This window comes from Cutibacterium modestum, from assembly GCF_008326345.1.
GTDB lineage: Bacteria > Actinomycetota > Actinomycetes > Propionibacteriales > Propionibacteriaceae > Cutibacterium > Cutibacterium modestum.
Genome location: NZ_BJEN01000002.1, coordinates 115344 through 173014, shown reverse-complemented (window position 1 = coordinate 173014; position 57671 = coordinate 115344). Strand labels below are relative to the sequence as shown.

The 57671-nt window shown below is 60.8% G+C and carries 50 protein-coding genes, 2 pseudogenes and 1 riboswitch (2 of these 53 cut by a window edge); of the genes and pseudogenes, 19 read left to right on the top strand and 33 right to left on the bottom strand.

The window, feature by feature from the left end; genetic code table 11:
• The 4 genes from F1563_RS05370 to F1563_RS05355 all read right to left on the bottom strand — a co-directional run.
• Nucleotides 1-768: the 5' portion of an ABC transporter ATP-binding protein gene (locus tag F1563_RS05370; protein WP_002529299.1), read on the bottom strand. It extends 3 nt beyond the left edge of the window; the window shows 768 of its 771 coding nt (coding positions 1-768); the start codon lies at nucleotides 766-768; its stop codon lies beyond the left edge, outside the window.
• Nucleotides 765-1928: a FecCD family ABC transporter permease gene (locus F1563_RS05365; RefSeq protein ID WP_002529300.1), complete on the bottom strand. Its 1164-nt coding sequence runs from the start codon at nucleotides 1926-1928 to the stop codon at nucleotides 765-767. The genes F1563_RS05370 and F1563_RS05365 overlap by 4 nt, the downstream gene beginning before the upstream one ends.
• Nucleotides 1928-2875, bottom strand: coding sequence for an ABC transporter substrate-binding protein (locus F1563_RS05360; RefSeq protein ID WP_002529301.1), 948 nt, complete (start codon nucleotides 2873-2875; stop codon nucleotides 1928-1930). Before F1563_RS05360 ends, F1563_RS05365 begins: the two co-directional genes overlap by 1 nt.
• Nucleotides 2876-3030: 155 nt before the next feature.
• A riboswitch (cobalamin riboswitch) is annotated at nucleotides 3031-3211 on the bottom strand.
• A 30-nt stretch (nucleotides 3212-3241) separates the two neighbouring features.
• Nucleotides 3242-4051, bottom strand: coding sequence for a class I SAM-dependent methyltransferase (locus tag F1563_RS05355; RefSeq protein ID WP_002529302.1), 810 nt, complete (start codon nucleotides 4049-4051; stop codon nucleotides 3242-3244).
• Between the two features lie 124 nt (nucleotides 4052-4175).
• Between F1563_RS05355 and F1563_RS05350 the strand changes: the two genes are divergently transcribed.
• A complete protein-coding gene (locus F1563_RS05350) occupies nucleotides 4176-4928 on the top strand; it encodes an ABC transporter ATP-binding protein (RefSeq protein ID WP_002529303.1) in 753 nt (250 codons plus the stop codon).
• Complete coding sequence (locus F1563_RS05345) at nucleotides 4922-6370, top strand: ABC transporter permease family protein (RefSeq protein WP_002529304.1); 1449 nt, start codon at nucleotides 4922-4924, stop codon at nucleotides 6368-6370. Before F1563_RS05350 ends, F1563_RS05345 begins: the two co-directional genes overlap by 7 nt.
• Before the next feature lie 8 nt (nucleotides 6371-6378).
• Here the strand turns inward: F1563_RS05345 and F1563_RS13545 are convergent, their stop codons facing one another.
• The 3 genes from F1563_RS13545 to F1563_RS05335 are packed head-to-tail and all read right to left on the bottom strand — an operon-like array spanning nucleotide 6379 to nucleotide 11746.
• Entirely contained in the window at nucleotides 6379-6534 is a 156-nt protein-coding gene (locus F1563_RS13545) for a hypothetical protein (RefSeq protein WP_002529305.1), read from the bottom strand.
• Nucleotides 6535-6563: 29 nt separating this feature from the next.
• Entirely contained in the window at nucleotides 6564-8933 is a 2370-nt protein-coding gene (locus F1563_RS05340) for a YhgE/Pip domain-containing protein (RefSeq protein ID WP_002529306.1), read from the bottom strand.
• Complete coding sequence (locus F1563_RS05335; protein ID WP_002529307.1) at nucleotides 8930-11746, bottom strand: MMPL family transporter; 2817 nt, start codon at nucleotides 11744-11746, stop codon at nucleotides 8930-8932. The genes F1563_RS05340 and F1563_RS05335 overlap by 4 nt, the downstream gene beginning before the upstream one ends.
• Nucleotides 11747-11865: 119 nt before the next feature.
• Here F1563_RS05335 and F1563_RS05330 point away from each other — a divergent pair, with 119 nt between their 5' ends.
• The gene (locus F1563_RS05330; RefSeq protein WP_002529308.1) at nucleotides 11866-12498 is read left to right on the top strand and encodes a TetR/AcrR family transcriptional regulator; all 633 of its coding nucleotides are present in this window, start codon (nucleotides 11866-11868) and stop codon (nucleotides 12496-12498) included.
• Nucleotides 12499-12574: 76 nt separating this feature from the next.
• Here the strand turns inward: F1563_RS05330 and galE are convergent, their stop codons facing one another.
• On the bottom strand, nucleotides 12575-13636 hold the full coding sequence (gene galE / locus F1563_RS05325) for a UDP-glucose 4-epimerase GalE (protein ID WP_002528490.1): 1062 nt from the start codon (nucleotides 13634-13636) through the stop codon (nucleotides 12575-12577).
• Nucleotides 13637-13749: 113 nt separating this feature from the next.
• Between galE and F1563_RS05320 the strand changes: the two genes are divergently transcribed.
• Nucleotides 13750-15108 carry a sensor histidine kinase gene (locus F1563_RS05320; protein WP_002533963.1) on the top strand — a complete coding sequence of 453 codons (1359 nt, stop codon included), beginning with the start codon at nucleotides 13750-13752 and terminating at the stop codon, nucleotides 15106-15108.
• 88 nt (nucleotides 15109-15196) lie between these two features.
• Nucleotides 15197-15730, top strand: coding sequence for a hypothetical protein (locus F1563_RS05315; protein ID WP_002546563.1), 534 nt, complete (start codon nucleotides 15197-15199; stop codon nucleotides 15728-15730).
• Between the two features lie 19 nt (nucleotides 15731-15749).
• Here the strand turns inward: F1563_RS05315 and F1563_RS05310 are convergent, their stop codons facing one another.
• Nucleotides 15750-16697 carry a carbohydrate kinase family protein gene (locus F1563_RS05310; protein WP_002528487.1) on the bottom strand — a complete coding sequence of 316 codons (948 nt, stop codon included), beginning with the start codon at nucleotides 16695-16697 and terminating at the stop codon, nucleotides 15750-15752.
• 95 nt (nucleotides 16698-16792) lie between these two features.
• Here F1563_RS05310 and F1563_RS05305 point away from each other — a divergent pair, with 95 nt between their 5' ends.
• A complete protein-coding gene (locus tag F1563_RS05305; protein WP_002528486.1) occupies nucleotides 16793-18325 on the top strand; it encodes a beta-N-acetylhexosaminidase in 1533 nt (510 codons plus the stop codon).
• Here the strand turns inward: F1563_RS05305 and F1563_RS05300 are convergent.
• From F1563_RS05300 to F1563_RS05275, 6 genes are read right to left on the bottom strand one after another with little or no spacing between them, the layout of a single operon-like run.
• Complete coding sequence (locus F1563_RS05300) at nucleotides 18309-19604, bottom strand: glycoside hydrolase family 125 protein (protein WP_002528485.1); 1296 nt, start codon at nucleotides 19602-19604, stop codon at nucleotides 18309-18311. The two genes, F1563_RS05305 and F1563_RS05300, sit on opposite strands and share 17 nt — an antisense overlap.
• Nucleotides 19601-20245: an HAD family hydrolase gene (locus F1563_RS05295; protein ID WP_002528484.1), complete on the bottom strand. Its 645-nt coding sequence runs from the start codon at nucleotides 20243-20245 to the stop codon at nucleotides 19601-19603. The genes F1563_RS05300 and F1563_RS05295 overlap by 4 nt, the downstream gene beginning before the upstream one ends.
• A complete protein-coding gene (locus F1563_RS05290) occupies nucleotides 20239-21294 on the bottom strand; it encodes an alkaline phosphatase family protein (RefSeq protein ID WP_002528483.1) in 1056 nt (351 codons plus the stop codon). Before F1563_RS05290 ends, F1563_RS05295 begins: the two co-directional genes overlap by 7 nt.
• The gene (locus F1563_RS05285) at nucleotides 21291-24419 is read right to left on the bottom strand and encodes an alpha-mannosidase (protein ID WP_002546564.1); all 3129 of its coding nucleotides are present in this window, start codon (nucleotides 24417-24419) and stop codon (nucleotides 21291-21293) included. Before F1563_RS05285 ends, F1563_RS05290 begins: the two co-directional genes overlap by 4 nt.
• Nucleotides 24412-25800, bottom strand: coding sequence for a 6-phospho-beta-glucosidase (locus tag F1563_RS05280; RefSeq protein ID WP_002528481.1), 1389 nt, complete (start codon nucleotides 25798-25800; stop codon nucleotides 24412-24414). Before F1563_RS05280 ends, F1563_RS05285 begins: the two co-directional genes overlap by 8 nt.
• Nucleotides 25797-26558, bottom strand: coding sequence for a DeoR/GlpR family DNA-binding transcription regulator (locus F1563_RS05275; RefSeq protein ID WP_002528480.1), 762 nt, complete (start codon nucleotides 26556-26558; stop codon nucleotides 25797-25799). Before F1563_RS05275 ends, F1563_RS05280 begins: the two co-directional genes overlap by 4 nt.
• A 343-nt stretch (nucleotides 26559-26901) precedes the next feature.
• Between F1563_RS05275 and F1563_RS05260 the strand changes: the two genes are divergently transcribed.
• From F1563_RS05260 to F1563_RS05220, 9 genes and pseudogenes are all read left to right on the top strand, one after another.
• The gene (locus tag F1563_RS05260) at nucleotides 26902-28206 is read left to right on the top strand and encodes an extracellular solute-binding protein (RefSeq protein ID WP_002528478.1); all 1305 of its coding nucleotides are present in this window, start codon (nucleotides 26902-26904) and stop codon (nucleotides 28204-28206) included.
• 102 nt (nucleotides 28207-28308) lie between these two features.
• Entirely contained in the window at nucleotides 28309-29205 is an 897-nt protein-coding gene (locus F1563_RS05255) for a carbohydrate ABC transporter permease (protein WP_002528477.1), read from the top strand.
• The gene (locus tag F1563_RS05250; RefSeq protein ID WP_002528476.1) at nucleotides 29202-30026 is read left to right on the top strand and encodes a carbohydrate ABC transporter permease; all 825 of its coding nucleotides are present in this window, start codon (nucleotides 29202-29204) and stop codon (nucleotides 30024-30026) included. The genes F1563_RS05255 and F1563_RS05250 overlap by 4 nt, the downstream gene beginning before the upstream one ends.
• A gap of 45 nt (nucleotides 30027-30071) precedes the next feature.
• A pseudogene (locus tag F1563_RS05245) lies at nucleotides 30072-30456 on the top strand (hypothetical protein); the annotation flags it as partial.
• A 164-nt stretch (nucleotides 30457-30620) separates the two neighbouring features.
• On the top strand, nucleotides 30621-31277 hold the full coding sequence (locus F1563_RS05240) for a response regulator (protein WP_002528473.1): 657 nt from the start codon (nucleotides 30621-30623) through the stop codon (nucleotides 31275-31277).
• A 107-nt stretch (nucleotides 31278-31384) separates the two neighbouring features.
• Nucleotides 31385-32443, top strand: coding sequence for an ABC transporter ATP-binding protein (locus F1563_RS05235; RefSeq protein WP_172623601.1), 1059 nt, complete (start codon nucleotides 31385-31387; stop codon nucleotides 32441-32443).
• Complete coding sequence (locus F1563_RS05230; RefSeq protein ID WP_002528470.1) at nucleotides 32443-34914, top strand: ABC transporter permease; 2472 nt, start codon at nucleotides 32443-32445, stop codon at nucleotides 34912-34914. The genes F1563_RS05235 and F1563_RS05230 overlap by 1 nt, the downstream gene beginning before the upstream one ends.
• A gap of 222 nt (nucleotides 34915-35136) precedes the next feature.
• Entirely contained in the window at nucleotides 35137-35805 is a 669-nt protein-coding gene (locus tag F1563_RS05225) for an RNA polymerase sigma factor (RefSeq protein WP_002528469.1), read from the top strand.
• Between the two features lie 24 nt (nucleotides 35806-35829).
• Nucleotides 35830-36351 (top strand): hypothetical protein, encoded by a 522-nt coding sequence (locus F1563_RS05220; RefSeq protein ID WP_007434302.1) that lies wholly within the window; start codon nucleotides 35830-35832, stop codon nucleotides 36349-36351.
• Here the strand turns inward: F1563_RS05220 and F1563_RS05215 are convergent.
• From F1563_RS05215 to F1563_RS05190, 6 genes are all read right to left on the bottom strand, one after another.
• Nucleotides 36348-36755: a hypothetical protein gene (locus F1563_RS05215; RefSeq protein ID WP_002528467.1), complete on the bottom strand. Its 408-nt coding sequence runs from the start codon at nucleotides 36753-36755 to the stop codon at nucleotides 36348-36350. The two genes, F1563_RS05220 and F1563_RS05215, sit on opposite strands and share 4 nt — an antisense overlap.
• A 116-nt stretch (nucleotides 36756-36871) precedes the next feature.
• The gene (locus tag F1563_RS05210; RefSeq protein ID WP_002533964.1) at nucleotides 36872-38569 is read right to left on the bottom strand and encodes a formate--tetrahydrofolate ligase; all 1698 of its coding nucleotides are present in this window, start codon (nucleotides 38567-38569) and stop codon (nucleotides 36872-36874) included.
• Nucleotides 38570-38699: 130 nt separating this feature from the next.
• Nucleotides 38700-39170: a PTS sugar transporter subunit IIA gene (locus F1563_RS05205; RefSeq protein ID WP_236894342.1), complete on the bottom strand. Its 471-nt coding sequence runs from the start codon at nucleotides 39168-39170 to the stop codon at nucleotides 38700-38702.
• 64 nt (nucleotides 39171-39234) lie between these two features.
• Nucleotides 39235-40491, bottom strand: coding sequence for a PTS transporter subunit IIC (locus F1563_RS05200; RefSeq protein ID WP_002528462.1), 1257 nt, complete (start codon nucleotides 40489-40491; stop codon nucleotides 39235-39237).
• A gap of 23 nt (nucleotides 40492-40514) precedes the next feature.
• A complete protein-coding gene (locus F1563_RS05195) occupies nucleotides 40515-40817 on the bottom strand; it encodes a PTS sugar transporter subunit IIB (RefSeq protein WP_002528461.1) in 303 nt (100 codons plus the stop codon).
• A gap of 6 nt (nucleotides 40818-40823) precedes the next feature.
• Nucleotides 40824-41882 (bottom strand): alcohol dehydrogenase catalytic domain-containing protein, encoded by a 1059-nt coding sequence (locus F1563_RS05190; RefSeq protein WP_002533965.1) that lies wholly within the window; start codon nucleotides 41880-41882, stop codon nucleotides 40824-40826.
• Nucleotides 41883-42112: 230 nt separating this feature from the next.
• Between F1563_RS05190 and F1563_RS05185 the strand changes: the two genes are divergently transcribed.
• From F1563_RS05185 to F1563_RS05175, 3 genes are all read left to right on the top strand, one after another.
• Complete coding sequence (locus F1563_RS05185) at nucleotides 42113-44020, top strand: BglG family transcription antiterminator (RefSeq protein WP_002528457.1); 1908 nt, start codon at nucleotides 42113-42115, stop codon at nucleotides 44018-44020.
• A 30-nt stretch (nucleotides 44021-44050) separates the two neighbouring features.
• The gene (locus F1563_RS05180; RefSeq protein ID WP_007434298.1) at nucleotides 44051-44701 is read left to right on the top strand and encodes a class II aldolase/adducin family protein; all 651 of its coding nucleotides are present in this window, start codon (nucleotides 44051-44053) and stop codon (nucleotides 44699-44701) included.
• Between the two features lie 153 nt (nucleotides 44702-44854).
• The gene (locus F1563_RS05175; protein ID WP_002528455.1) at nucleotides 44855-46198 is read left to right on the top strand and encodes an MFS transporter; all 1344 of its coding nucleotides are present in this window, start codon (nucleotides 44855-44857) and stop codon (nucleotides 46196-46198) included.
• A 46-nt stretch (nucleotides 46199-46244) separates the two neighbouring features.
• On the opposite strand, the pseudogene F1563_RS13540 reads toward F1563_RS05175, so the two are convergent.
• The 11 genes and pseudogenes from F1563_RS13540 to F1563_RS05115 form a co-directional block, all read right to left on the bottom strand.
• Nucleotides 46245-48997 (bottom strand): annotated as a pseudogene (locus F1563_RS13540) (AfsR/SARP family transcriptional regulator).
• Entirely contained in the window at nucleotides 48994-49503 is a 510-nt protein-coding gene (locus F1563_RS05160; protein WP_036958397.1) for a TadE/TadG family type IV pilus assembly protein, read from the bottom strand. Before F1563_RS05160 ends, F1563_RS13540 begins: the two are co-directional and overlap by 4 nt.
• Nucleotides 49500-49880: a TadE/TadG family type IV pilus assembly protein gene (locus tag F1563_RS05155; protein WP_172623600.1), complete on the bottom strand. Its 381-nt coding sequence runs from the start codon at nucleotides 49878-49880 to the stop codon at nucleotides 49500-49502. Before F1563_RS05155 ends, F1563_RS05160 begins: the two co-directional genes overlap by 4 nt.
• Nucleotides 49877-50089, bottom strand: a complete 213-nt coding sequence (locus tag F1563_RS05150; RefSeq protein ID WP_002528450.1) for a hypothetical protein — start codon at nucleotides 50087-50089, stop codon at nucleotides 49877-49879. Before F1563_RS05150 ends, F1563_RS05155 begins: the two co-directional genes overlap by 4 nt.
• A 69-nt stretch (nucleotides 50090-50158) precedes the next feature.
• Complete coding sequence (locus F1563_RS05145; RefSeq protein WP_002528449.1) at nucleotides 50159-51061, bottom strand: type II secretion system F family protein; 903 nt, start codon at nucleotides 51059-51061, stop codon at nucleotides 50159-50161.
• Nucleotides 51054-51935 carry a type II secretion system F family protein gene (locus F1563_RS05140; RefSeq protein WP_002528448.1) on the bottom strand — a complete coding sequence of 294 codons (882 nt, stop codon included), beginning with the start codon at nucleotides 51933-51935 and terminating at the stop codon, nucleotides 51054-51056. Before F1563_RS05140 ends, F1563_RS05145 begins: the two co-directional genes overlap by 8 nt.
• Complete coding sequence (locus F1563_RS05135) at nucleotides 51926-53122, bottom strand: TadA family conjugal transfer-associated ATPase (protein WP_172623629.1); 1197 nt, start codon at nucleotides 53120-53122, stop codon at nucleotides 51926-51928. The genes F1563_RS05140 and F1563_RS05135 overlap by 10 nt, the downstream gene beginning before the upstream one ends.
• Before the next feature lie 278 nt (nucleotides 53123-53400).
• A complete protein-coding gene (locus F1563_RS05130; protein ID WP_002528446.1) occupies nucleotides 53401-54219 on the bottom strand; it encodes a CpaE/TadZ family protein in 819 nt (272 codons plus the stop codon).
• The gene (locus tag F1563_RS05125; protein ID WP_002528445.1) at nucleotides 54219-54692 is read right to left on the bottom strand and encodes an SAF domain-containing protein; all 474 of its coding nucleotides are present in this window, start codon (nucleotides 54690-54692) and stop codon (nucleotides 54219-54221) included. Before F1563_RS05125 ends, F1563_RS05130 begins: the two co-directional genes overlap by 1 nt.
• Nucleotides 54693-55094: 402 nt before the next feature.
• Nucleotides 55095-55751: a hypothetical protein gene (locus F1563_RS05120; RefSeq protein WP_036958395.1), complete on the bottom strand. Its 657-nt coding sequence runs from the start codon at nucleotides 55749-55751 to the stop codon at nucleotides 55095-55097.
• Between the two features lie 13 nt (nucleotides 55752-55764).
• Entirely contained in the window at nucleotides 55765-56331 is a 567-nt protein-coding gene (locus F1563_RS05115) for a GNAT family N-acetyltransferase (protein ID WP_036958393.1), read from the bottom strand.
• 51 nt (nucleotides 56332-56382) lie between these two features.
• Between F1563_RS05115 and F1563_RS05110 the strand changes: the two genes are divergently transcribed.
• Nucleotides 56383-57261: a patatin-like phospholipase family protein gene (locus F1563_RS05110; RefSeq protein WP_002528442.1), complete on the top strand. Its 879-nt coding sequence runs from the start codon at nucleotides 56383-56385 to the stop codon at nucleotides 57259-57261.
• Here the strand turns inward: F1563_RS05110 and F1563_RS15020 are convergent.
• Nucleotides 57258-57671 carry the 3' portion of an aminotransferase class I/II-fold pyridoxal phosphate-dependent enzyme gene (locus F1563_RS15020; RefSeq protein ID WP_002528441.1) on the bottom strand. It continues 228 nt past the right edge of the window, so 414 of the gene's 642 nt are visible here — the last part of the coding sequence; its start codon lies off the right edge, out of view — the gene reads right to left on this strand; it ends in the stop codon at nucleotides 57258-57260. The two genes, F1563_RS05110 and F1563_RS15020, sit on opposite strands and share 4 nt — an antisense overlap.

Genomic DNA, 57671 nt, shown 5'->3' with positions numbered 1-57671 from the left:
CAAGACGGTTACTTGAACAGCGCCACTCGGGTGTCGACCGAGATGGGTGTACACTTTGTAGACGTCGTCCAGGATTCCCGGAGACAGCACGGCCGATGGTGCACCAGCTGCCACACATTTGCCCTTCGACATCAGTACAAGGGTGTCGCAGAATCGTGCCGCCAGACTGATGTCGTGAAGTGCCACCACCACCGTCGACCTGAGGCGCCGCGACAGCTCCACCACCTTGAGTTGATGATGAATGTCAAGGTGGTTCGTCGGTTCATCCATGATCAGCAGGCCGGTTTGCTGCGCCAGCGCCCTCGCGATTGTCACCCGCTGCCGTTCTCCTCCAGAAATCCGTGAGAATGTCGACGTCGCGAGATCTCCAACCTCCATAAGCTCCATGGCTGCGCCGCACAGCGCAAGGTCGCCCTCACTCAGCGACCGCCACGACTTCTTGTGAGGTGTCCTCCCCATCCTGACGATTTCCCCGCAAGTCAGCGGGAACTCCGCGGAAGTCTCTTGGAGAACCACCGAAATGTGCTGGGAGGACCACTTCGTGTCTCGCGACCAGACATCGACACCATCGACGGTCACTGTCCCCTTCGTAGGGCGTCTCGAGTGGAAGATTGAGCGCAGCATCGTCGACTTGCCACTCCCATTGGGGCCGAGGATCCCCACCACCTGACCGGGATGGGCGACGAAGTCGACATCCTGGACGATGTGGCGCCCCTCGATATCGACACCCAAGCCCGCGACCACCAGTTCTGCACCACTGACAATCATGACGTCTCCCCCAAGGTGCGTCGCAGCAGGAACAGGAAGAATGGAGCCCCAATAAACGCGGTCACAATACCTACCGGCAATTCCTGCGGCTCAATGGCCATCCGCGCCCCAACATCCGCCAGCACGGTGAAAATCGCGCCCAGAAGCAGTCCTACGGGAAGAGTTCGGCGGTGATCTGCACCAACCAGCATCCTCGTAATATGTGGCATCACCAGGCCGACGAAGCCTATGACGCCACACACCGCAACTGTCACACCGACAATTGCAGCCGCCACAACGAACATCCAGGTTCGGAACCGATTAACGTCCAAACCGAGGGAACCCGCTGTCTGTTCCCCACCAAGAAGGAGATTGAGATTTGACGCCTCAGCCAGGCAGAAGAGCATTCCCACAGCAAGAACGAGAGTGGGGACAAGAAGGTTCTCCCACTTGGCGGCCCCGAAACCTCCGAGACTCCAAAAGAGGACTTGCGACGCCAATTGCGGATCCGGGGAGGTCAGAACCATGAAGTTGTTGACCGCCGACAACAGGGCCGAAACCGCCATGCCGGTAAGAACCAACGTGCCTGCAGAAAGGGTTTGCCTCCGTCTGGCGATCACCAAGACGAGTAGAAGTGTCAGGAACGCGCCTGCGAACGCGGCCAACCCGAAAGAGACCGCACCGCCGAGGAGCAGACCAAACCGCATGACGGTAATGGCTCCAGTTGCAGCTCCTGACGACACGCCGAGCACCGTGGGGCTCGCCAGTGGGTTGCGAAGCAGCGCCTGCACGACCGTGCCGACAGTAGTCAGCGCCATCCCTGCGACTGCCGCCAGAAGCACACGAGGAAGCCGAACATCAGCAACGATCCTGTCGATCGACGAAGTCCAATCAACAGTAACGACACCTGCCGGCAGAGCCCGGTGCGCAACGACCTTCCATACTTGGACGAAGGGAACATGAACCGAGCCAATTGAAAGCGCGAGTCCCAAAACAAGAATCAAAGTGACGGCCAGTACGGACAAGACTATGACTAGGTGCCCACGATGCGAATCGCCACGCCACCTGCCTTCCCCGACAGATCCCGACTCGGATGGAAGAGCATTGAGGACAGCAACGAGTTCGTCCTGCCGTTTCACAGCCGTGGATGACTCATCACTGCCACCACGTGCACTCATCATCAGCCGTGGAACTGCTTGGCAAGCTGCTCGATACCTTCAGCCGAACGCGGGCCGGGCTGTGCCAACGAAAGACTGATAACCGGGAAAGCATTGTTCTTGACGGCCTTGGTGTCCTTCAGTGCCGGAATTGACTTCAACGTCTTGATCTTCTGATCGACACTCGGGGTCTTGTAGTCGTAAATCAGAATCAGGTCTGGATCAGCCCTTGCAACCTGCTCCCACGACATCTTTCCCCACCGCAGCGGCTCATTGGCGAAGATGTTCTCACCTCCCGCCGCATCGATCATCACCGATGCATAGGCCCACCCACCAACGGTCGTTGGGGCGTCCTCACCTGAGTTGTAGAGGAACACCTTGGGGCGCTCCTTCCCCTTCACGGACTCCTTGACGGCATTGACCTTGTCGTTGAACTTCCGAATCGATGCCTCAGCTCGGTCATTCACATCGAAGATCTGGCCGATGGTCCTGATCTCTTTGGTCTCATCATCCAAGGTCTTGACCTCATTGGTGCATCCCACAGGGCTGAGATGCGTCTTGATCCCCATCTTCTGTAGGTCTTCCCGGGTATGACCGTTGCTCTTTGAGAAACCGTCCGGGTACCCGGAATATACGAAATCAGGGTTTACAGACAAAAGCTTCTCCATGGAGGGCTGCCCAACGGCCAAAACCGGCACCGAGTTGTACGCCTTCTTGTATTGAGCACCGATGGGGCGAGTGCGTTGGTATGCCGTCCCGACCATGCTCTTCTCCAGCCCTAGCTCGAGCATCGTCTCAGTCGCCGTCGACGTCAATGTCACTGCGCGTTTCGGGGCGGAATCGAACGTCTGCTTCACCCCACAGCTCTCCACCGTCAGCGGGTATGACGTGTGCCCGGCCTTCGAACCGGTTGCGTAGGACGACGCCGTCGAGGCGTTCTGCTCCGTGACGGCGCTCCCACAACCAGCCATAAATGAGACAGGAATTACTAATGCAGTGACAAGAGCGACCCTCCGCGTGTACCTTCGCGCCATCGCAATGGTCCTTCCGTTCCGTTCTCACGCCAACGGTCACAGATGGGCCCCACGTAAGGGTTTCCAACCAAAAGCCATGACGCGAGCTTGTGTCGAGTGGATTTTCATCGGCAGATCTTCGGACTGGGGTTCAACCCGTTTCAGCACCTTCCCAGGTCTCACTGGCCCAGTGGCATGCGCTGAGACGGTCACCGTCACCGCTGCGCGTCAGCCCCGGAATCACACCGGAGTTCCCTCACACCCATTTGGGTTACCGATACACATATCCTATCAATAAAGACCTTAAACTGATCAACACTCCCGTCACACAGGCATGTCGGGCACGACCCTCACAAGGCCCTTCGTATCTACATGCACCAGACCAATTGTGCGTCTACACCTCCATCCACGAGGGAATTTAATTGCATAGGAATCCATTATCCTGGTCGCCTCGGGAAAATCACCTTCTCGAGTCTGAACCTCACGGTATAATTCATCTTCAGAAACAACTCGATATTCCTCAAGAATTCTAATTTCTGCCGGAATCCCCAATTGCGCGAGACCGCCCGCAAATAGTAAATGACGAGCTTGTGAAACACTGACCTTTTCTCCCTGTGCTGCTGCGAGGGCATGATCCCAGGCCGTCGGTAATCCAGTGGTGTCAATAATGATGACGTGCCGTCGAGCCTGCCGAACCAATGCCCGCAAGGACGCCGCCAGATCGAGATTCCAGTACAAGGACCACGCAGCGAGAACGGTGTCGAAAACCTTTCCTGTGTCCATGGGCCATTGCCCCTGGATCGTCTCGATCTTGACTTCCTCGATTTCAGCATTCTCCGAAAGCACACGGAGCATGTCCTCTGAGCGGTCTACGACAGTCACACGGCAGCCGCGTTGTGCCAGCGGAATCGCGAACCGTCCGGTTCCGCCGCCAACGTCAAGGATTGATGACTCAGGTTCGACGATACTGGTCACAGCGCCGACCTGAGCCAGGGAACTGCACGTCAAACCTGCGTGCTGGTCGTAGACCGCTGCGTGCCCATGCCAAAACGCCTTTTCCTGTTCCAAAGATCTGCGCGCGGGGTCCGATCTCCTATCGTTCTCCCACAGCCCGAAGTAATCACTAATCCTCATCGGCGCCTCCCATGTTCATCGGGACCAATCCTGTGGCATTGCCATCCTCCTACTACGGGAGGACACTCCGATTCGACCGCCAGCACGATGTGCGACGAGGGGCCTGGACAGCACAGTGGATGCCATGTTAACGACAACCCGCCCCAACCCTCACGCCGTCGCCGAATCTGTCCGCGGCGCTGACCTGCGCGCCCTCGAACTGACGAAGACCTACGGGACGACTCGTGCCCTCGACCACGTCGGCATCGCCATCCCGGCCGGCCAGTCGGTCGCCGTCATGGGGCCGTCCGGATCGGGCAAGACCACCCTGCTGCACTGCTTGTCGGGGATCCTCTCGACCGACTCCGGAAGCATCGAGCTGGGTCTGCCCGACCGCGTCGTCAACGTCGAGAGCCTCTCCAATGAGAGTCGGGCGCAGCTGCGTCGTCAATCCCTGGGGTTCGTCTTCCAGCAGGGGATGCTCGTCCCCGAACTCACCGCCGTCGAGAACACCGCCCTCCCCCTCATGCTCAATGGTGCCTCTCGATCGCAGGCCATCGGGTACGCGGCGCAGTGGCTGAACTCAATGGGGCTGGGAGGCATGGGGGACCGACGCATCGGTCAGCTGTCGGGTGGCCAGGCCCAGCGGGTCGCCATCGCGCGGTCCCAGGTCATCGATCCGGCCATCGTCTTCGCCGACGAACCGACCGGCGCTCTCGACTCAGCGACCGCCGTCGAGGTGATGTCCATCCTGCTTTCCGCGACGACCGGGCGGGGACGGACCCTCGTCGTCGTCACCCATGACGAGGACGTCGCCCGCCGCTGCCAACGCATCCTGCGCCTGCAGGATGGCCGGATCGTCTCCGACGAGATGCGTCACTCCGACGGGAGGTGGTGACCATGACCACGACGCCCGCCATTGAACCAGGAACCGCAGATCAGCAGATCCCGTCGATCTCCATCCCCGAACCACTCGGGACCACAGCGGGACGCCCGGCGACCTCGTCGATCCTCAGCATGACCCTGCGTGCCTCGGCCGCTGACCACTCCACCTGGCGGCTCCCGGTAGTCGCCTTCGCGGTCATCACGACGATCATCCTTGACGTCACCGGCGGTGCCGTCATGATGTGGCACCTGCCTGGGGAGAACGCCGCCTTCTACCGGCTGACGTCCTCGATCGCCGTCATCCTGCTGGTGTTGCCGCTGACGACCCTGGCCTCCTCAGCCGCACGGTTGTCCGCCCGACGCCGCGACGACCGGCTGTCCTCCCTGCGACTCGTCGACGCGTCCTCCCATCTGCTGCGAGTCATCACCCTGGCCGAGGCTGGCCTGCAGGCCCTCGTCGGATCCCTGCTCGGCATCATCGGCTACCTCATCTGCGTACCACTACTGGGACGGTTGTCCTTCAACGGCAGCCAGATCGGGGCGGGATCGGTCCTGCTCGAACCTGCGCCGGTGGCCGGGGTCATCCTGGCCCTGGTACTCCTCGCCCTCACCAGTTCCGCCATTGGCTTGCGCCGCGTCGACGTCTCTCCCCTCGGGGTGCGGATGCGCAGTCAACCCCGCTCGGTGTCGTGGATTCGGCTGGCCATCGGGGGTGCCATTGTCCTCGTCATTTTCTCCTCGAAGGCTGTGCTCAGCGTCCTGGGAAGTCAGACCGGCGTGGTCGGTGCGTATGTCTTCCTCGCCATCGTGCTGGCGGCCGTCGTCGAGCTCGCCAACATCATCGGCCCCAAACTGCTGTCGATGTACTTCAATCACCGCCTCAACAAGGCCAGGAGCGCGACCGATCTGGTCGCGGCCCGTCAGGTGCTGGAGAACCCGCGCTCTGCCTGGACCCAGGTCGCCTCTCTGGCAGCGGTATGCGTGGTAGGAATGCTCGCAGGAACCGGGGCCGCCATGATGCAGGCGACGAACACCAGCGCTGACCCGACTGCCCAGTTCATCGGGCAGGACTTGCAAACCGGCACCATCCTGCTCATCGTCTTCGCCTTCGCCACGGTGGCCTGCTCAGTGGGGGTCAATCAGGCCTCTGCGATCCTCGACCGTCGCTCGGTCGAGGTGGGTCTGGACGTCGTTGGGGTGGATCTGGCCGCCCAGGACAAGGTGCGACGGATCACCGTCATCTCACCGATGAGGTTCGCCATGGTGACGGGCCTGGTCGCCACCGGACTATTGGTCGTCCCGATGGTGGGGGTAGCCCTCGTCGTGAGGCCGGTGACGATCCTCGTGACGGTCGGCACCATTCTCATCGGTTCAGGCATGGTGCGACTTGGTCTGTGGGCTACCCGTCCGACTCTGCGTCGGGTCCTCAACGACGGGCTAGCCCGGACCGAATAAGAAGAAGGTTAGCGCCACTGCTCGTCGCCGGGGCGCTGCTCGATCCCGTCCATACCGAATCGCCAGACCTCGTCGATCCAATCCCTCCTTATGGAATTGATCTTGCTGGCCACGGCCATGGTGCCAGCCACCATGACGAGACCCACGAGGAGGGGCTTATTCATGGCACCATGATAGGCGTCCTCGACCGACTCTACCCTGACCCCAGGAGTGCCTTCGCGCTGGTCTGACGATGCCGCTTTACCGCCAGCAGGCTAGCCACCAAGGCCGCCAAAGCCCAAGCCACCACGGTTAGCAGGGATTCGAAGGTGGGATTGTGGCCGGCTACCACGGCCTGCACCGCCCGCAGGGCCGGGTTGAGTGGGGAGACGGCATCGGCCCAGCGCACCGAAGCCGGAACCGTGCTAGCCAGCCCAGAAGCTACCGTCGCGGTGACCAGGACGACGCCGAGGAGGCGCCCCAGCCCGTGCAGCCATGCCGCCAGGAAGTGATTGACCAGCCCAAACATGACCCCGACGAGCAACAACAGACTCCCCAGACCGATTGTCCTCGGCACCGAGAGTTCCAGAGCCGTACCACCGATAATGGCAAGGCCGATACTCACCGCGACGCTCACCACCGCCCCAACCGACATCGTCCGGGCTAGCAGCCCCAGAGTTGAGCGTGAAGAGGTGAGTGCCCCCGACGGCACCGTCCGGGCCACCAACCACGTCGCTAGAGCGGCGATCCAGGCACCCAGGACGAGCAGTACTGCGACGACGGCTACCGAGGTCGCGATAGCCGGTCCATCCCCATTGACAGGTGAAGATACGACGTCGGCAAGCCTGGTGCGGTCATCCTGAGAGTATGTCGGCACTTTCTTAGCCCCGGCTGCCAACTGGTTGGAGAACTTGCCGGTGCCCTCAGCGAGTTTTCGGGCTCCTGAGTCGAGCTTGGCCATCCCGGAGGCAAAAGTTCCAGCCCCCGTCGAAGCCTTCACCAGACCGTCGGAGAGACGATCCACCCCGCCAACATACCGGTCGACGCCATCCTGGAGTTTCGAAGTCGAGCCAGCGGCCTTGTTCACCCCAGCGGTATAGGCGTCGACCCCGTGCGCAAGGGTGGTGGCCCCCGACGACAGCTTCGCCCCACCGGTTTTAAGCTGCTGGGATCGGTTGGCGAGAGCCTGGGCCCCGGTAGCGGCCTGGTGGATGCCATCACGCAACTCGGTAACTTGCTCGACCATCCTCGGTAAACCGATGCGCAGTCGCGTGGTGAACTCATCGACCCCTCGGGACAGTCGTGAGGAACCATCGGCTAGTTCATCGATACCGTCATCGATGCTCCTGCCAGAATTCGGGTCCTTGATCGCCATCGCCTTGACGGCCACTTCAGACCCTACCCGCACACCCAGGGCGTATCCGTCGGTCATCGCGTCACGGACGATAGGCAACAGGTCATGGCACTCCTGTGCGGTGTGGCGTCGCATGCACCGATGCAGGAAATTGGCCTCCCCCCGGGCCAGAGACTCCTCGTTAAGCTCAGCGGTTTTCTTGCCTGAGGCGTATTGACGAATCTCGGTGCGGTAACCCACCAGGCTGCCGGTGAACTGGTTGATGCCATCAGCAAGCTGCCGGGCCCCACCGGTGAGCCGGTTGAGCTGGGAGGGATCGATCTTCCCAGTAGCGGCAGTGATCTTGTCGTCCATGGCCGTCAGACCGGCCGACAGCTGCCCGATCCCGTCGACGACTTTCCCGGTGCCGTCAGTGTAGGTCGCCACCCCACTGGCCAGCCCATTGGCCCCTCGGCTGAGCTGCTGACCCTTATTGGACAGGGTCGTGAGTCCCCCGGAGAGCTGAGAGACACCGTTGGTGAGCTTGCCGCCGTTGGCCGACAGCTGCCGGGCTCCCCCGCTGAGCTTCGTCAAGCCCGAGGTGAGAGTGGCCGCCCCGGCGGAGGAACGCCTGGTGCCGTCGGCGAGTTTCGTGGCCCCGTCGTTAAGTTTCACGGCCGCACCGGCCATCCTGCCGATCTGTTGAGCGAACCGGTTGAAACCGATGTAGACGTTATCCAGGTAACTCGAGGTCAAGGTAGTGTTGAGGGAACGTCGCGCCACCTGGGCAGTGAGCTCGGCGATCGTGGTGTCGGTGACCGGAGAGGTCTGGGAGGCCGTCACGTCAATAAGGGCTTTTCTGGCCTCGCCGGCATCGTTGGCGGAGAAGGACGTGGCATCAGCCGAGAAGGACTCGGGAATCGTCACTACCACCGAGTAGGTGCCGTCCTGCAACCCTTCAGCGGCTCCCTGGGCGTCGGTGAGCGTCCAGTCAATGGTGTGGCCATCTGTGAGATGCGAACCGGAATCCATAAGGGCAGCGGTGAATTCCCGGCCCATCGGCACCAGTTGCCCACGGACCTCGACGGCCCTGTCCTCATTGACGATGGCCGCTCTCACCCGTCCCAGTCGATCGGTGGTGTGCCAGGTCGTTCCAACCAACCCGGCCACCACCAGCAATGGGACGAGGACAAGAGCCACCACCGCCGGCCACCTCAACCTGATCGTGGAGTGGGAACGTTCGGTCATCATCGGGCACCTCCGAGAGACGGCTCAAGTTGAGTTTCGGTCAGGTCATGGGTGGTCTGTGGGCAGAGCCAGTCGATACGGCCGCGACGCTGAGCACCCAGAATCACCGCAGCATCGCCAACCTCACGGGCCAGGGATTTCAGCAGATCACGGGTGGTGGGATCGACGATCCGGTCGGCGTGATCGATGAGGAATAGACGTGGAGGTCTGCCAAAACGTCGAGGCGGATGGGTGACAGCCTTCATGGCTGCCTCCAAATCCTCGACAAAGTTGGGGGAGGAGGAATCGAGGAACCATGCCACCCGACGCACTCTGGAAGCCCGCTCGGGCAGTAGCAGACCACCCGACCTCATCCGGCCGTAATCCAGCGGCAACCGTCCTCCCACCGCTAGCAAGACGGCCGAAACACTGCTCTGAGATCCGACGATGGCCTGCACCTGGCACGGCTCAACGTGGAGGTCGAGGCCTTCGAAAAGTCCGTCCACCCCAATCCCCTCAGCGTGCAGCGCCTCGGTGTGGTCCGATGTGGGCCAGGCGGCCAATTTCTCCTCGTGGGCGATTCCTTCTCCCTCGATGTCAAGACGCGGCAGGCATCGATCCAGCCATCCAGGCAGCCACCAGGCCTTGTCGCCGAGCAGGGCCATTACGGCCGGTACGAGGGTCATTCGCACCAGGAAGGCGTCCGCGACGATGCCAACGGTCAAGGCCAGGGCCATTTCCTTGATGGCGTTCATGCCTTCGGGGATGAAGAAGATGAAGACCGAGACCATGATGACGGCGGCTGCCGTCACCACCTTCCCCGAACCAATGAACCCCCTTGTCACAGCGCCTTTAGCATCACTAGTGTGCACATATTCCTCACGCATCCGCGAGACCAGGAACACCTCGTAATCCATTGCCAGCCCAAACAGGATGCCCATGACGACAATGGGCATGAAGGAGATGATCGGTACCGGACGATCCAGGTTCACCAACTGCAGGCCGAGGCCACGGTTGAAAACGATCTGGCAGACCCCAAAGGCGGCCAGCACCGACAACAGGTACCCAATGGTGGCCTTGACGGGCACTGCGATGGATCGGAACACCACTGTCAACAGCACCAGACATAGCCCGACGACGAGGATCCCGAACGGTACCAGGGCGGCCCCTAGACGCTGCGAAACATCAAGTTTGATAGCGGTCAGCCCGGTGACGGCGGTGTCTACACCGTACGTGTCGCGCCACTGAGCCTCATGGTCACGCAGGACACGTACCAAGTCGTTGGTGGCCTCGTCAGCCGGCCCGGTAGTCGGAAGCACCTGGATCATCGCAGTGTCGGCATCCCGATTCGGCACCGCCAGCGCAACAGTGTCAACCCCGGGGATCTTCTCAATATCAGCCTTCAGCCCGTTGACTATCCTCATCGGGCCGTGAGAGGAGACGACGTCGGCGGTGACGATGACCGGCCCATTGAACCCTGGCCCGAATTTCTGCTCCAGAACGTCGTAGGTCTGCCGCGCGGTGTTGCTGGCCGGCAATTCTGCAGCGGTGGGCAGGGAAAGACGCAGATCCTTCATGGGGATAGCCAGGGCTCCCAGTCCCACCACAACAACAAGGATGGTCGCCAGTGGCACCCGCGTAACGGTCCGCACCCACCACCCGAAGATACCCCCGGGGTGTTCCCCCTTTCCCACAGTCTTATCCTCTGCATCATCGACTTTGCCGGTAGCGGTTGCGATGCGGTTAGTGTTTCTGGCCGATTTCGCCGTCGTCCCGTCCGGCACCTCTACTCGTGCTTCGCGAGATTTTCGGGGGCGCAGCCTCTCCCCCATCAGCCCCATGAAGGCGGGGAGCATCGTTAGGGCAATAACCACGGCCAGAGCCACGCCGATAGCTGCAAAGACACCCATGACGGTGAGGAACGGGATCCTAGCGATGGCCAAGCCAATGAGGGCGATGACGACCGTGGTCCCAGCGAAGACCACTGCCGAACCCGAGGTCGCGACGGCTCGAGCAGCCGATTCCTGCACCTCGGCGCCGTCACGCAGCTGGTCACGGTGACGCGACAGGATGAATAGGGCGTAGTCGATTCCGACGGCCAGCCCAAGCATGACCGCCAGCATCGGTGTGACAGAGTTGACCGTGGTGAATCTGGTGAGGATCGCCATGCCCGAGTAGGTGACCCCGACCCCGAGCACGGCCGTAACGATGGGCATTCCGGCTGCCACCAGGGACCCCAGGGTGACGGAGAGGATGACGAGAGCCACCCCAACTCCAATGACCTCGGTGATTGACAGGGACGGCAGCGTCGCCTCGAAGGCCTGGCCCCCCACATACACATGGGACCCTGAGGGCAGATCCGATTGGATCTCGTTGCCAACCCTGATCAGGTCGTGGCGCCCGGAGTCAGGGAAGGTCACCGAGCTGTTCTGCCCCAGCTCCACCTGGATAACAGCTGCGGTGTGGTCCTTGTTGACCATCCCAGTGACGTACTTGTTCCACGGGGACGTCACCCCGGTAACGAGAGTGAGGTCCTTGAGCTCGCCCACCCCTTTCTCGATCCGGGACCGGATAGGTTTCGACGAGACGTCGGTGCCGCCAGGGACGGTGACGACGACATTGGCGCTCAGCGCAGAGGAGTGCGGGAAGGCCACTCGGAGTTTATCCCAGGCCACCTGGGACGGCGCCCCCGGAATGGTGAAGGAATCGTCGTAGTTACCGTGCAGAGTAGCTACTCCTACACCAAGCAAGGCCAGCAGGACCAGCCACAGTGCCACAACGGTCCTGGCCCTCCGAAAGCACCACACTCCGAGATCGTGAAGGAAGGAGGACATCATCACCCCTCGGTTGGAATCACCTGAACACCACTCAATACACTCATGTATCCGATGTAGCATCGTATCTGATGCATCCACATATTCAACGAGTGGTTGCACGTCAACTCCCCGGAGTTCTCATGACCACAACCAGTGACACTCCTCCAATCTCAGCACGCCGCGCGGCTACCCAAGCCCGGCTGGCCGACGCCGCCGTTGCCGTTTTCGCTCGCAAAGGGGTCCCGGGATCGACCGTCGAGGAGATCTGCGAGGAGGCCGGGTTCACCCGCGGCGCCTTCTACTCCAACTTCGACTCCAAGGACGACCTATGCACCACGGTGCTGCGGCGCTACGCCGAAAAGAACCTTGCCACCCTGGGGTCCTCCTTAGACTTCCCCAACGATGGCCATGAGGCACTGCGTGACCGCATTCACGACATCATCGCTCTGTTCGCCTCAGCGGTCGGTTCCGATCCCCTGACGACCATGGCGATCCTAGAGATCACCATTGAGGCAGCACGAAATCCACAGCTGCGCCAGGTCTACCGACAGGTCGAAGACACCATCACCCCTGCCTTGCGTCAGATGGTCGAACAGGCTCTGCGAGACCACGACGTCACCACCACCATCGCCATCTCCGACCTCGTCGAGGTCACCCAAGCCGTCTTTGACTTCCGGGTGCTGGCGGCGATGGCGTCAGGACGCCAAACCGACATCGACCGCATGACCAACCAGCTGACGACGATGGTGCTGACCTTCGTCCACCCCATGTGACCCCGTGACGAACCCTCCCGGGTACGCCACCGGCCCTGCACTTGTGCAGGGCCGGTGGCGTGTCGGCAAGGAAGAGTCAGTAGCCCAGGATCTTCTTACGCTCGGGCAGCCATGCGATGGCGTCACGAATCCCATCCGCCTGGGTCAGCTGCGCGCTCCAACCAAGCAGTTCTTTGGCCCGACGGGACACCGTGTAGGCGCCTGCGACATCACCAGGACGCGGCGGACCGTAGACGACATTGAGCGATTTTCCAGTGCCCTCTTCGAAAGCCTCAACGAGCTCCTTGACGGTAACTCCGCTTCCGGTACCGACATTGAATACCTGATATGGGTCCTCGGTTGTGACCTCATCGAGATGCTCCAGGGCAGCGACGTGGGCGCGAGCCAGATCCCAGACGTGGATGTAGTCACGGATACCTGAACCGTCGCGAGTCGGCCACTCAACCCCCGTGACGGTGAAAGTGGAATCCTCCATCCAGGCGTCGATCATCTTGCCAAGCACATGGGTGGGATGCTCAATCTGTTGACCGGTACGCAGCTTCGGATCCGAGCCGATCGGGTTAAAGTACCGCAGGCTGAGCGCCTTAAGATCGGAGGCGTGGGCGGCGTCACGCAGGATGAGTTCCACCATGAACTTGGTGGTGGCATAAGGGGAACCGGGGTCCAGAGCGGACTCTTCAGTGACCTTGAACTCCTCGTCGGTGGCATAAATTGACGCCGAGGAAGAAAACAAGATGCGGTGTACCCCGTTGCGCTCCATTCCCTTAAGCAGCGCGACTGTTTTGCCGACGTTGTTGTCGTAATAGGTCAGCGGCTCATCGACTGATTCGGGGACGATGATCTTGGCGGCGCAATGGACGACGGCGCCGATCTGGTTCTCGGTGAAGACGCGATCAAGTAGGTCCTGGTCAGCGATGTCGCCTTCGTAGAACGTGCGGTCGCGAACGAATTCGCGGCGTCCTGCGGATAGGTCGTCCAACACGACAACCCCGTGGCCAGCTTCCTCGCAGGCTGAACCAACCGTCGATCCGATGTAACCGGCCCCGCCGGTGATGAGAATCTTCATGGGAACCTTCCGTAACGTCGAACTCGTTGCAGTCAAGTCTAGGTGCGGCTCACCAGCCTCGATGGCTGGCATGGGCTCTATGTGGTAAATTGGTCACCAACGATGCGCGTTGCCAGCCCACGCATCACTCGCAGCCACGCTCAACCAATATTCCACGGTTGGTTTCGCTTTCTAGACTTGCGGTCATGGAGGACACCGGATCGCACACCCAGCCCACGGAGAACCGTTCCAACGGCTCCCGCGGGGCGGGGGTGCGCGCCCGTCTCAATCGGTTCAATCCGAGCCGCAACAACGTTCCCCAAATCAGCATCCCTGGCATGGAGGAGGTGCTGGACCCTAAGCTCGATGACGGTCGCCCGACCGACACCGAACGGGCATGGTGGGGAGACGTCACCCTGACCCTCGTCATGGCCGTCGTGACAATCGTTCCCTACCTCGTCAGCCTAGTGGAATGGCCGTGCCCGGAGTACGTCGCCGCCCTCTTCTCATCGATGGTCATGGTGGCCTCCCTGCCGATGCGTCGCGAGCAACCTCTCCTCATGATGACCTTGGTCGCCATTGGGGCGGCCATCCAGTTCTTTTTCGTACCTTTCCCTGTGCTGAGCATCTTCGTCGTCCCGATCGCCTCCTACTCGGTGGCAAGGTGGGTCGACGGCCACCAGTCCCGCTGGGTGCTGTGGGTGGGAGCCGTGGGCTCAGTCATCGGGCCAATGAGGTGGAGCCCCACCATTGCCGCCGGTTACGATCCCTCGTCGGGAACGCCGTGGGTGCTACTGGTACTGGCCATGACAGTGTGCGCGGGCCTAGTCCTCACCCCATACGCGGTGGGCCGCCGATTGCGGGAATCCGCCCTCATCGACTCCCAGCAACGCATCGTCAAAGCCCAGCGGTACCGGGCGATCCTCGCCGAACGTGAACAGCAGGCCAGAGTCGCCGAAGAACGCACCCGCAACGAGATCGCCCGGGAACTCCACGACATCGTCGCCCACTCGTTATCGGTCATGATTGTGCAGGCCGAAGGCGGCAAAGCATTAGCAGCAAAAAAACCCGAGAAGGCCCCCGAAGTACTCGACACCATCGCCGAGACCGGGCGTGAGGCCCTCCTTGAGATGAGGAGAATCGTCGGGGTACTGCGTCAGGACACCAACGCCGAGTTCTCCCCTTCCCCCGGTCTGGCTGAGATTCCCGATCTAGTGGAGAAGTCCGGAGTGAAAGTTGAACTGAGGGTGACTGGGGAGGAGCCGGTCGTCTCCCAGACCCTCGGACTCGTGGTCTACCGCGTCGTTCAGGAAGCCCTCACCAACGTCCTTAAACACGCTGGCCCGAGCGCCCACGCCACCGTAACCCTTACTTATTCACCTACCGCGATCCACGTGGAGATTCTCGACGACGGGTATGGTGCTGCCGTCCAGGGGGACGGCCGCGGGCACGGCCTAGAGGGGATGCGGGAGCGCGTGACGTCGATGGGTGGCAGGTTGGAAGCGAGTCCCAGGCCCGAGGCAGGTTTCCGGGTGCACGCCGTCCTACCGGTGAGGACGCAATGACCATGGCTCCCTGGAACCAAACTGGAAAACCACCGGCTAGCGACTGTCGCAAAACCGATCCCTAATACCACTAAGATACCATCAGGCCATGCGAACCCCCGGAATCATGAAATATCCGAGCATCATTCTTGGCGCCTATTCCGCCGCGATTAGTCTTTTAGGATTGATTACTCTGCCGCTCCTGCTTCCATCTCATGCGCCCCTGAGCGAATCTGTGGGGATTCCTGTCGCGTCCTGGCTCGTAACTCTGGTCCTCGGTATACTTGCGCGCCCATTCCCCACAAAGTTGACCGGTAAGATCGACGCCAACACCATGAAAAATTTCATATGCAAGAAGATGTATCTCGCGTTCTACCTGATGGGTTGGTCTTCAATCATCCTCTTCGTGCTGGCGTTCCTGCTGCATCTTTCCAGTGCATTCACCGCCCTGGGCATGATTGCAGACGGCGCGACGATCTTCCTCCTTCTTTATCCAACCGAGCAACGCTGCGAGCGATTTGCCGAGTCCTGGTGCGGCGACCGTTACAATCCGACGGACCCAGAGATCGATAAATTCTTGCACGCCAGGCACCTCCTGACTCCGGGCTACGACGGCCAACCGTCCGCACCAGCCGAGCTATGAGACCTCGTCACCGCCATCACTAATCTGAGGAATCACCCAGCAATTCACCCAAGAACCCGAACCGCTCGCGATCGCATGGCACCCAGGCAAGCAACTCCTCGGGTGTGAGTGGATCGGCAGTTCCGTGCGGTCGCGAGGTAACGATGGCTCCAACGAGAGCGGCGACGTCAAGCTTACGGGCCAACGACACCTGCCACCCCCAGCTCCAGGCCAGACCAGCCAAGGTCGCATCTCCGGCACCTGTGGTGTTGACCGGGTTGATGGCCACCGCCGGGATGCGCGCCTCCTCGCTAGTGCGAGAGTCCACACCGATGATCCCTTCCCCGCCACAGGTGACGACGACCACCGGCACGTGCTCGGCAAGGGCTCGGGCCGCCCGCACCGGGTCGCCGGTGCATGTAAGTTGCATCGCCTCGGCGGCATTGGGCGTATAGCAGGTACATCCCGACACCGCGTCGAGCAATCCCGGGTCGTACCCCTCCTCAAATCCGTGGTCTGCGATCACTGGTATTCCCGCGTCGGCAGCCTCATGCAGCCACGTGTCCGCGGGCACCGACACGTGGGTGACGACGGCGTCGATTCCGTCAAGATCCGGTTCGGGGAGCGGGTCTGGAAGCACGGTTTCCACCGTCGTCATGGCCCGCTCGGTGCCACGCGCCTGGCTCATCGTCACCGGGAGAGCCCAGCCATGGTTGATTGGGCTCGGGGTCAAGTCAATGCCCCAGTCGGCCAATTCCCGACGACACATCTCGGAGTTAGGGTCGTCACCTAGACCCGTCAGCAACTGGACCCGCGCACCCAGGCTTGCCGCGATTCGTGCCGTGTTGGCGACCCCGCCCCAGGTGGCGACAAAGTCGGTACCGTAACGCTCCTCGCCTAATTTGGGCAGCTCGTCAATTCCAGAAATGACAAGGTCACGGAAGGTGATACCGGCGGTAAGCAGCCGAGGATGACGGTTGACGGACATGGGTGTGGCTCCTGAGCGCGATTTGGTCGCCCCCAGCATAGGCAGCCGCTGTCCCCGGTAATCTGTAAAGGTAGGTAATGTCACGAGGAGCGGCGATGTTTACCACCGACACCTTGATCCAGGGTCTGTGCCCCCAGCCCCGCCAGGTGCGACTCGCCAAAGAACGATTCCCCTTGCCGTCGGTGCTCACCTGGGCAGGCCCCGACGAGGTCACCGATGCCGTTACGATCCTCGCCGAGCGACTGGCTCCGGCGCTCGACATCGTGCGAGCACCATCGCACGATGCCTCCCTCGCCGTGAGACTGAATCCTTCCTTGGAAGCGGAGGGCTACCGCATCGAGATTGACGCAAAGATCCGTATCTCCGCCGGCAGCTCACACGGCGCGCGTTGGGCGGTGCAAACCCTGCTCCAACTGCTTACCCCGTGGGTTTACGGGCCCGGAGCGCTAGCCCGCGAGCACCTGTGTCTCCCGACGGGCGTGATCGTCGATGCCCCGCGCTACAGTTGGCGCGGGGCTCACCTGGACGCCTCGCGACACTTCATGCCCGCCTCGTTCATCATGAAGTTCCTGGATGTGCTGGCCATGCATAAGCTCAACCGGTTGCACCTGCACCTCACCGATGACCAGGGGTGGCGCCTGCCGGTACCGGGCTGGCCGCGTCTAACCACGGTGGGGGCGTGGCGTCCGGGGACGGTACGAGGTCACCAACCACCACCCGACGACAACGATTGTGACGACGTCACCGAGCACGACCACATACCCCACGGTGGCGCATACACCGTCGACCAGTTGCGCGCCATCAATGAGCGGGCGAGCATGATGGGCATCACGATTGTGCCGGAAATCGACCTACCGGGACACACCGAATCGGTGGTAGCCGCCTATCCCGCGCTGGGTTGCGGAATACCAGTGCATCATCCACGCACCGCTTTCGGGGTGTCACAACACCACATCAACCTCACCGGCAGCTCCTTGACCTTCTGCCGCGACGCCTTGGACGCCGTAATGGAGGTATTCCCAAACTCACCGATCCACATCGGTGGCGACGAATGTCCCGGTAAGGAGTGGTTTGGACACCCGGCCACCCGCGCCCGGCTGGCCGGGCTAGGTATCACGACCCCACACCAGGCTCAGGCCTGGTTCGAGCGCCAGATCTGTGACCATCTCGCCACCGCAGGGCGTCAGGTCATCGCCTGGGACGAGGTGTTGGAAGCCGGTGCACCCGGGGAGGTCACTGTGATGGTGTGGCGGGACACCGACGACATCGCCCGCGCGGCTGCCGCCGGTCACGATGTCATCGCCGCACCCGCCAGGCACACCTACCTAGATCACGGCATCGAGGCGGGTCCGCAAGCGCCAGTGACGATCGACGCCCCGATGACCATGCACGATGTCGCCAAGCTGCACGATGTGCTAGCCGCGGTAAACTCCCCACGCCTGTTGGGCGGGCAGTTTCAGCTGTGGACCGAATACCTACGCACCCCTGCCCAGGTCGAGGATGCGGCCTTCCCACGTGGCACGTCGATCGCCGAACAATTATGGACCGGCAACCCGGCTCGACCACTGTCGGACTTGGAGGCCCAAACTCGCCGTCTCACCGCGATGGGGGTCAACTGGCACCGGTGATGGCATCGATACCGGCCACTGCCATCATGAGCAAGCAAGCCATCGAGTTCGACCAACTGAACCACCCCCGGGTGAACCGGGTGGGGTCAGTTGGATCGAAACTCTCGTGAGTCCAGCCTGTACCACCATCGGTGGCGAGGATTGTTGCCAAACAGTCGCGGGCCTCAACGTCGTCCCCAGTGAGCCCCTGCACCGCCAAACCAATGTGCCAGATATAGCCCTCTGGGCTGTGCGGGCTGCCAACGCCCCGGGCTGTCGGGCCGCTGAACAGGTACGGGTTAGCCTCGCTGAGCACCCAGCTGCGGGTGGCCTGGTAGAGCGGGTCGTCACGGCCGAGGTCGCTGGTGAGCGGCAGGGAGAGCAGGGACGGCATATTCGCGTCGTCCATCTCCAGCACCGATCCGAGCCCGTCTACCTCGTATGCAAGGTGGTCGTTGACGATGGCGAACTGCCTCACCCCGGCGTCGATCTCGTCGGCTAGTTTCGCGGCACGCTCGGCGAGGTCCTCGTCGTCCCAGACGCGACAGAATTCGCCAATCTGGCGCAGGGCACGCATCGCCATGAACTGAGCCGGAATGTTGTAGCCGTAACGACAGACGTCGTCAGAGGGCCGGAACCCGCTCCAGGTCATCCCTGTGTATCCCACAGGTCCTCCTGACCCGTCGGCACCGAGAGTGTCAACGGGTTCGCTGGGACGCACATGACGGTAGGTCGACCGAGCGTGGTCCTGTTCCAGGCTCCACACCTCAACGAGGCATTTGCACCCCTCATGCACCGCGTTGTCAAGATGGTCTGAACGCGCAGTACGCTGCCAAAACCGCCATGCGAGGTCGACAGGGAAGGCCATCGAATCGACCTCATACTTGCGCTCCCACAACTCGTCGGCCAGGTTGAGGTCATCGGGGTCGAAGTGCGCCCCGGTCGAGCCGGGATTGAAGGCGTTGGCGTAAGGGTCGACGCCGATGCAATGCCACTGGCGGGCGATGACGCCACCGATCTGATGAGCCACCTCGGGGAGGTCGCACATCGTTAGGAATGGCCACAGTTGTGCCGAGGAATCGCGCAGCCACATGGCTGGAATGTCTCCAGTTACGACGAAGACTCCGTGCTCGTCGCGGGTCATGGTGCGAGTCCACGTGTCCGTCATCCACGCCACAAACCGGCTCTCAGCCCGTCGGCCCAGGGCCTCGTCAATGCCTTCGCCTATGCCCTGGGCGATCTGGGCGCCGATCTCGTCTAGACGCCGCTGCAAAGCAGCTGTCAACTCGCAGGCCGTCACGGATGGGGCTCCCAGGTGGTTACCCGCTCATCGTCCAACCCGGGAACCCACATGTTCCCCTGACCCTTGAGTCGGTCGCCGAGCGTGAGAACCCAGGCTCCAGCGGCTCTCCCAGCGCGCAGTCCGAAGGCGGAGTCTTCAATGACGACACATCTAGTCGGGTCGGCCCCTAGCCGTTCCGCTGCAGTCAGGTAGGGGTCGGGAGCCGGTTTGCCGGCGGCGACGTCGTCCACTCCAAGGACGGCGTCGAAAAGGTCCAGCCAACCTTGTAAGGCCAATCCGTCACGCACCAGACGCGTCGGGGAATTCGACACCACCGCGATAGGCACGTGACCGGCGAGCCTCCTCACCAGGCGGTCCGCCCCGGGCATCGGCTCGGTATTGCCAGCCAGGTTGGCGTCAAGAATGTCCATGAAACGCCTTACGGTAGCCTGTGGGTCTGCCTGGGGAAAGTCTCGCAGATACAACTCGAGGATGTCGTCGACAGTGCCCCCGTCAACCTCGGCGCTGTCGACATCAGTCAGAGAAGTTCCCCACAACTGTTCGGATGCCACGCACCAGGCTGGCAGGGTGTTGAGCAGGGTCCCGTCCATGTCGAAGAGGATGGCATCCACCTGCTCGGGCAAGTTCATCGTCACCATTCAAAATCCATCTCTCTACTAGGGCCGATCGGTTCCACGTCACGCAGGACACCGACGGCGCTGGCGTCCATATGACCAGGGCGCACCCCGATCGCCTCCAGCAATAATGGTGTCACCTCGTGGCTGCGGATGGGATCGGTACGCAGCAATGGATCCGGCAGCGTCCCGCCAATGTGGTGAGCGGCCAGGAAACTGCGACGCACTTCGACCTCATCCTCCCCGTGGCCTCCCTCGGGCTTATGCCCGTGGTCGGTAGTGACGGCGATGAGCCATCGTTCCCCGAGCTGCTCGTGACGCTCAGCAACGGCCTTGACCAGGTGACGGGTGAGTTCGTCAATGTGACGCACAGCCTGCCGGTATTGCTCAGATTCCGCCCCAAAGGTGTGCCCGGCGTGGTCGACCCCCTCGAAGTAGACGACGGCGGCGTCCGGGCCTTCGTGCAGCAGGTGCCAGGCGGCCCACGACGACACTTGTTCATCGGCCCGATCGATGCCTTGCGACAGGTCGGGGCCAAAGAGCTGGTGCTGGCCGGTGCGCTGCTGGTCCACCCGCTGGTGGATGATCGGGCCGGGCCCGTAGGGGCTAACGAAGGCGTCCCAGGTGGCTGCGGCGATGGTGCGCGCAGCCGGGTTGGCGAAGAAGACCTGGGAGAGAATGTCGGGGTGACGGGCCAGGTCGTGACCAACAAACTCGTTCCACCACACATTGCACTGCTCATGGGTGGCGCCGGTGAGGATCGTCGTCCAGCCGGGAGCCGAGTCAGTAGGTGGAGTCATCCACATGGGGATGATCGTGCCCTGGGAGTGGTAGTCACCTCGCACCAGACGGGCGAGGGTCGGGGCCAACCCGCTGGGGGCCTGATTGGCAGACAGGGTGTGGTCCAGAGCTGGGGCCGGGTGTTCGGGAACCGGCCCGCCCTCGCCCACCCCGCGCACAAATCGCGGGTCTGCCGCGTGATCAGGCTGGGCGAATCCGGGATTGTGCTGCAGTGCCTCGGGCAGCGCCATGTCAAGGCGTATCCCATCGATGCAGACAAGAAGCAGTTTCATCGTTGGCTCACTCTCAATGTCATGATCTGGAAGGGACGCAGCACGATGTCGATCTCGCTCGCGATCCTCACCGGGAGCTGCTGGGTTGGTTCGCTCACGGGCTCCTCAAGCAGGTCCACCTCGGTGGGTTTGCCGCCTCGGTCCAACAGCAGACGCACCCGGCTGCGGCCTCCGTCAGCCTCATGCAGCCGCACGACGAGATCCCCCGAGCCGTCGAAAGCCTGTTTGACGGCATCAATGACGGCCATGCCGCGCACCGACTCGATTCGGGCTAGGCTGCGCAGACGCAGCGCGCCGTCGCGTACCTCGAGCGGCTGGTTGAGGCGTGCCGCTTCGACGTGCGCCGAGGCGATGTCGGCGTCAACGAGCAGGCTGTAGACGAGATGGTGACGTCCTCGGTCTGGGTGAGGATCTGGGCTCTGGGGGGAACGCAGCAGGGTGAGCCGAGCCATCACTCCACCAGGGGGAGTGTGATCGTCCCCGCCCGCCGGGTTCACATCGTGGCCATAGTTGGACTGGTTGACCAATGCGATGGCGTAGCCGGGCTCGCCCAGCAGCATCCACCGCTGACCGCAACTCTCGAAGTGAGCGTCGTCCCAGGACGTGTTGGCACCAATTGGTCGCTCGATGTGGCCGAACTGGATCTCATCGATGCTGGTACGTGCAGCCACATCGAGGGGGAAGTCCACCTTGAGCACGCGGGCCCGCTCCGCCCAGTCGATGTCGAGGCTGAACTCAACCGCCCGGCTGTCGGCGTTCAGGGTGACAGTCTGGATGAAGTTGGAGTTCTCAGCGCATCGTTCGATCCGCACGGTGCTTCGCAGCGGGTCCTCGACGACGGACAGGTCGGCGACCTCGTCGACCGGGTCGGCGCTGTGCCGGTACTGGCGCTGCAGCTCCCAGGCATCAAAACAGTCGGGGTGGTCGGGGTGCAGGACAAGCCGGTTGGCGCACTGCCCGGGCAGTAAAACTTCGCGGCCAGCCACCAGGTCGACGATCGAGTTTACCAGCCCGTCGCTGGCACCGATACACACCTCGACCAATCCATTGGTCATCCGGATCGTCTTGCGTCCGGACTGCGAATGTACCGAGTGCTCGGGTTCGACCACGGCATCGGTCAGCGGTTCCGCCGCCATGGCTGGCACCTGCACGAGCGTGGGTCGACCGTCGACGGTGACGACATCGCGACGATCCGTCTGGGAGGGATTGACCAGGCTCAGCCCCGCTCTCTCCTCGCCACCTGTCTGTGACAGTGCCTGCCAGGCGTCGTTCATGAGCTGATCCAACTCAGCACGAATGGCGGTGAACTCAGCGATGGCTTCTTGGTTCACCCACGCAATCGAAGACCCGGGCAGGATGTCGTGGAACTGCAGCAACAGGGTGCGCCGCCACAGCTGCTCCAGCTGCTCGTGAGGGTAGGGGTGGCCGACGCGGGCTGCCACGGTCGCTAACCATTCGGCAGCTGCGAGCTTAGCCTCAGCGCATCGGTTACCGTATTTGAGACCATGGACGGAGGTGTAGACGCCTCGATGGAATTCCAGGTACATCTCGCCGCGCCACACTGGGGCCTGCGGGTAGTCATCACGAGCGCCGTCGAAGTAGTCACCGGGCGATCCCAGCTGCACCTGAGGGGCGTCCTCCAAGTCGGCGAACCGGTGGACACGTTCCACCTGTTCGGCGGTGGGCCCACCACCACCGTCTCCGTATCCGAATGGCAAGATCGAGCGCCGGGCCACACCCTTCTCCTTGAAGTTCGCCTCGGCCTTTTTGACCTCTTGGGCGCTGACGATTGAGTCGTAGCAGTCCACCGGCGGAAAATGCGCCCAGATCCGAGTCCCGTCGATGCCCTCCCACCAGAAGGTGTGATGGGGAAGGGTGTTCGCCGTGTTCCAACTAAGTTTTTGGGTGAAGAACCAGTTCATGCCGGCCAATCGGGCGATCTGAGGCAGCGCACCGGTGTAGCCGAAGGAATCTGGCAGCCACAGGCAGTCCGGACGCACCCCAAGGTGGTCGCGCATCCATCGCAGACCGTTGGTGAACTGTCGCACCAATGACTCCCCGGAGGGCAGGTTGGTGTCGGACTCCACCCACATGCCGCTCACCGGGTGCCATTGGCCCCGCTCGATGGCGTCCCTGACGCGCTCAAAAAGTTCCGGAGAGGAGTCTTTGAGCCAGGCGTAATGCTGGGCGCTGGTGCAGGCGAAGTGGAAGTCGGGATACTCCTCGGCCAGGGCGACGACGTTGGAGAAGGTGCGTACCACCTTGCGGCGGGTTTCACGCAATGGCCACAGCCACGCTGAGTCGATGTGCGCGTGTCCGATGGCCGTCATCTGCTGGGCCGACGAGTTGGCCCCTGAATTCAGGTACTCAGCAAGGATCCGGCGGGCCTGCGCGGCACCGGCGATGATCCCATGGTGATCGACCTCGTCAGCAGCCCGTTCCAAGCCGTGGAGCAATCGAGCCCGATGAGTGGAGTCGGCTGGCAGCTGGTGCATGAGCCCGTCGAGGATGTCAACGTCGAGCCACAAACCCCACACCTCATTGCGGCGCACTGAAAGCTCTGCTCCCTTGAACTGCCACAGTGGCTCATTGCCTGCAGTGCGACGGTCTCCCAGCTCGGTGGGGCCACCCAGGTGCAGGGTCATGTTCGGATTGCCGGCGGCCTCCACCCACACCTCGACACGCCCGTCGGCCGCGATAAGGGGTTCACCCTCCTCGGCGAACCGTTTGGCTAGCACCCCGTGGTTGAGCGCGATCCTATGGTTGCGTGGGTTGAGGGCCTTGAGAGGACGCCCTGCGGGGGTGTACACCATCGCCTCGGACTGGTTTCCGGCCCAGTCACCGACGAATCCGAGGTCTATCGATAGGTCAACCTCTTTGTCGGCATGGCCAGCAGGAAGAGTGCCAGTGACGTGCAGCCACCAGGTGCTCCACGGGGCACCCCACCACGTGCCAGGCGGGAACGGCTGGTAGTCGGCGGCGGTAGCCTGCGCGAAACCCACCGGCTCGCCAGGGACCGGCCAGGCTGTCACCTCCAACGGGCAGATCTGCCAGGTAAGTTCTCGTTCGAGACGTTCCTTGAGGTAGCCGATCCGGTCCTGGGTGAGGTCGGTGTGATTATGCATGGTCGTCCACGAGATAGTCCAAGCCGTCGAAAGCGTCGGCGAAGTCGTTGAGGAGTTGCTTGGCGACGTATACCGAGTCGACGAGCGGGTGGTGGCCGAGGGCCAGCAAGGCGTCCGTGCGGCTGTGGTTGACGGCAGCATCGATCGTGCGCTGCTCGACGTACTTGGCGTTGACAACGAGCCCTCGGGCGTGGTCAGGCAGCGGTGGGGCAGGCAATCGATAGATACCTGTACCATCGACCCGACACGGGATCTCCACGACGGCCTCGTCGGGCAGGTCGGGAAGGGCCCCGTGGTTGGCGACATTGAAGACAAGCTCGGCGGGCACGTCGTTGGCGATGGCGTGCATAATCGCGAGGGCAACCTTGTCGTATCCGCCAGTCTCCAAGTCGGCGTCATCGCGCTCGAATTCACCCGAGACCTCGCGGTTGGTGGCCATGTACGTCTCCTCGCGCTCCAAACGGGTGGCCTCCCACAGCCCGGCGACGTCGTCAGCATGTTGGGCCTTGGTGTAGAAGCAACGCTGCTGTGCCTCCAGGAACGCTCCGCGCGGGGCCTCTGCTGCCTTGTCAACGGCGAGGTCGTCGCGTGCGAAGTAGTAGTAGTGCAGGTACTCGTTGGGCACGGCACCCAAGGCTTGCACCAGGTCAGCACCGAAGAGCCGACCCTCCTCGAAATTCTCGATAAGGTCGGGACGCTCAAGCAGACGCGGCAGGACGTCGGTCCCGTCGACCTCCAGACCGGTGATCCAGCCCAGATGGTTGAGCCCGCTGTAGCCGATGTGGACACGTCCGTTTCCGTCGAACAGGGATCCCAGGTCGTCCGGTGCCAGCCCAGCGCCCTGAAGGGTGGTGAGGATGCGACGGGCAAGGCCCACCGGTGAGTCGCAGATGCCCACCACCTGGTCTCCCAGGCGACGCTGCATGACCTCGGTCATCACCCCCGCCGGGTTAGTAAAGTTGATGACCTTGGCGTCGGGGGCGTACTGCGTGATCTGCTCGACGAGATCGAGCACCACCGGGATCCCTCGCAGCGCGTACGAGATACCGCCAGCCCCGACGGTTTCCTGACCGATGACCCCGCGAGCTAGGCATATCGACTCATCAAGGGCGCGTCCGCGAGTACCGGCAACACGGATAGCCGAAAAGATGAAGTCGGTGCCCGCCAAGGCAGTGCGCAGGTCTGTGGTGGCCACGACCAACGGTGGGTGTGGCAAGGTGGGGGTCAGCTGGGCCAAAACTGTTTCGATAACGCCTAGCCGGAGGGAGTCGGTGTCGTAGAGCCGCAGTTCGGTGACTCGCTGCGGTGAGGTGTCGCGCGCAAGAGCCTTGAATACCAACGGGACGCGGAACCCCCCACCACCGAGAATGGTGAGTTTCATGCGGTAATGACCTCCATGCCTGTTAATTCGCAGTGTGCGTCGAAGTCCGGAGGCGGTGGCCCGGACGTGATGATGCCGGTGACCTCGTCGATGGTGAAGGGTGAGTGCGCCCCGGTACCGGGGAACTTTTCGGAGTCGACGAGCAGGTAGCTGCGGCTCGCCGCATCGACGATCGCTTGCTTGATCTGGGCCTGGGAGCGACTCGTGTCACGCACCCGCCCGTTGGCGTTCACCCCTGAACAGCCTAGGAAAGCCAGGTCAGCCTGGTGGTGGGTCAGCGCGTCAGCGACGAACTGGCCGTCAAAGCACTGGTAACGCTCCGACCACGCTCCCCCAAGCACAACCACAGTGACATCCGGGGCGCTCTTGAGGGCCTCAAAGACAGGCAGGGAGGCAGTAAGTACAGTGATGGAGCTCCCGGCGAGCAACCCAGACAAGTGGTGGACGGTAGTGCCAATGTCCATGATGATTGTGTCGCCGTCGCGGACGAGCTCGGCGGCCTTGCGGGCGATCGCGGCTTTGGCTTGAGTGCGATAGTTCATGACGTCACCAAAGTGATCATCCACGTTGAAGGCGAGTTGGATGCTTCCCCAGGAGCGCTCGATGACACCTTTATCCTCCAGGGCAATGCAGTCGCGTCGGACAGTAGCCAGGCTCACGTTCAAATTCCGAGCAATGTCGACGGTGCGCATGGCAGGCCGGTCGCGGAGCAGTTCGACGATCGCGTCATGACGAGCGGCCTTGAGCATGTGCTCCATGGTAGCGATCTATGGGCACCGGTCTATAAGCTTCCGTCAATTCAATCACTTTTCGTCATTCTATCGCCCACTGACCGCTACAGTGATCTCACGAGCCAACCTCTGCCGGTTGGTTTGCCCACCCTCGAATCAAGCTTTGACAAGGTCGTTGCCTGGAGATTACCTACCGTTAACCTCGGTTGCACATAGCCGTGACATCCTGAACCCCTGGTGGGTACACGAGCCACAAATCCCCCGAAAAGGCGTTCGCACCATGACGGGTTGGTTCGCAGCCCACCCCCATCTGAACATTTTTGAGCGATTTTGTCAGTGACGATTCCCGTTCAACCCAAGGAGGAACCTCATGAATTTGTCGCGTCGCCATCTGCTCTCCGGCGGCCTCGCCGGATTGGGCGTGTTGGGAGTGTCGGCGTTGACCGGATGCTCCACCTCCACCGAGCCCACGTCCGACAAGGACGCCGGTGACGCTAAGAAGCTCGTCCTGTGGATCTGGCCGGAAGGCTTCGACAATCAGACACTGGCTGCCGTCTCCAAGGCGCTACCGTCCTATAGCGTGCGTCAGGACGTCATTGGCGGCGATTTCAAGCAGAAGCTCACCACAACCTTCACCGCGGGCTCCGGACTGCCCGACCTCACTGGCGTCAAGGGGGAAGACATCGCCTTCTTCCGTGACCATGCTGACCACTTCGTCGACCTCAATACCTTGGGAGCCAAGGACATCAAGTCCAACTTCCTGGACTGGAAGTGGGCTCAGGCCACCACCACCGATGGCAAACAGCTGGGCATCCCCTCCGATATCGGCCCCACCGTCCTGTTCTACCGCGCCGACATCTTCGAGCAGGCCAAGCTGCCCACCGAACCCGACAAGGTCGCCGCCCAGATCACCACCTGGGACGCCTTCGTAGAGTTTGGCACCAACATGCTGGCCGCCAAGGACAAGACTTACCTGGTACGCAACTCGGCCGGCCTGTTCGATACCGTCTGGCCGCAATCAGGCAAGGGATTCATTGACGAGAAAAAGACCTTTATCGGCGACCAGGACCATATTCGCAACGCCTGGGACATCGCCGTCAAGGCGTTCAAGGCTGGTATCGTCGCCGCAATCAAGTCCAACACATCCGATTCAGCCGCTGCTGTCAACGAGGGGCGTCTACCCGCTGACTTCGGTGCCTCCTGGCACTTGGCTGACCTCATGGTTGACGCCCCGAGCACCAAGGGCAAGTGGCGGGTATGCGCCCACCCCGGCCCAGCTATCAACCAGGGTGGCTCGTTCCTGTCCATCCCAGCCGGTGTATCCGATCCCAAAGCCTCCTTCGCCGCAATCCGTGAGCTGCTCAGCGTGAAGTCTCAGGTGCGTGAGTACGACCACAATGGCAACTTTCCCGTCTCTCCCAAGGCCTACGACGACCCGAAGGTCTCCGGACCGGTAGGGTTCCTCGGCGGCCAGCATGCCGCGAAAGTCTTCGCGGAGGCTGCCGAATCGGTGCGTCCGCTCTTTGAGGACTCGAACTCCGGTACCGTCTCCGCCCCATTCACGGCCCAGTTGGAGCAGGTCGAATCCTCGGGCAAGAATCCCGAAACTGCCTGGCACGATGCCGTCTCTGAGGCCAAGCGGATCGCCAAACAACTACACCTCACCGTCAAGTGACGCAGCTTCCCGAGTGAGTTCTGTGACGAGATGAGTCTTCCCAGCACCATCACCAAGACTGTGCCCGCGGGCGAGTTACGTCGCCCGTCTGTGGGCAGGCGAATGCGCAAGGCCCTGCCGGTCTACACCGCTTTGAGTCCGTATTTCTTCTTTTTTCTCGTCTTCGCGGCTATACCGATGATCTTTACCCTGCTACTAGCCTTCACTGACTGGTCAGGCTTAGGGCGCGCCAACTTCGTTGGTCTGGAGAATTTCAGATATCTGGTGAGCGATCACCTGTTCTACAAGTCGCTGGGTAATACGCTCATCCTGTGGGCGATGGGCACGATTCCAACGCTCATCATTGCCACAATCGTCGCCCTCATACTGAACAAGACGATGCGCTTCTCCACGACCTACCGGGTTATCTACCTGGTACCGAACATCACGTCCATGGTGGCTATGGGCATCCTGTTCAGTTCGATCTTCTCCAGCCAGTTCGGGCTCGCGAACGCCATCCGCAACCTGTTGGGCCAGTCGAACATCGCCTGGTTGCAAAGCAAGTGGGGCATCAAGATCGCTATCTCGTCACTGACGGTGTGGTCGTTCGTCGGGTACAACGCGCTGCTCATCCTTGCCGGTATGCAGGCCATCGACAAGACACAGTACGAAGCGGCAGCCATCGACGGGGCGAACGGATGGCAGACGTTCTTCCACGTCACCCTGCCTCAGCTGCGCGCCATCGTCTTGTTCATCACCCTCATGTCGACGATCGGTTCACTACAGAGTTTTACCGAGGCCCAGGTACTCACCAGCTCGCAGTCCACCGGGGCGGCCTCAGCGGGCGGAGTGAACAACTCCGGCCTGACGATGGTGCTCTACTTCTACTCAGTGGCCTTTCAGGAGAACCGATACGGCTACGGCGCGACGATCGCCTGGGGAGTGTTCGTCGTCGTGCTGTTCTTTTCGATCATCAACTGGCTCGTCACCCGCGAGCACGATCGCAAGGTGGCGCGATGAGACAACGTGTGTGGACTGTTCTGCGGCACTTTTTTCTCGCCTTGGGCGGGTTGGTCTCACTGTTCCCGTTCTACTGGATGTTCGTGCTCGCCAGCCGACCATCCTCGGTGATCTACAAATACCCGCCGGTGCTCACCCCCGGAGACCGTCTGGGTGAGAACATCCGCACCATCACCGAGAAGGTCAACATCTGGGCTGCCATGGCCAATACAGCCGTGGTAGCGATCACGGTCTCCGTGCTCGTGCTGTTCATCTCGTCGCTGGCAGCCTTCGCCTTCGCCAAGTTCGACTTTCCCGGCCGGAAGGTGCTCTTCGCCGTCGTCCTGGCGACCTTTCTGCTGCCCACCCAGTTGGCGACGATCCCGCAGTTCGTCCTCATGAGCAAGATTGGATGGGTCGGCGATCTCAAAGCCGTCATCGTGCCCTCCCTGGCCAGCTCGTTCGGCGTGTTCTGGCTGCGGCAGTACGCCACCAACGCCATCCCAACGGAACTGCTGGAGGCCGCCACGCTGGACGGGTGCGGCTTCTGGCACCAGTACGTGCATGTGTGTCTGCCGATCATCCGCCCGGCCATGGCATTCCTGGGGATCTTCACCTTCATCGGCTCATGGAACGACTTCATGTGGCCCCTCATCGTCCTCAACGATCCGAGCAAACTAACCCTGCAGGTGGCATTGAGTCAGCTCAAGACGGCACACGGCACCGACTACGGCATGCTCATGGCCTCCTCACTCATTGCCATCGTCCCGCTGCTCCTGGTGTTTACCGTCGGTGCCAAGCAACTCATCGCCGGTATCTCGGAGGGAGCTGTCAAAAGTTGAGCCACGCTGCCACAAGTTTCGACCACCACGACCGCGCTATCGATGGAGAGCCACACATCGCCGACGGTATCGCTGTGCTGGCTTGTGACGCTGATCCTTGGCCTAGTGTTGCGTCCGTTCCTTACCAAGCTGACCGGCAAGGTTGACGCTGGGGACATGAAGGTCGCCATCGAGCGAAAGACGTCCATAGCGTTCGCCGTGACGGACCTGCCCGCTTTGATCCTCTTTGTCCTGGCGTTCTCTCAGCATCTACCCGGCACACTCGTCGCCCTCGGCATGGTTGCGAATGCCGTCCATGTTCCTCCTTCTTCGTCCGACCGATCAGCGTTTGGAGCGATTCACCGAAGAGTGGTGTGGCGACCGTTACGACCCGGCGAATCCAGAGACTGACACGTTCCTGCACGGTGCGCCATCTGCGAGCCTGAGCTAACAGTGGTTAACAGCGTCAAAATCCACCCAGTGACGGGAGGAGATGACAGGGCAACGGTCCATCAACTGCTCGACCTATCGGGCATTTACTACGAGCGGCGTTGGTACGCGGTGGTGAAGGATGCCATAGGGCCCTACCATTACTAACAATCAGCTGGAGGTGCCATGCCCGATCCGATCCGCGTCATCCTCGTCGACGACCAGTCCTTGGTCCGTTCAGGGTTTCGCATGCTCATCGAGTCCGAGGATGACATGGAGGTCGTCGCAGAAGCGTCGAACGGTGTTGAGGCCCTTGACGTGCTACGCCGAATGCCTGTGGACGTCGCCCTCATGGATATCCGGATGCCGCAGATGGACGGTGTCGAGGCCACTCGACGCATCACAGCGTCCCCACTCGACACCAAAGTGCTGATTCTCACCACTTTTGACCTCGACGAGTACGTATACGCCGCTCTCAAAGCCGGCGCCTCGGGATTCCTCCTCAAGGACGCCCGCCCCACGGAACTACTGAGCGCTATCCGTAACGTTGCTGACGGCAATGCTGTCGTCGCACCATCAGCTACTCGTCGCTTGCTTGACCACGTCGTCCCCACCCTGCCCAACGATCCCAAGGCCGCAGACAAGAGGCTGTCGGTCCTGACGGATCGCGAACAGGAAGTGCTGGTGGAGATTGCTAAGGGAGCGACGAACGCCGAAATCGCGCAGACCCTTTACATGGCAGAGGGAACTGTAAAAACTCACATCGGCCGACTACTATCGAAACTAGAATGCCGCGATCGGGTTGGCCTCGTGTTATTTGCTCATGAGGTCGGCCTCATTTGAGATACCTAAACCGTACTCAATACTGGGCATCATCAATGTCCGTCTTGATTTTTCACGTCACCTAAGGCGTGAGGGTATCGGCTCTTAGTCGATACCCTTCGGGAACCATGAAAGGCATCATGAGCGACCACGAACGATCTTACGAATCCGACGAACCCCAGAACTCGCCGAGCCATGCAGCACCGAACGAACTGGGACTTTTCGAGTCACCGCGACATGGCACCTCATCGGGCCGGAGGGGCGACTCGCCCCAGCCCGCCGGAGAACCGAATCGGGAACTAGGCCAGCCGTGGGGACGATCACAGATGTCAGCTCATCAGCCCTCCCACGCTGCCGAGTCTTCCTCTGCACAACCAGCTAATATCCAGCCCACAGGTGTCAGCACCGCCGCCTCGACCCGACCTGGCGGCCTCACTCCAGGGCTCCTCAACACTCCTATAGAGACCGACGCCGCAGCCGGCATGCAACTCACCAAGATCTTCGGAGAAGGGGAAACCCGAGTTACCGCCCTGGATTCAATCGACGTTCGCTTCACTCATGGCACCTTCACCGCGATCATGGGCCCATCGGGATCCGGCAAGTCGACCCTCATGCACTGCCTGGCTGGCCTGGACCGCATGACCTCAGGACGGGTGTTCCTGGCTGGCAAAGAGATTTCGAATCTTCCTGACGCCAAGCTGACGACCCTGCGCCGCGACAATGTCGGGTTCATCTTCCAGTCATTCAATTTGCTGCCGATGCTCACCGCTGAGGAAAACATCTTGCTGCCTCTGGACCTGGCCGGACGTAAGCCTGACAAGGCGCTATGGGATCAGTTAATCACCGGTCTGGACATCGGAGACCGGCTCAAGCATCGTCCCTCGGAGCTGTCGGGCGGTCAGCAACAGCGTGTCGCTTGCGCCCGAGCCATGATCACCAAGCCGCACGTCGTCTTTGCTGACGAACCTACTGGCGCGCTGGACTCAAAATCAGGCGCAAATCTGCTGGGTTATCTGCGCCACTGCGTCGACGATCTGGGACAGACGATCATCATGGTCACTCACGACGCGAAGGCCGCTTCCTATGCCGACCGCGCCCTCATGCTGCTAGACGGTCGCATCGTCGACGACATTAACTCCCCCACTGCGGAATCAGTGAGCGAGGCGATGGCCGGGTTGGAGGGCTGATGTTCACTGAGGCACTCAGAGAGTTGCGCCACTATCCAGGCAGGATGGCAGCAACCCTTATCGCGATCGCGGTGTCGGTCGGGTTCCTCGTCGGCATCTCGATGTTCGTACGTACCCAGGGCGTAGCCCTTGGCAAGGAACAGGCCGTCGCCACCTCGAAGGCCGACGTCGTCGTGTACACCGGCCCAATCGACGTCGCCCCCGATGAGGTCACCCGAACTATCAAGAAAACTCATGGCGTCGAGGCCGTTGACGCCGTGCTGTCGACGTCTATGCCGGCGGCTCATGGACATGATTCGGTGATGATCGACCTCCACCAGGTTCCAGCAGAGCCCTTCCGCTGGTCGGCGGTGAAGGAAGGATCCTGGCCATCGAAGGCTGACGAAGTCGCTTTGTCCGAGGACGCTGCCAAACGACTCCAAGCCAACATCGGCGATACCGTCACGTTTAGCGGCCATGACCTCAAGGTGGTCGGCATCACCGACGACCCCGCGGCTCTGCAAACCGCGCCGGCCTATGTGGGCCACCTTCCCAACCAATCCCCTGACACCTGGGTTGTCAAGGCCAAGGGCGGGACGAAACCCGATCAGCTTGTCAGCAACCTTGAGAAAACCATGCCGGAGATCAGGGGCGCTCCACAGTTCAATAAGGACGACAGGGGCGCCACAATCTCGACAGCCGCCTCTTACCAGAAGAAAACCATCACCACTCTCACCCAGGACTTCGACGTCACCAAGTACATGCTCATGATCTTTGGTGCCGTCGCCCTGCTGGTAGGAGCAATCATCATCACGACGACCTTCCTCATTCTATTGGCTCAACGACGCCGTCAGATCGGCCTCATGAGGGCCGTCGGAGCGTCGAGCGGCCAGGTAAGACGACGCGTCCTCGCCGAGGCGATCGTGCTTGGGGTCCTCGGATCGGCGTTGGGGGTCGTCCTCGGCATCTTGTTAACCGTTGCAGGCACGGCCTATACTGGAGCTTTGGCTTTCGGGTTGGCCTGGCCGTGGGGTGACATCGTCATCGAGTTCTTCATCGGCGTCGTCATCACTGTGCTGGCGTCCTTCCTGCCGGCACTGCGGGCAACTCGGGTGGCTCCGCTGGAGGCGCTGCGCCCAGTACCGACCGTGGAGCAGAAGCGTCGCATCGGTATCGCGAGGATCGTCATCTGCTCCCTGCTTGCAGTGGCTGGGATCGCGCTATCTGTGCAGGCTATTGTCGGGACCGGCGCTTCGATCATCGTGATGGCGATTCTGTCAGCAATCTGCCTGTCTTTGGCGTTGCTCATCGCGACCCCGCTATATGTGCCGTGGGTAATCCGTGCCATGGGGTTCCTGCTGCGGCCTCTCGGGCCGACAGCGCGGCTATCCACCTCAAACGCCAACCGCAACCCAACTCGCACTTCCCTGACTGCGGTAGCCCTCATGCTGGCTATCGGTTTGTCGGTCACTTTGCAGGTGGGCATCTCGACGACGCGCACGACGGTCATGGATCAGATCAACGAGCACTTCCCCATCGACCTTACTCTGACGAACCGCCCCTCTTTTGACCCGAATACCCGCCAGGAGAGGGCAAGCACGCTCGACAAGTCAGCCCTTAAGACAGTGCATGACCTGCCAAACGTCAAGGACTCCATCGTCCTCAAGGGTGGGTTCGCCCACAGTGACCTGTCCTCTCATGCCCATGTGCTGTCCGGAAATCCTGATGAGATCGCCAAGATAGCGCCCTCAATCGCCAAGAAAATGAAACCAGGAGTTGCGCTGGTTACCTCTATAAGTAACCCACCGACGACCGTGACCTTCACCTCTTCTAAGGGCAAGGTGACTCTCAATGTCATGAAGGTTCACGGGCTTGCCGAAAACGACGTCGTGGTCAATCAGGACGACTTGAAGAGGATCGTGCCTTCCGTGGGTGACCAGTCCATCTGGGTCCATCTGAATGACCGCAGCAATCTAGCCTCGACCCTGACGGTGATGATGTACATGCCGAGCAGTGATTCGCAGCATATGGACATCGATGGAGGCGCCCTTATCGGCGGTATCATCGAGCTGATCCTCAAGGCCCTGCTGGTGGTCATGACGGCCCTGCTCGGCGTGGCGGTGCTCATCGCCCTTATCGGGGTGGCCAATACGTTGAGCCTGTCAGTGTTGGAGCGGCGTCGAGAGTCTGCGCTGTTGCGAGCGATGGGCATGCAGCGGCGTGGGCTGAGGTTGATGCTGCTGTACGAATCGATCCAGGTCGGAATGGCCGGTGTCATAGTCGGGATGGTCGCTGGATTCTACTTCGCTTGGCTGGGCATCCGGTCGGTGTTCCGGGTCGCCTCGGACACCATCCCAGTACACTTCTCGATCGATTGGTCGTGGACCCTCGGTCTTATCGCGATCTGTCTGGTGGCGGCATGCCTAGCCTCGGTGCTACCGGGCAGGCGGGCTGCTAAGGCAGTTCCAACCGAAGCGCTCGCCGACGAGTGAGACTTCATGTAGAAACCAGCCATGTGCAAGAAACCAGCATGTAAGAAACCGGCCGTGTCCTTCGGGGCACGGCCGGTTTTCACAGCGGCTGGTCGGACAACACTACGCATAACAAGGACAACACTGACGCCGAAAAGGGCAACACCTGGACCGATGCGGGCAACACCGCAAGCAACATCACTTCGATGGACTTAGGGCATCGCTTATCCGAAAGGTGCTGCCATGACCTTCACGTCCACCACACCCTGCCGTCTCCACTCCCTCTGGCAGGAATTGTGCTCCCATCCCTACGCTCGGTGGCGCGCCGACGCGATCTGTCGTGGGTGCCGTCCGGAAGACCTTCCCCAACGACTGCATCAAGACGACGCTGCCGCACTTCGCGCTCTCATTGCGGCCCGCAATGGGGCGACGTCCGAATTCGCCGGAATGGCTTTGATTCAAGCGATTCTTCCTACTCTGGTCATGATCGCCAGCCGCGATCGTCAGGCCTGTCTAGACGACTACATCGGCGAGGCTTGGATGGTCATCACCAACTTCCCGTTGTCCCGTACCAACAAGGTATGCACGAACGTAGCTTTGGACTGTCTGCATGCCATCTCATCTCGACGCCAACGCAGCAGCCCTGAGACCCCTTCCGAATCGATCGACATCAGCGCACCAGAGGTTCAAGAACCAGGGCGGGTGGCGTCGGACATGCTCAGTGCAGCTGAGAAGCTTGGAATCATCACCCCGGCTAGCGCACCAGTATTGCGAAGTGTGTGGGTGGACGCGTTGGATTGCGCTACTGCCGCACAACGTCACAACACCAGTCCCACCGCAGTGCGAGCTCGATGCTCTCGAGCGAGCCGGGCCATGCGACAGCACCGTGACGAGCTGCTCGCCGCGTCGTGAATGAGGTTACGGTGCGTGCAACGTATGCTGTTCGCTGTGACGAAGTTCAAGCGTGTCATGGCTCTGCTCGGGGTGATCTATCTCGCGACCGTGGGGTGCCTGTACCTCGTACTGGCTGACCGCAGCGACAAATTCATCCGTGACGGCCAGATCGTCCAAGGGACCGTTGAGGCCGTCTACTTGCACCACTCCGTCAGTACCGGTGCCACCAGATACCTCATGCACGCCGAAGGCGGCAATGTTGCGCTCATTTCGTACACCTATGACGGGACGACGGACACGATCTCATCGAACCCCTACCGGGACGCTAAGAAGTACCACGTGGGCCAGAAAGTCGATCTGGTTATCCAGGCCACACCGGGCCATCCAGATGAGGCCATCGTGACGGTGCGTGACCACACCATCCTGGGTATGCGTCTGATCCCCTGGGGATTTCTCGCCAGCGCTGTCATCATGACAGCATGGTTTGGACGTGACTATTTGAAATCCAAAAGACGCCATCGCGTCGGTGGTCAGCGTCGCACTCCAGCCACCGTCGAAGCCTAACGGCACAGCCACATCAGGAACTCTTTAAGGTCTCCGGTCTCACCGTCCCGACCGCCTCGTCCGATGTGCATCGGAGGCAGGGAGGGGTGAAGCCTGACCCCGCGCAGTCGCTCGGCAAATCCACCGGGGACGACGAGTTGGTAGTATTCCCCGTTCTCTCCGATGGCGAGGGAATGCTTGGCGTTAAGGTACCAGCCTCGTTTGTCAGTGCGCGCTTCGTGGCCGTCCATGAGCTGGGCGCGCAGCGGCACGGGTGTCATCCCCTTAACGCGAGCCGTGACGAGGAACTCATCAATGAGTCGCTGGGCTTGAGCAGCCTCCTGGCGGCGCGCTCTCTCGTCAAGTTCAATACGGAGGCGTGCGTCCACAGCATGTTTACTGGTCACGAGTCTAGGGTACGGCATCCCCTGTGGACCAGGCTGAACTGTGCAGCTGGACAGCCTACGGGCACCGTCAGAACGGTCACGCTTTACCAGCGCCCACCCAAATACCGACGAGCGGTGTCGCCAATCCGTTGGCGTCAGAACAGTCCGACGGTATCACCGTTACTGTCGATATCGATCCTCTCGGCAGCCGGGTGACGACCCAGCCCGGGCATGGTGCGCATATCGCCGCAGATCGCGTAGATGTATCCAGCTCCGACGGCGGCCCTCACCTCGCGCACCGGCAGCCGCCAGCCGGTCGGAGCACCCTTGAGGTTTGGGTCATGGGACAGGGACAGGTGAGTCTTTGCGATGACAACCGGAAATGTGCCGTAGCCAAGACCTTCGAAGTGGGTAAGTTCCTTAGCCGCAGCCGGGGCGATGTCGATCCCGTCAGCCCCATAAACCTTGGTAGCAACCTTGTTCAGCTTGTCAACCAAGGAGTCCTCAAGGCCGTAGGTGTAGCGGAAGTCGGTCTTCTGATCACAGGCTGCGGCGACTGCGCGAGCCAGGTCGACCGCGCCGTCGCCGCCATTGACGACGTGGGTTGACGAGGCAAAATGGGCTCCGGCAACCTCAGCGACCTTACGGACGGCATCGATCTCGTCAGGATGGTCGGACGGGAAAACATTGAGTGCCACAACCGGGGATACGCCGAACTCGCGAACAATCTCAATATGCTTACGCAGGTTGGCAACACCAGCGAGCACGTCGTCAGGGTTGTCTTCCAGCATCGCCGAGGGCAGAGGCTTTCCGGGAACGACCTTGTAGCGACCGGCGTGGGTCTTAAGCGCACGCACTGTCACGACGAGGACGGCAGCATCGGGGCGCATCCCGCCGAGGCGGCACTTAATGTTGAAAAACCGCTCGGCTCCCATATCTGCACCAAATCCGGCCTCGGTGAGTAGGTAGTCACCGCAACCGATACCGACGCGGTCTGCGATGACCGAGGAGTTACCGGTAGCGATGTTGCCAAAGGGGCCAGCGTGGACGAGGACCGGGCTGTTCTCGGTGGTTTGTAACAGATTCGGCTTGATGGCGTCCTTGAGGATGACCGCCATTGATCCGGCGGCGTGCAGATCTTCGGCGGTTACTGGCTCTTTGGAGCGGTTGTAGCCGATGACAATACGTCCCAAGCGAGCACGCAGATCAGACAATGACGTAGCCAAGGCCAGGATGACGCCAACCTCACTGGCTGCAGTGATGTCGAACCCGGTCTCGCGAGGCACACCGTCGACCCTCGATCCAAGACCGACGATGGTGTTGCGCAGAGCGCGGTCATTGATATCAACGACGCGACGCCACGAGATCGAGTGAGGTTCGATGCCGAGTTCATTGCCTTGATGCAGGTGGTTGTCGATCATGGCGGCAAGTAGGTTGTGAGCTGCGCCGATCGCGTGGAAGTCGCCGGTCAAGTGCAGATTGAGCTTCTCCATCGGCAGCACTTGGGAATACCCGGCACCAGCGGCACCGCCCTTGATTCCGAAGGTCGGGCCCATCGATGGTTGACGCAGGGCCAGGACGCTGTGCTTGCCGATCTTCTCTAGTCCCTGGGCTAGACCAACAGCGGTGGTCGTCTTGCCCTCACCAAGGGGCGTCGGGGTAATGGCCGTGACGACTACGTATTTTCCGCGAGGATGATCCCTGTTGTCCTTGATGACGTTAAGGTCTACTTTCGCAACGTCACGCCCATAAGGCTCCAGGTACTTCGCATCTATGCCAGCTCGGGCTGCGACCTTCTCGATGGGGTCAAGATGGGCTTCACGGGCAATTTCGAGATCCGACTTCATTGTCATAGCCAATCATGCCGTTCTGGCCAGTTAACGCGCACGCGGGGGTGCCCAAGCTGCCATCCTCCGGCAACCGATGCCGCGTGGGACGATGACCATCGAGGGTGAGGCCGGGTCAGTTCCCGGTAGAACTGGATCACCGCACGCGACCAGCCAGGAGAGTAAAGGCCTCCTCCTCGTCCCGGCATCCGCGGAGACGGTTGATGAACTCACCATCCCTCACCCAGCTCAGAACCTGCTGCAGCACATCAAGATGACTTTCAGAATCTGCCAGGGCTAGCATCACCACGACATCCACAGGCAGCTCGGTGTCGTCCGTCCTAGCCATCTCACGAAACCCCACTGGATGAATGAGCGTCGCCACGGAGATCGAGTCGAGCAGTACGTGCACAGCGTCGGTATGCGGAATGGCAACGCCTCCGCTGATGGGTAGACCGGTCGGAAAAATCTCCTCCCGATCCATTAAGCCTTTCAGAAAAGACGGCTTCACTCTTTCGCTGTTCACCAGGCCTAACGCCATAGTCTCGAATAACTCATCTCGACCTTTCACATCGAGACGGATGTGAAACAGCTTCGTATCCAGGATCCCACTCATCCCTGACAGCACTTCCCAAAATCGACTGCAAAAATTTCACGTTGCTCACCATCCGGCGTCGACGCGGAACCCGAACTCAGAACAACCTATGTAGAATTGAGATGATCACGTTTGGCAGATTATAACCAAAGAAGGAATCAGTCACAGAGCCGCTCACCTTGATACCTGTCGCATGCATCATTGCAGTCGCTTCAGGCGCAAAAATCGACGTGCACCACTCCACGATGAAGATGTAGATCGCCGAAATAATAACAGCTCTGAACATATTTCCTTTTGTTGCGAGGCAAATCATCGGGATCATGTAGACGATGACCGTCAACATTCCAACAGGGAAGTAATTCATTCCGGGAATGATGAAGGCGAACGCAATCGTCAATGGGATCATGAGAACCGTCGTCGTGATGGCAGCAGGATCACCCAATGCGAGCGCCACATCCATACCAATGTACAGCTCACGCTCCTGATCACCCTTATCTTTCTTCAGCTGGCGCTTCATGAAGGCGCTCGCGCCTTCACCGACAGTCGACAACCCCTCCATCATGACCGCCACCATGCGAGGAAGCAGCACAAGGACGGTGGCAATACCCATCCCCATGACTAACACATTCTGCCAGCTCTGGCGAGTGATCAGGCCCAGGAAAACACCCACAATGAGACCGATGAACGCCGTGTCACCAAAGAACCCGAGCTTCTCGCCGACCTTTTCCATGGAAAAATCAATCTTCCTGACACCAGGAATTCTTCCAATGACCCAGTTCAGCCCCATAGCCAACGGCCAGGCGTACGTGATGAAGGAGAGTGTCGAACACGTCGTACCCGTGAGTCCGTAGTATTCTTGCCATTTCGGTGCGACCTTCTGTGCCACGAATAGATCGATGACTGACAGCAGGATCACTGTCCCCAGTCCGATCCAGAAGCTGCCAGTCAACGCATAGGCTAACGTGCCGGGAATCAGGAAATGGATGAAGTTCCAGATATCGACATTGAGTACATTGATCCACTTCAACATGATCATGACGACGTTGACGAACACGACCAAGAGAATGGCTGGTGCCGCGAATGGCACCCCAAAGGAGGCAGCGCCGACAGCCGCCCACCCGACATCGACCGTAGTAAAGCCCTTGCCCATGTGCTGGTAGTACTTGATGGCCGGATCAACCGTCGTCATGAGGGCACCGATGACCAAGGAAAGACCCGAGAAACCAATGCCGATCATCAGGCCTGCCTTGAGGGATTTACCGAAAGGCATCCTGAAAATGAGACACAGGATCAACATGACGATCGGGAGCATAACCACGGCTCCGATGTCAAGGATCCCCTTGATGATAGTCATCTAGACCTCTCCCCACACGCCTCTTATTCAGCCTCGAGGACTGACCGACACGTGCTCACAATCTCGTCTCTGATTGTGTCCTCATTAATGCCCGAGATCAGGCCAAAAACCTGAACAAGAGGCTTCTTCAGGGGCTTCGGGTACCGAGTCGTCAGCATCACGACGTCCACGCCATCCTGAAGCGTCTGCACCTGACCGACGGTCCCCTTCGTGATCCGAGCTGGAATCCCGGCCTCCTGGAGGATCTGCTTCACCTTCTCCTGCGCAACGGTTGACGTTGCGATGCCTGACCCACACGCGATCAGGATCTTGACCTCATTCGCCATGATTGTTCATCCTTCCTTGAGCGTTGGCTTCAGCACGACCTTGAGCGCCTCGCCACTTCGTGTCAGTTCGATGGCTTCGTTGATCCTCGCAAGCGGCAGCACGTGACTCACGATGGACTCTGCCGGGTACTTCGGGTCAAGGGCCAGCTCGAACGCCCGCTGGACCTGGATGCTCGTGGCACCGTAGTGGCCGTAGACCCACAGGCTTTTGTAATGGATCAGGTTGGTGTCCAATTCGGCAGTGCTGCCTCGAGGAACACCCCCGAAAAACACAGCCGTACCGCCTGCCCTGGTGATCTCCAATATCTGTTGCTGCGAGGTGGTACTCGGATTCGCCGAGATCGCCTTGTCCACTCCTCGCGAATGCGTAAGTAACAGGATCGTGTCGACGACATCGCACATCGAGCCATCGACGACCTCATCGACACCGAACGGGCCAAGGCGATCTAATCGGTCCCCATTCACGTCCGCCACAATGACTTTGGATGCTCCTCGCATCTTGCTCAGAATGGCGAGGTTCACACCAATTGGCCCGGCCCCCAAGATCGCGACGGTGTCGCCGAGACACACGTCGATGTTCTCCACACATGCGTATGTCGACGACAACGGTTCCGCCAATGATGCCCGAACCGGATCAACGGACTCAGGGACGTGGTACATGGCACCCCGTTCCAGGCGTGTGGCGGTATATGAGATGTATTCCGCGAAGCCGCCTGGGCGTTTCACGTAGGAATCGACGTCGGTGCACTGGTTACTTCGGCCAGAACGACAGTTTTCGCACCTGAGACAATGAGCCTCCGGGTAGATGTACAGACGCTCACCCATGGCCACGCCGTCAACGCCAGGCGCAACCTCATGAACGCATCCGACGACTTCATGACCATAGATGAAGGGATAATCGCCTTTCCGTGAGTCTGTCGACAGGTTACGAATATCAGACCCACACAGACCAACCGCTTCGACCTTAAGTACGAATCCACCCTCAGGACAGGTCGGTATCGGGACTCTTTCAAATCTCACGTCACCAGGCCCATGCATCACTGCGGCATCCATTAAGGCGTCCATCTGCACCACTTCCTCGTGTACGGCTCGCCAGACGTAACACTGATATTTTCACCACAAGCCATTCGTGGTCCATTACCATCTTGTTGCCAGCACGGCATCGACGGTTACCCAGCGGATGAGATCCAAATGAGTGCCGGGCGGTAGGCATTGCTCTTCTGCCTCCCCCTAGGCAAGTTCCGGGCTGTCCCCACCATAAGGCCACCAATTACACTGGCGTACAGGTGCTTCGTATGATTCGCTTTTCCGAACGGCAAGCATTGTTGCTGCAACTTCTCAGCGAGGTTCATTCCGCCACGACTGGATCGGACCTTGCTGCATTGCTCGGGGTCAGTTCACGGACCCTGCGTTATGACATCGCCCGTATCAACGGTATGACAAGGTCGGAAATCATTGAAGCCTCCGCCCATGGATATACCCTGAACCGACGTGCGTACGGTGATCTCCTTGGCAGGACATCAGACTTGGCGACGCACCTGGATCATCAGGAAAGAATTCTTCTCTTCCTGCTGTCCCGACCCCGTACCGATATTTATGAAATCATGGTTGAATGCTTCATGAGCGAATCGGTCACGCGTACGGCTCTGCAACGCCTCAAGCCCCAGGTAGAAAAGCACGGTCTTCATATTGAGGTGCACGGAGCTGACGTTGCGCTTGTTGGCTCCGAGCTGGACATTCGACATCTTCTCGGAGAGTTTGTCCACAATGCCATGGACGTCGTGGTGGGCCAGGACGAGAGGCTGAACCGCTATCTACCGGACGTTGATCTGGGAGTGATCAGACGCAACCTCGTGAGTGTCATCGCGGACCATGACCTCCATGCGGACGACATTCATCTGTCGAACACAGTCGTGAATCTTGCGATCTGCTTACAACGAAGTCACTTTAGGGTGGATGTGGACCCCAGTGTCATTCCGTCCCTGGACGAGGATATAACGCAACTGGCCGAACAGGTCCTATCCTCACTCGAGGGCACGTATCCTGACCTTGCGGTCCATCCTGTGGACCGGGCGTACGTGCATAGCGTCATCGGTCTTGCTCTTGATCCACACACCGACAGGCCGAACGACAGCCACGACGTCGAGCCGGATCGTGTCTTCAAAGTGGTTCAGGACTGCCTTGACGATGCCATCAATCATTTCGGCCTGTCAGCTGACAGATCGAAACTCGATTCAGACATCGCGGCCCACGTGGAACGCCTATCGACACGGAGCAGATCGATCCCTTTCTTCAGAAACAATCTTCAAGAGTCTCTTCGTGCAAGATCCCCACTGCTGTATGACGTCGCCGTCTACCTGGCTGATCTACTCAACAAGACCCTCGGAATATCCTTCCCCGATGATGAGATCGGGCTCCTCGCTGTCTACTTGGGCCTTCACACCCTTCCATCGAGGTCTCCCATGGACACGACTCACACCATCGTTGTCTGTCCGGACTACCAAGCTCTCCGTGATTGGGTCTTGACGGGTCTTTTCAACAGGTACCGGGACCGCCTCAGCATTCTCGATGTCGTAACAACATTGGATGGAGTCGACTTGGAGCCGTGCGAGCTGGTGATCTCGACGACCGATGAAAGCTCTATGTCCTGCCCCTGCGTGCAAGTGAGCGCGTTGCTATCAGACTTGGACTTCATTGCCCTCGACCAGGCTCTGCTCAAGTCCTCACAATCCAAGATCAGGCTTCACCTGTCGCAATCATTGCGCAAGTTCTTAGACCCCGATCTCTTTTTCGTTGATGCTCAGGTTAGTGATTCCGATTCCGCAATTTCCCTCATGTGCAACCGATTGCAGGACCACAATGTTGTACCTGCCGAGTTTTCCGAGTCGGTGCGACTGCGGGAGACCTATTCACCCACTTGCTTCGCCAGACGGTTTGCTGTGCCACATGCGATGGATTTTCTTGCGCATGAGACAAAAGTGTGTGTCCTCTTTCCTTCTTCCCCCGTGAGGTGGGGGCTGTCGGACGTGACGCTGATCCTCATGCTTGCTACCAATGCCGATGACTATGATGAGTTCCTGAATTTCTATCAACCGCTTATCAGCCTTCTGTATGATCCGACTCTGTACAACGAGCTCCGTAAGGTATCCGATTTCGACCAGTTCGTGGATTTCCTGAAAGATGAGTTGACGGAGCCTAATTAACAGACAAACACAATGAATCGAGGTATATTCATGATTTGTCAGGGTGAACGGCAAGCAGTGGTGGATGTCTGCCAGGAGTTGCAACGGAAGGGACTTGTTGTTGGCACGGCCGGCAACGTCTCGGTCCGAGTCGGCAACAAGGTGTGCATCTCACCATCCGCCGTACCGTACGAGGACCTCACGGCAGACCTCGTTGGCGTCCACGATCTCAATGGGGAGGTCGTCGAGGCACAACTCAAACCATCTAGCGAACTGCCTCTCCACTTGGCCGTCTATCACTCCACGGACGCTCGTGGGATCACCCACAACCACGCCCCTGCGTCCACCGCGCTTGGTCTGGTGTGCGACGAGGTCCCGTTCTCGCACTACTACTCAGCCATGTTCGGAGGGCCGATCCGAGTTTCCGCCTATGCCAACTTCGGCACCGACGAACTGGCCCACAACGTGGTGACAGCACTCGACGGACGTCAGGGTGCGCTCATGAGCAATCATGGCGCCATCACGATCGGCCCAACCCTAGACACGGCACTCTCCCTACTGCCGTATCTGGAGTACATCTGCGAGGTCCAACTTCGAGCGATGTCCACCGGCCGACCGGTGAAGGTCCTTAATGAACAACAGATCACCTTTCAAGTGGAAGCAATCAAGGAGTACTCATCAAGTCGGCTCCCAGAACAGTGACGATTCAGTTGCGTCCCAACAGGGATGACTCTCCCACAGCCGTCTCACCGAGGTGACCAGATCCGCACACGCCTCCCGTGTGGCCCCGCGCTGCCCGGACCCTGAATCCTCCGTCCGTCTAGGATCGAACCGGTCGACGAATGGAGAGCCGCATTGTTCTGGCAGAACCTGCGCCACCTGTGGCAACGCCGCGATTTCCGCAAGATTCTCGGGGTTCGTATAGCCACCCAGGCGGCTGACGGCACCCTCCAGGTTGGGATGGCTTCCTACGTCCTGCTCTCCCCGGAGCAGCAGCCTGACGCATGGTCCATAGCCATGGTGCTAGCTATCACCCTGCTGCCCTTCAGCATCATTGGCCCCTTCGTCTCCGTCGTGCTCGACCGCTGGTCACGTCAGCGCATCCTCGTCTACACCGATGGGCTGCGCTGCCTCATTGCGATCGGCTTGGGGATCCTCGTCTGGGATGGTGCGCGCGATCGACCCTCTCACCTGATCTTGCTCATTGGGTTACTCATCGCGATGAGCCTCAACCGGTTCTTGCTCACCGCCTTGGTCGCCGGGTTGGAGTACACCATCGACAAACGCGACTACCTGACGGCCTCGTCGATCATGCCAACGATTGGCCCGCTAGGACTCATGATCGGTGCGGTCGTTGCTGCGGCAGTGCGCATGATCGCCGGACGCCATATCCCGATACACCACGCCGATACGATCGTCTTCTGCATATCTGCGACCCTGTTCGCAGTCTCGGTCGCCTTAGGACTGCAATTTTCACGTCGGGAGCTTGGCCCACCATTAGTGGATCGTTCCCGGACGATGAGAGCGGTAGCTGGGGATGTGGTGGATGGTTTCCGCTATCTGAGGAAAGTGCCATTGGTGGGACATTCCCTCACGCTGATCGGCGCCCAGCGGGTGCTGTTCGGGGTGTACTCAGTGGCGATGATCTTGGGGTACCGCAACCGATTCCACGTGCAGTCTGACATCAACGGAGCCATGGCAGACATGACGGTGTGGGCCGTAGCCATGGGCGCCGGCTTCGTGCTCTCGGCAGGCTTCATGCCAATGCTGGTGCATCGCCTAGGAATGCGTCGTGCCCTGATGACTCTCCTCATGGCGACCGCGGTCATCCAGGCCTTCCCAGGTGCCATCCCGAACCGTTGGGGTCTACTTGCGGCTGGCTTCCTCATTGGGCTCTTCGCCCAGTCCTTGAAAGCCGGTGTCGACACCATTTGTCAGGCACACATCTCTGACGGCTACAAGGGCCGCGTGTTCATCGCTTACGACATGGTGTACAACGCGATGTTCGTGGCAGGTTCAGCGTTGGCTGCGTTGGTGCTGCCCATCCAGGGCCTGTCTGGCCCCCACATCGTCGGTCTGGCCATCGTCTACCTCGTGGTGGCCATGGTCTTCGCGCTAGCAACCCGGGCCCACGGCGACGATGTCTTTGACAAGGGCAGCGCCCTCGGCGGGTTACCCACCGGTACTCCCGAAGAGTGACACCTCGGCTTATGCGGTGGCGTCACTGGCCTTGCGGGCGACGCCCTCAGACCACCCTGGCCCGTGCGTGACCCTCCATCACTTCCTGCAAGACGGTGATAGTTTCCTCTGACAAGTCGACGCCAAGCCGTCGCGCCTGACGAGACAGCACGTAGACCAGCCTTTCAACCTCGCCCCGGTCGCCGAGTTCGTCAGCCAGTTTGATGCGAGCCACCAGCAACACTTCATCCTCGGGACAGGCGACGGTAGCTCTGGCGAGGGCCCGGGACGCCAACTCGACGTCTCCCGTCTCCATTGCTCGTCGGGCCACCTCAACCCCGATGTCGCGAACCATCTGGATCATGTCAATCCGCCATTCCTCAGCCCAATGCCATTGGCCGGGAGCAGCATCAGCCAGGGGAGCGCCGCGGACGAGGTCGAGGGCACTCACAAGGTTGGCTAACGGAGCCGTCGATACTCCCCCAGAAACCAGCAGTTCGAGCCTTTCCCAGTCGCTCGTCACTGCATCTACTAAGCGCAATGAACCGTCGTATCCCTCTGGCAAGTAGGCGCGGCCAGCGTCATCGGTGCCGAGCCAACGGCGCAGCCGGGAGACATTGGAGCGTCGGGTCGGCTCAGCAACCATGAGCGCGTCAGCCATCTGGACAGAGCGCGCCCCTGGATGGCACAACAGCCAGGCGCAGTACTCCAAGCATTGCCGTCGAGCTTTCGCCGGCGGATTTCCCCGGGCTCCCAACAGGTCAACCGGGCCGAGAAGCCGCAATATGGGCGACAGCACCTGTCCGCCGGCGACGGGCAGCTGGGCAACATCACTCCTCATAGTCGACGTCAGCACGGTTTCCTCCTCGACGGTCAAATGGGCATCACTGGGTGGCAGCGCAGCGCAGGGTTTGGCCATCACCGGCGGAGGATCGGATCCCTCTTCGCCGCCTCGCCGCGGCTCCCACCACGGGGCGGCCTCCGTATCAGACCGAGCGGTGGTCTCAAGCAATTCCACAACGGCACGACGCATCGGCGCGGTGACGATCTGTGGGGTAAACGGCTGGCCGTCGAACTCCGCATGATCACAATCGGTGACGATGATCTCCCGGACACCTGACCCCGGCATAACGATGACGATGCCCGCCGCAGCAAGGGACTCTTGGTCCGGAAGATCGAGGGGGCTTGAGGAGAGAACAACCCTGGTGATCGTCCCGGGATACTTGCTGGCTTCCTCGGAAAAACCAACCAACCCCTCAACAACCTCGTCCTCATCGGCGAGTTGCACATCATCGCTACCGGTATGTGCCAGCCACCCAAGATCCTCACCCACCGCAACGATGTCGATTCCGCCACTCCACGGCGCCGCAACGAGAGACAGGCTGATTGAGGCCACCATTGCCGTAGCCAAGTCTCCGGACGCATTAATCGCTAGTACCCCACGAATATCCGCAAGATCCACCAAGACCGGCATCTGAGAATCGCGTGTTCCCAGCACAACGGTGGTCGGCGTCATGGCGTCGGTGAGAGCAGCGGCGTCCATTGAGGGGACTCATCAAGCTGGTCTACGGCAGCGTCAAGAACGCGCTTGGCCCGACGGGGCTCTCCCGATACTGTCGGTATGCGTCGTCCGAGCGGCCGGGTAAAGAGCTGTTGTCGACGTCGAGCTGTAACGGTGCCAGCGACCTCACCCGCCAGGAATAAACTCAGGCCAGCTAGTCCCGCCCGAAGTATCTCGGCAGGGTTTTGCCCAACCTCAGCCATGCTCGCAACCTCGTCCACCCCAGCAGCCACTGGAGGTCCAGCTGTCGCTTCAGTCACAGTAGCCGTGGTGTCGTCACCCACCTCAGGCAGAAGTTCGTTCCCAGTCAGCGTCCCGGCAGAGACCGGTTTCACCCGCGCGCCGGCTGTCTCATCGGTGTGCTGGTCAGATGCCTGCTTGTCCTCAGCTGCGGAATCCGGAAGGACCAGTTCCCACCCTGGCTCGATGTGATCCGGGTCCGCGATGATCCCCTCATTGAGATGCCAGATTGCTGGCCAGGATGACGCATCCCCTAACTGTGTCTGGGCAATCCCGCTGAGGGTGTCTCCTTGCTCGACGGTGACGGTCCGAGCTTTCGACGCTTCCGATTGGGGAGCTATCTGGTTGAGTTCCTCGGCGTCGATCGGGCGGCCGGCACCGGTGTGCCCGGCAGGCACGGTCACTGTGGCTCCCGGAAGAGCGAGGCGCTGACCGACGACGAGATGATCAACATCGACATCGGGGTTGGCAGCGGCGATGCGTCGCCAAGAGGTGCCATCTCCGTACCAGGTCTCAGCGAGCGCCCACAGATCATCATGAGGCCCGACGGTGACAGTAGTGACGCCCTCATCATGCTCCGCGCTACTGGCCTGAATCTCAGAAGCAGGCTGCGGGGTGGCAACCGCGGCGGCCGCGTCTGATACCGGAACGGACGGGACAGCTGATCGCGTCAGCGGTGACAGGACAGTCAGGCTCGCCACCAACAACCCTGCCGCGATCCCCTGAACCGCGCTCAAACCAGGAAGCTTCACGTGATAACGCTGACTGGTGACTACCCCGACGGCCTCAGCGACGACGCAGACACTGAACACCGTCCAGGCCACCCAGCCGCTCACGGTCACAACAGTGAGGAGGATCGACCCGTCGTCAGGAGCCAGCCATCTTGCTGGGTGTAACACAGTGCTGGCGTCGAGGTGTCCCCATGCCACGAGGGCGGCTGGGGAGCCCACCACCAGAACGAGGAGGGCCGCCATGGCCAAGGCACCAAGTATTCGGGCACGAATAGCTGAGATCTTCATGAATATCTCTCCCGATGACTGTCAAGGGTGGAGCGCGCCGTCGACTCGACGTGCAGGGCTCCTGGCATCCCCGGGACGAGGAGGTCAGACAGCCTGACGGTGCAACTCACCCGTGCTGATGTGGTGCCAGCCGACCCGGCAGGAAGAGCAAGACCTGAGGTGTCCAGCGCAATCACGGGGTCACTGCACCTGGTACCAGCCAACTCAGCCATGCCGACGCGCTGCCCCACCGCAATGCCCTCGCCAACTGATGAGGTCACCGACCCAGCCCGAGCGGCGACTTGGGCAGCCGACTGAGCATCAGCCCTTACTTCAGACATTCGCCAGCCTCCGGTGGCCACCGCGGCAAACATGAGAAGAGCAGGCAAAATGAGGACGGCTTCGACCGCAACTGATCCTCGGTAGCGCCGATGGCGTCGATTCTGGCAGAGGCTGCAGGAAGGATAGCCCACCGGGCCGATGCGGTTTTGAGGAGGTAGCGCTCCCCCATGGAAGGGGCGAATCATGTCCCCTCCTCGACGGCGACGGCATGCCCCTTGACTGCGACGGTGGCGCCAAAGAAAGCCGCGGCTCGTCCTTCAACATCGACCCTGACGAGGGAATCAGACGTACTCACTGTGACTGTAACATCGGTCACCTTCGACGTCCGGGCGACATCGCGCGCAGCAGCTTCGGCCTCACCGGCGTGCGATCCTTGCAAAGCTTGCACGCGGACTGCTGCTCGGGCTGCTTCGGTGACGGTAGCCCGTGCCTGAAGGACGATCGCGGTCTGGATGACCGCGACTACTATCAGCAGGACAACGGGCCACACCAGCGACCACTGGAGAGATTCGGAAACTCCACGCTCCCGGCACTCTCGACGCTCCGTCCGACCTGGATTCACTTCGGCAAGTTTGACGACACATATCCTTTGATCACGGTGACAACCACCGTCGCGATCGAAACCGCACCAACCAACAAGATGGCGTTTTCGGTTGACTGACTGAGTCCCCTCTCGTCGCGTTTCTCGACGAGAGGGGAAATCCCCGCTGTCATCGGAAGAACGACCGAAGCAACAGTGTTTACATGTTTCATAGCGACCTCCTTGGTCATTCGCACCGGCCTTTCCGGTGACGTCGTGTGCCCCGTAACTGGTCGGGGATTCGAGGGTGCGAGACGTAGTCACGAAGCGACCCCCGCCATGATCAACAGCGGTGGGGTGATGAGCACTAACCCCAGCACAAGGACGGGAATGACCATCCAGATCGTCAGGGATTCCGAGGTCGTCTGAGCCTCGACCTTCTCCCGATTAAGGTGGGCGTCCCTCATCTCGTTGACCCGAGCGCGCAGTGCCCCGGCGAGGGATGCGCCCTGGTCGTCTAGTCGTAGTACCTCAACGAGCTCGGCAAGTTCCGGCAGACCAAGTTCCTCCGACAACCCGTCTAAACCAGCCCATGGTGACTGCTGCTCCAACCGGGAGCGCTCCAGAGTCGTGCGGATACGCGCCAGAACAGGGTGATCGCTTATCTGCGCCGCCTCGACAAGGGCCCGCGGAGCTGACTGGTTAGCCAGTCGAGCGAGCGTGACGAGATCGACATAGACCAAGACGGCTTCGGCAGCGTCCTGGCGCACCGCTTTGGACAGTGATCTGATCCGAGTGTCGGGAATGAACCAGCCGGCAACGGCAAGAACCACCGCCAACCCGACCGGGGTTACTGGAAGGGTGTCCCCACAGATAGCGGCTACAACCCGTGCCAGTGCTGGGACGAGCATTCCTCCCAGGGCCATGACGGCCTTCTCGGCTACCAGATCGCCAGGGGTTCTCCCCTGCAACGCAAGGGTGCGACGAGATCGCTCACTCACCACCTGCGGCCACCGGATCGCAGTTTTCGTTCCCCACCGTTCCAGTCGTCCACTCTCCGGCGCGGGTTCGACGATGACGTCCTGACTCCCGTGACCCGACAGCCTTGCTAGGGCGTCAGACAGTCTCAAGGGGGCACTGCGCCGTCCAAAAATGACAAAGACTGGCGCGCACGCCAGCAACGCCCCACAGATAGCGGCAAGGACGATGGTGGACTCAGCCATAGGTTGCCTCCTCTGTACGCCGAAGGAGGATCCGAGCACGACGTCGCAGCTTGCTACGCCGGGATAGGGCGATCAAACCGACGAGGTAGAGACTCGTGTAGCAGCACAACAGAAGCTGGCCAACACCGGTGCGATAGGGAGCCAGGTACTCCCGACCAAGAATGAGGGCACCTGCCAACACAACGCCGATGATGATGCTGACCTGGCGCACCACGACCCGTGGCTTAGCACGCTCGACTCGTATCTCTCGAGCTGCCCGGATGCGTTCCTGGAGGGACGCCGCGAGAGCGTCAAGGGTAGTGGTAGCTCCTGTCCCACCCCGTTCAGCAGCCATCATGGTCGCAGCAATAACTTGATCAGCGTCGGCGCTGTTGAGATCATCGGCAAAACCTTGTAGGGCAGATCGGGTGTCCCACCGCGAATCCAGCCGGGCTACCACCCGGGTGAGTGGTCCGACAAGGAGTTCAGGGGCTTGACGACGAGTCGCCCGGATGGCATCAATGACGGATTTACCCGTCGATGCCGACCCGCTGACGAGACGCACCCACCGTTCTAAGGCACGCATGACGTCGAGGTCATGACGCGGTGGATCAGCCAGCAAGGCGGGGACGACGACCGCCAATACCGGCACTATCGCCAACAACACGACCCATCCCGTCGCTAGATAACCTACGACACCGATTCCCAAACCAGTGAGGCCATGAACGCGATCGCGGCGGGGTAGCCGAGAGAACCAATTGTCCACCGTTGTCCACATGCTTGTGGATTGCCCTGTGGATAACTGGTGAATCGGAGCGATGCCGATGCCCACCATGATCACTCCTCCGACGAAAAGCCCGCCGAGCAGTGCGGCAATCGTGGTGTTCATACCCATCTCGTTACCTCCGGCTCGTAGTGGGACAATTCAGCAACGAGGACGGGATCCGGGTGGAATACGCCTGGGCTGGTTGGCGTCGACGCAGCATAGGCGAGGTGGGTGACCGGTCGTCCGTTCTCTAAGGCTCCGGTGAGTTGACGAATCTCGGTGATGTGACGAGTCCGGGTACCTCCTCTCCAAGTGTCATCACCCAGGGTGACGTGCACGAGGAACGTGATGTTGTGCGCGATCTGCCGATATGCCTCCTCAATCGTCATGACCCCGCCCATGGCGACTCGCCCGGCCAACCGATCCATGGTCGAGGTGGCCGAGTGGGAGTGCGTAGTACTCATCGTTCCGGCACCGGCCTGCATGGCCTCGAACATGGCAGCCGCCTCAACGCCGCGAACCTCGCCCACTACCAAACGCGAAAGGTTCTGGCGCAGCGCCTCTGGGATGAGGTCGGCGACCGTGAACTCGCCCAGGGAGTGACCGTCCACTTTTTCTCCCAGCCCCACGGTGGCTTGCAGGGCGACCATATTGTCGCGATCTGGGTTGAGGTGAGTGAGCAATTCGTAGTCAGTTTCAAGGGTTCCAAATCGTTCGGTGGATGGAATGGCGTCAACCAAAGCTCGCAGCAAGGTCGTCTTGCCAGCACCTTGGTCTCCGGCAATGACGATGGACCGACGCGCCAGCACGGCCGCGCGCAGCAGCACCCCGACGTAGTGAGGCATCATTTCGGTATTGACGAGGTCGTCGATCGTCACTCTCGTCAGGGTGTGGTGGCGGATGACCACCGAAGGCCGGTAAGACAACCCGAACCCGATAGCGTGTAGACGATATTGGGATCCCAACGCTACCGTCATGGTGGGGTGAGCGTCGTCAAAGGGCCGCGGCGGGTTGGCCGATTCACCGAGAAACCGAATCGCCTCGACGAGTTCAGCATCATCATCGGCCACCACGGGACCGGGTTCGCGTCGTCCATCGCCGTACTGCACAAAGACCCGATCGCAGCCATTGATTTCAATATTCTCCGCATCTTGGATTTCGAAGAGAGGCTGTAGTCGCCCGTACCCGAAGATGGCATCCATGACCGCGCGGACGTACGCATCCTTCGTCTGTGTACTCCACAGGGCTTGACCCTCAGCAGTCAGTTTCTCGGCGTGGGACTCGACGGCCTGCCGCACGATCGATTGACCTAGCATCCGCACATCGTCGCCGCTCAGGTCGACGCCGGTGCGTTCCCGATGGGACGCCCGTTCCGACGAGATGCGTTCAGAGGCTTTCCGACGCAACTCAACGACAATGCGCCAGTCCACGTCACTCGTGTCGAGCCGCCGCCGGGCGGGAGGGGTAATCGCCGTCGCTGGCGGTCCCTGTGGGGGCGGGGAGATGCGGGAAAGCAGACCAGCCAAGTTTTCCCCACCCTCGCTCGAGCGTACCGAAGTGTTAAATCGGCCAACCGCAGCAGTCTGGTCGATCATCATGACACCACCCCCATTGCCGAGGTGGCGAGAACGTCAGGTCCAGTGACGGCGTGATGAGCTCGACGGACCCGCTCTTGCATGGACTCCGCCACACTTTGCACACTCGTGGCGTAGCGTCCGCGCGCCCAACGCTTCCCTGCGGGTTCCCCGTCGGACAGCACCGCAGCCGCGCGAGCGTCGAAGACGACATCACCAAAGACCGGAAGACCAAATTGATGACCGATCTCGCGGGAGCTGTACGGACGGCCGGACCCGACGACGATGAGTCCCATTGTCCCCGTGGTCGTCGAGGACATGGCCTCCATTTCCTCAGTTCGCATGGACAAGGTCGCCAGTTGCCGGAGCCGAGATCCCGTCACCATTGCGATGAGGGAGGCGCGGGAAATGAGGCTTTCAGGCAGGCCTTCCGGCCCCAACCGGCCTGCGTCGACCATGACGTCAACCCCCGCCCGCCCAAGATCGATCATGGCGCTGACAAGGCTCGGCCACGATGTTCCCATGAGAGAGGCATGTCCGAGATGCCCGTATCCGCTGAGTAAACCTACCGTTCGATCGTCGGAATCGTGGAGAAGTGGAATGGTCTCCTCCCACATCGCCTGGACGGGGTCAGCACCGTCACGGCAGGCTGTGGCTACGCCGATGAGTCCGGCGCGCAGTGGGACGCGACCCATCAGATACCCCGATTCGATCACGTGACCGGGGAACGGGTCAGCATCAACAAGGACGACATCACGCGGCCAAGTGAGTGCCAGACCGAGAGCGGTCGTTGTCAGGCCAGGGGATCCCCCGGAACTGGTCAGCACGATGATTGACATCACCGTCCCCTTTCCACGACGGCGATGCGGTCCAGGGAAGCGAGGTCAGCAAGCCGGGCAGCGTCGCCGGAATCAACCTCGACATCGACCAACCAACTACTATGATCACCCGTCGCCTTGGGCGCCGCGACGACCACAGCGTCGACGGTGGACAGCTGTGAGACGGTTCCGGTGTCCTTGTCAGGGCTGGTTTCTACCACGGTGACGTGGGACCCGGCGGGTAGAGAAACGGTAGGTAAGCGTCCGGCGGCAAGTCTGAGGCCTACCCGGGAGCGTCCGGGCGCCACCCGCAGTTCTCCCACTGAGTGGGACCCGAGGAGTTGTCCCGATGACAGATCGACCAAGGCATGGCGACCGACGATCTTGTCGAGTTGGTCGGCCGGGATTGTGGCGACGGCTCGATCGACGGCTACTGAGGTCAGACCAATGTCGGTATTGCGCACGACCTCTCCTTGCCCCACAGCCCGCGTCATGACGAGGACTTGATCGGCATGAGAAGCGCGGTGCCAGGCAACGGCTCCACCCAGGCCGCCTAAGCATGCGCACAGCACTCCTATGACGATGAGGCGTGGTGAACGACGCAGCCGGGGAGATGGCGCCGCTGCGCTAGCAGGTATCGCAGTCACGGACATGGCCGCGAAGCTATGTGCCAGCTGACATGGGCGACAAGAGATGCACAGCAAATCTGTGGACATCGAAATCGAGGTGACACGCGCCACGCGCACACAGCACGCTATCCACAGTTGCCCACAAGCCCTGTGGATAACCCTGGGGATAATGAGACCTGGACGCGCCCATGTCCGGCCGTGATAACCATCAACAGCGGATCCCCGGCTGCCGCCCGCCGTGAAACAGTCACCCGAGTCTCGGCCTAACTAAATCAGATGGACCTCACCACTGACTGTCCACCCTAATCCGGGGTCCACCGCGCCCGCGGTATCGCACACCACGACGTCGGCCTTCACATCGAGTTGCTCCGCAGTCTCGTAAGGATAGTTCGCCCCAACCATGAAGGATTCACCCGGCCCCAGCACGTATGGTGGCCTCGCAGTCCCGCGGGCGAAAGGGGTCGTCACAACTTTGTGGGCCGCATCAGCTTCGGGGGCCGACACCGAAACCAACGGCTGACGCCAACTCCAGTCCGGATAGCGCGCGGTAATCGTCACAGTCCCCAAACCCAAATTGATGGGCGCTTTTGACACATTCGTAACGATGTAGCGCACCAGCACAATGGACGAGCCTTTGCGCACCACCGGGATGCCACCCTGCGGATCCACCATAACGGAATCTTCGGGCGCCTTCGCTATCGCCGCTTGGTCCACCTCGATGCGAATACGATCATCACCAAAATGCCCAAGCTTCTTGCCAGATCGCGTCACGGGAACAGCCCATGCTGGATGCGCGTCGGTACCCATCGGGGTTTCACGGGCCATCGTCGGGGTTGGCTGCGGCGTAGTCAGAGGGGTGAGGGTGCTACACCCCGGCACAAGCGCGCAGGCCAGCACGACACACGTAACCACACCGCGGCGCATGCCCTCACCTCCATCACAAGTCATCACGCAGCAAGGCCATGGCCACCGAATCCCAGCGACGCCCCTGCCACGATCGTGCCTGGGGAATCCTGCCACATTCGCGGTATCCCACAGCACTGGCACAGTGAATCATTCTGCCATTGCCGCTCCACGTCGTCAGCGTCACCACCTGAGCATCAGTGGTGGCAAAAGTCGCCTCGGTCCACAACCGCAGCGCTTGACGCCCCACACCGTGTCCCCACAGAGTCGGCCTAAACAGGACAATCCCGACCTCCCACCAGCCTCCTCCGGCTGGCGGCTCCTCGAACCGGGAAACGAACCCGACCCGCTGCCCGTCGACGGTGATGATGGCACGGTGACCGGTCATCAGCCCCGGACGCCACTCTTCGGCAAACTCGGCAAGACTACGATCGTCGTCAAACCCGAAATAAGGGCCGTCCCACTGCTTCCACTGCGGATGGACCACCTCAACGTTCCAGTGCCACAACCATTCCAGATCATCCTCAACGAGAGGGCAGATCTCGACTTTCCCGACCCGTGCAGGGCCATCGCAAGGGGGAACGTCACGTGGCGGAGTCACGTCTCCATTTTGCCTGCCCACGACAACTCACCGCGTGGCAGGCTGGGATCTATGACGACTCCTATAAACGGTACAGCTCTGATCCTTGAAGGAGGTGGCATGCGTGCCGCCTACACCAGCGCCGTCGTCGTCAAGATGCTCGGGCTGGGTTGGGAGTTCCCGCATGTCTCCGGTATCTCCGCCGGGTCCAGCCTCACCGTAAACTACATTTCCCGCGATCCCGAACGGACCCGCCGTAGCTTCACTGACTTCGTTGCGGACCCCCGGTTCGGCAACCTCGGCACCTGGTTGGCGGGGCGTGGATACTTCGATGCCGAGTACATCTACCAGCGCACCGCCAAGCCCCACCAGGCCCTCCCTTTCGACTTCGATACCTTCTGCGCCTCACGCCAGGCCCTACGTATCGGCGCCACTCGTACCAGCGACGGCAAGCCGGAATGGTTCACCCGCAAGGACATGACAACACTGGATGACCTCATGGTGCGGGTACGGGCGTCCTCGACCATGCCCGGATTCATGCCCCCGGTAACCATCGATGGCATCGAGTACGTCGACGGAGCTTTAGGGGACACCGGTGGTATCCCGATCGACGGTGCCCAGCTCGACGGATATGACCGGTTCTTTGTGGTCTGTACTCGGACCCGTGATTACGTCAAAAATGAGGTCAAACGTCCTCAGGCGCTTCGGCGGTTGTTCCGACGCCATCCTGCCGTCGCTGAAGCAGCCATCGCCCGACCAGCCAGGTACAACGCTACCCGCGAGATGTTGCGCGATCTCGAGTCAGACGGGAAGGCCTACGTCTTCTACCCACGCGTCATGCCCGTGACCAATAAGGAAAAGAACGTCACCAAGTTGCGTCAGGCCTACGCTGTCGGGATGGCCCAGGTGAACGCCGAGCTGCCCCGGTGGCGGGACTTTCTGGGAGTCTAAGCCTTAGCCTCGGATAGCGCTCCAATGGCCCGGTGGTTCTCGGCAGGAGACCCGATCGACAGACGAATTCCCTCTCCACTCCAACAACGCGCGAAAACGCCCCGCGACGTCAACACCTCGTCGATCCGGTCAGTACCGTCACCTGTGGCAAGCCAGAAGAAGTTCGCTTGGGAGGGTCGGACTGGCCACCCCTGGCGGGTGAGTTCGTCGAAGACCCTGGTCCGCTCGGTAACGATTTGCTGGACCCTCTCGTTGAGTTCGTCCTCGGCGGCCAGCGATGCGATCGCAGCCTGCTGGGCCAGAGAGGTCACCGTGAACGGAGTGGCGACGCGACGCAGGTCGTCACTAATCTCGGTGTTGGAGATGGCGAAACCAATCCGCAGCCCAGCCAACCCATAGGCCTTGGAGAA

Bases quoted from the DNA above. Each gene is read 5' to 3' on its own strand.
- F1563_RS05135 (WP_172623629.1), bottom strand. From the start codon at position 53,122: ATGCTAGGTCAATCGATCGTGCGGCAGGCCGTCGAGTCCCACGCCGAG.
- F1563_RS05235 (WP_172623601.1), top strand. From the start codon at position 31,385: ATGAAAGGCATCATGAGCGACCACGAACGATCTTACGAATCCGACGAA.
- F1563_RS05140 (WP_002528448.1), bottom strand. From the start codon at position 51,935: ATGGGTATGAACACCACGATTGCCGCACTGCTCGGCGGGCTTTTCGTC.
- F1563_RS05190 (WP_002533965.1), bottom strand. From the start codon at position 41,882: ATGGACGCCTTAATGGATGCCGCAGTGATGCATGGGCCTGGTGACGTG.
- F1563_RS05125 (WP_002528445.1), bottom strand. From the start codon at position 54,692: ATGACGCGGGCTGTGGGGCAAGGAGAGGTCGTGCGCAATACCGACATT.
- F1563_RS05220 (WP_007434302.1), top strand. From the start codon at position 35,830: ATGCTGTTCGCTGTGACGAAGTTCAAGCGTGTCATGGCTCTGCTCGGG.
- F1563_RS05230 (WP_002528470.1), top strand. From the start codon at position 32,443: ATGTTCACTGAGGCACTCAGAGAGTTGCGCCACTATCCAGGCAGGATG.
- F1563_RS05130 (WP_002528446.1), bottom strand. From the start codon at position 54,219: ATGTCAATCATCGTGCTGACCAGTTCCGGGGGATCCCCTGGCCTGACA.
- F1563_RS05305 (WP_002528486.1), top strand. From the start codon at position 16,793: ATGTTTACCACCGACACCTTGATCCAGGGTCTGTGCCCCCAGCCCCGC.
- F1563_RS05295 (WP_002528484.1), bottom strand. From the start codon at position 20,245: ATGGTGACGATGAACTTGCCCGAGCAGGTGGATGCCATCCTCTTCGAC.
- F1563_RS05145 (WP_002528449.1), bottom strand. From the start codon at position 51,061: ATGGCTGAGTCCACCATCGTCCTTGCCGCTATCTGTGGGGCGTTGCTG.
- F1563_RS05255 (WP_002528477.1), top strand. From the start codon at position 28,309: ATGCGCAAGGCCCTGCCGGTCTACACCGCTTTGAGTCCGTATTTCTTC.
- F1563_RS05225 (WP_002528469.1), top strand. From the start codon at position 35,137: ATGACCTTCACGTCCACCACACCCTGCCGTCTCCACTCCCTCTGGCAG.
- F1563_RS05355 (WP_002529302.1), bottom strand. From the start codon at position 4,051: ATGAGGATTAGTGATTACTTCGGGCTGTGGGAGAACGATAGGAGATCG.
- galE (WP_002528490.1), bottom strand. From the start codon at position 13,636: ATGCCAGCCATCGAGGCTGGTGAGCCGCACCTAGACTTGACTGCAACG.
- F1563_RS05250 (WP_002528476.1), top strand. From the start codon at position 29,202: ATGAGACAACGTGTGTGGACTGTTCTGCGGCACTTTTTTCTCGCCTTG.
- F1563_RS05180 (WP_007434298.1), top strand. From the start codon at position 44,051: ATGATTTGTCAGGGTGAACGGCAAGCAGTGGTGGATGTCTGCCAGGAG.
- F1563_RS05360 (WP_002529301.1), bottom strand. From the start codon at position 2,875: ATGGCTGGTTGTGGGAGCGCCGTCACGGAGCAGAACGCCTCGACGGCG.
- F1563_RS05315 (WP_002546563.1), top strand. From the start codon at position 15,197: ATGCGAACCCCCGGAATCATGAAATATCCGAGCATCATTCTTGGCGCC.
- F1563_RS05275 (WP_002528480.1), bottom strand. From the start codon at position 26,558: ATGGAGCACATGCTCAAGGCCGCTCGTCATGACGCGATCGTCGAACTG.
- F1563_RS05285 (WP_002546564.1), bottom strand. From the start codon at position 24,419: ATGCATAATCACACCGACCTCACCCAGGACCGGATCGGCTACCTCAAG.
- F1563_RS05240 (WP_002528473.1), top strand. From the start codon at position 30,621: ATGCCCGATCCGATCCGCGTCATCCTCGTCGACGACCAGTCCTTGGTC.
- F1563_RS13545 (WP_002529305.1), bottom strand. From the start codon at position 6,534: ATGAATAAGCCCCTCCTCGTGGGTCTCGTCATGGTGGCTGGCACCATG.
- F1563_RS05195 (WP_002528461.1), bottom strand. From the start codon at position 40,817: ATGGCGAATGAGGTCAAGATCCTGATCGCGTGTGGGTCAGGCATCGCA.
- F1563_RS05215 (WP_002528467.1), bottom strand. From the start codon at position 36,755: ATGCCGTACCCTAGACTCGTGACCAGTAAACATGCTGTGGACGCACGC.
- F1563_RS05280 (WP_002528481.1), bottom strand. From the start codon at position 25,800: ATGAAACTCACCATTCTCGGTGGTGGGGGGTTCCGCGTCCCGTTGGTA.
- F1563_RS05160 (WP_036958397.1), bottom strand. From the start codon at position 49,503: ATGATTCGCCCCTTCCATGGGGGAGCGCTACCTCCTCAAAACCGCATC.
- F1563_RS05110 (WP_002528442.1), top strand. From the start codon at position 56,383: ATGACGACTCCTATAAACGGTACAGCTCTGATCCTTGAAGGAGGTGGC.
- F1563_RS05150 (WP_002528450.1), bottom strand. From the start codon at position 50,089: ATGACCAAGGAGGTCGCTATGAAACATGTAAACACTGTTGCTTCGGTC.
- F1563_RS05330 (WP_002529308.1), top strand. From the start codon at position 11,866: ATGACCACAACCAGTGACACTCCTCCAATCTCAGCACGCCGCGCGGCT.
- F1563_RS05210 (WP_002533964.1), bottom strand. From the start codon at position 38,569: ATGACAATGAAGTCGGATCTCGAAATTGCCCGTGAAGCCCATCTTGAC.
- F1563_RS05185 (WP_002528457.1), top strand. From the start codon at position 42,113: ATGATTCGCTTTTCCGAACGGCAAGCATTGTTGCTGCAACTTCTCAGC.
- F1563_RS05200 (WP_002528462.1), bottom strand. From the start codon at position 40,491: ATGACTATCATCAAGGGGATCCTTGACATCGGAGCCGTGGTTATGCTC.
- F1563_RS05350 (WP_002529303.1), top strand. From the start codon at position 4,176: ATGTTAACGACAACCCGCCCCAACCCTCACGCCGTCGCCGAATCTGTC.
- F1563_RS05365 (WP_002529300.1), bottom strand. From the start codon at position 1,928: ATGATGAGTGCACGTGGTGGCAGTGATGAGTCATCCACGGCTGTGAAA.
- F1563_RS05120 (WP_036958395.1), bottom strand. From the start codon at position 55,751: ATGCGCCGCGGTGTGGTTACGTGTGTCGTGCTGGCCTGCGCGCTTGTG.
- F1563_RS05260 (WP_002528478.1), top strand. From the start codon at position 26,902: ATGAATTTGTCGCGTCGCCATCTGCTCTCCGGCGGCCTCGCCGGATTG.
- F1563_RS05320 (WP_002533963.1), top strand. From the start codon at position 13,750: ATGGAGGACACCGGATCGCACACCCAGCCCACGGAGAACCGTTCCAAC.
- F1563_RS05335 (WP_002529307.1), bottom strand. From the start codon at position 11,746: ATGATGTCCTCCTTCCTTCACGATCTCGGAGTGTGGTGCTTTCGGAGG.
- F1563_RS05290 (WP_002528483.1), bottom strand. From the start codon at position 21,294: ATGAAACTGCTTCTTGTCTGCATCGATGGGATACGCCTTGACATGGCG.
- F1563_RS05340 (WP_002529306.1), bottom strand. From the start codon at position 8,933: ATGATGACCGAACGTTCCCACTCCACGATCAGGTTGAGGTGGCCGGCG.
- F1563_RS05310 (WP_002528487.1), bottom strand. From the start codon at position 16,697: ATGTCCGTCAACCGTCATCCTCGGCTGCTTACCGCCGGTATCACCTTC.